We start from the raw sequence: 55,987 nt of genomic DNA, 5'->3' as shown, positions 1-55,987 counted from the left end.
TTCGTTTCCGTTGCGTGCTATTTCCATTTTCGCGCCAAGCGGCTCGAACACGCTGGTCAGTGCGAAGATATTGCGTACGTCGTCTTCTACCAGCAGGATGCGGCGCCCTTCATAAATTCCGTCACGCTGTCGTGCCTGCTGCAACAGCTTTTTGTGGTCTGGCGGAATGGCGGACTCGACCCGGTGCAGGAAGAGACTTACCTCGTCGAGCAGCCTGTCGGGAGACTTTGCGCCCTTGATGATGATTGAGCGCGAATAACGCCGCAACTGCTGCTCTTCATTGCGCGACAATGCGCGGCCCGTATAGATGATGACCGGAGGGAAGGCGTATTTGCCGCCGGACGACATCTGCTCCAGCAGTTCGTAGCCGGTCGCATCCGGAAGATTCAAGTCGAGCACCATGCAGTCGAACGTCTGACCCGAAACGAGCGCCAAGGCTTCCGTGGCAGTGCCGGCGGCGGTGATTTCAATGTCATCGGCCTTGAGCAACAGGCCGATGCTCTCGCGCAGATGGACATCGTCTTCCACCACCAGCACTTTGCTCGCGCGCTTGCGCAGTTTTTCTTCGAGTCGCGCGATCGCCGATAAGATATCGTCCCTCGCTACCGGCTTAAGCGCATAGCCGACCGCACCCATTTCAAGCGCGGTTTGCATATGTTCCTCCACCGACAGCATATGGATGGGAATATGCCGCGTGGCCGGATCGCGCTTGAGTTGATCAAGCACAGTCAGGCCGGACTGATCGGGCAGGCCGACATCAAGCAGGATGCCGCTGGGCTGCAGATGCTGCGCCAGTTCAATCGCTTCCCGGCCGGTCGCGGCAATGGCGCAATCGAATCCGGCTTCACGGACAAGATCCAGCAGGATCCCTGAAAAATGCGAGTCATCCTCGATGGCGAGAATCAGGCGCTCGCGCTTGCGGGCAAAGCGGTCATCGACTCGCGCCACCTGTGCCGGTGCTGATACCGGTGCTGATACCTGTCCTGGCGCTGATGCCGGTGCTGGCATGGATTCCCTAATCGCGTGCCCCGGCGTTGGTGCCGAAGCTCTTCCCGTTGCTGGGGCGGGTGCCGGCGTGACATGCGACGCAGCGGCAAGATCGGACGCGATTTCAAGCGTGAAGCTGCTTCCTTTTCCCTCCGTGCTTTGCACGGTCAGCTGGCCACCGAGCAGATGAGCGAGCTCGCGCGAGATGGACAATCCAAGCCCGGTACCGCCGTACTTGCGGCTGGTGGTGCCATCGGCCTGGCGGAACGCTTCGAAAATGACCTCCTGCTGGTGTGGCGCAATCCCGATCCCGGTATCGCTCACGGTAAAGGCGATACGTCCTGCCGCGCCTCGGCGGATATGCAGAATGACCTCGCCTTTTTCAGTAAACTTGCACGCATTCGAAATCAGGTTATTAAGTACCTGGTGCAGTCGTTGACTGTCGGTCTGGACGATTGCCGGCGCATCGGGCGCCACCTCCACGGCGAAACGCAGGCCCTTGTCGCGCGCAATGACATCGAAAGTCTGATGCACCGTCTTGATGACCGTTTGAATTGCAACCGGCTCGGGAACGATGTCAACGTGACCTGATTCGATCTTCGATAAATCGAGGATATCGTTGATAAGCGCCAGCAATTCATTGTTCGAGGAGTAAACCGTTTGTGCATATCGCACCTGCTCCTCATTCAGATTGCCCGACTTGTTATCCATGAGAATTTTTGACAGGATCAACGAGCTATTCAGCGGGGTGCGTAATTCATGCGACATGTTTGCAAGGAATTCCGACTTATAGGTATTGGCACGGCTTAATTCGTCCGCCGTTTTCTGCACGGCGCCATGCGCGTCGAGCAGATCGCGTTTCTGTGCTTCCAGGCGTTCGGCCTGCTCTTCCAGTTTCGCGTTGGTCTGCTCCAGTTCGGCCTGCTGGTTTTCCAGGCGCGCTTGCGATTCCATCAATGCGCGTCCCTGTTCCTCCAGTTCCTCGTTTGAGACACGCAGCTCTTCCTGCTGTGCCTGCAGCTCTTCGGATTGCCGCTGCGTTTGTTCAAGCAACTTCCGCAGGTTCTCGCGGTACTTGGCGGAGCGGATCGCGCTGCCGATCTTGTCGGCGATCAATTGCATGAGCTCGCGTTCATCTTCCAGCGAGACGTCGCGCAGGAAGCCGAATTCCATCACTCCGGTCACTTCGCCGTTATCGGTAATCGGTGCAATCAGCACGCTGGAAGTCGCGGTACTGCCTAGACTTGATTCGACGCGCAGATAATCCGGCGGCAAGGTTTGAACTACCAATGGCTTGCCGTTCCTGACGACTTCGCCGATCAGGCCTTGGCCCACCGCCCTTTGCGCGCTCTGCTGACCAGCGGCGATTGCATAACCGGCGCTGAACTGAAGGCTGTTGTTTTCAAGACGGTAGAACACGGCAACCTGCGCATTCAGGTAATGCACGAGCGCATGCAGGATCTTTTCCGATATTTCCGGTACTGTCGGTTCGCCGAGGATATTTCTCGCCACCTCGGCTCGACCTCGTTCCAGCCACATGAGGTGGTCGGCCACCAACCGTTCGCCGATCATGCGCCGTGTAAGGTAAGCCACTCCCAGGACCGCAAGAAAGGCAAACGACCGGTTCACGATCGCCACGTGGGACGAAGCACCCGTCGGCGACAACAAGTATCCGACAATCAAAAGCGGCATCAGCAGGGCCGTGATGCTAATAGGCAGGTTGGGATTCTTTTGCCGCAAGCACAGCACGACCGGGATGACGTACAACATCCATTCGGCATAGCCGAGCGGCGTTAAAGCGTCAACGATAAAGACGAATACGCTAATACCAAGCAGCAGGGCCGGCACCATGCGGGTCGATTTGTCCATTCCTATCCTATATTTTTATGCGTACTGCTCACGCGGAAAAACAGTACTTTACAGCAACAATGAGGCTGGCCCTGCAAAACCTGGGCCGAGTTCTCTGCTTTTGATTTTTGTCAGCAACTCCATTGGAACAAGCGCAACCGAGCCGAATTCGACCCGGTCGAATCCCAACGAGGTGATTCGCGTCCGATTGCCTGGCCATGACCCTGAAATAACCCTCTACCGCGCGGCATCTCGCTTGAATTTTGGTCGGGTTTCCTTGGAGAAGAAGAACATGAAATCTCGAGTTTCGAAGGCGTTTGGCATATGTACTCTAGCGGCCATGGTCTCGGCATGCGGCGGCGGCGCCGACATGGACATGGCAGGTTCCGGCACAAAACTCGCGCCGACCGTATGGACATCCGACGGACGCGCCACCAATTCCTGTTCCTATGACCCGCGCTGCTCGAACAATCCGCATGCGCCATTCATTGTACAGAGCGGTACCTATGCTACTGCAGGCTTCCCGGCTGACGGTGCAACGATCTCCGGCATGGTCCGGCTCCAGGTTGCGGGACTGGCACTCGAAAATGTCGAGCTCCTGCCACCCTCCGGTTATGCGCCGCGTTACGGCGTCTTCCAATTATCCAATGACAAGACCCATGCCTGGCTGGACCTCGACACGACCAAGCTTCCGAACGGCCCGATTGCCGTGCGCGCCGCCGCGTTCAACAAGCCGGCAGGCCAGCCTGATGCCGTTGAACTGACCGCGATGACGCCGCGCACCTGGGTCGTCAACAATACCAATCCGCCAGTCCAGGAATTGTCGGTGACGGCAGCCTCGGCCCCGGCGGATGGCGCCGTCCTGGCCGGAACGGTGAGGCTGGAAGTGCGCGGCACAGGCATTGCGAATGCCGAACTACTGCCCGGCATCGGCTATGCGCCGCGTCTTGGCCAGTTTAATGTTTCGGCCGATCGTACTTATGCATGGCTTGATCTTGACACGCGCACCATCCCCGATGGCGTTCGCGATGTGCGGGTGAGTGTCTTCAATGTGACGCAAGGACAGGCCGGCGCACAGGAAACGGTAGCTATTTCCCCGCGGCGCTGGGACTTCCGCAACGGCGTCGGCACGGATTTCCACGGCTCCGTGAGCGTGGCGCCGCCGCACGGCTCGACCCTCTCCGGCATTGTCGTGCTCGAGGTTCGCGGGGCCGGATTGCGCAATATCGAATTGCTGCCGCCAGAGGGCTATGCGCCAGTCCGCGGCACATTCTCGGTTTGGTCCGGGTCCTACACGATCGGCCATTACAACTTCGACACCCGCACCCTGCCGAACGGGCCGATCGATCTGCGGATCAGCGCATTTAACGTCGCGCCGGGCCAGCCCGGGGCACGCGAGAACATTGCCATGCCAACCAGGCAGTGGATTATCAGCAATTGATTGGGAAGTAGTCCTCTCCCGAAAGCCGCCCGCGGGGCGGCTTTTACTTTTAATTAACAGGGAACATGGAAAGATCCTTCATCGCTGGATAGGCGATGAAGGCCGAACAAGGTCGCGAACATATCCGCCGCGACTATTGCGACATTCCCTCGGGATGTGCGGTAACGCGAGGTGCGCTCCCGGTTCGACCCGGGTGGCCTGGGGAGCAAGCCGTCTCTCATTCTTTCGAGAGCCGATCGAAGATATAGCGCGTCATACCCTTGGCAAGTTCCTGCTCGCCAAGGAACACGCGGCACGCGCTCTCCTGCCTGAGCAGCCTTGCTTCCTCGTCGTTGTGGCTGCGAACGATGGTTTCGATCGATGGATTGAGTGCCAGTGCGGTTTCCATCATTGCGCGCACATGGAAGGTATCGGGCGTTGCAATGACCAGCACGCTGGCCCTGGCGATATGGGCCTGGATCAGCACCGCCGGCTCGGCGGCGTTCCCGGCAACGGCGGGAATATCCTGCTGGCGCAGGGATTGCACGATCTCGCGGTTTTCTTCCACCACGACATAGTTGACGTCGCGCGCGGTCAACGCGGCGCCGATGCGTCGCCCTACCCGTCCATATCCGACCAGCACCACCTGCCCGGTCAGCTTTTCCTGCGGCACCGCCATCGGCAGTTCGGCCAGCGGATCGACCCGCCGGTCGAATTTTCTCGCGAGGTCGGAATTCGATCTGAGCCACCGCTGCACCGGCTCGATCGCCTTGAAGGTGAAGGGGTTGAGCGCGATCGACAGAATGGCGCCCGCCAGCACCAGACTTTGCGCTTCCTGCGGCAGCAATTCGAGCGACACGCCGAGGGCGACGAGGATGAAGGAAAACTCGCCGATCTGCGCCAGGCTGGCCGACACCGTCAATGCGGTATTGAGCGGATAGCGCAATGCGAGCACCAGCAGGAAGGCCGCCGCCGACTTCCCTAAGACGATGATCAGCACCACGGCGAGCACCTGCAACGGCTGCTGCACGAGGACCTGCGGATCGAACAGCATGCCTACCGATACGAAGAACAGCACGGAAAAGGCTTCCTGCAGCGGCAGCGATTCCTGGGCGGCGCGGTGGCTCAGCTCCGATTCCCTCAGCACCATGCCGGCGAAAAACGCGCCCAGCGCAAACGACACGCCGAACAGCTTGGCCGATCCATACGCGATGCCGACGGCGGCGGCAATCACGCATAAGGTGAACAGTTCGCGTGAATTGGTGCGCGCCACCTGCCACAGCAGCCAGGGGAAGAGCCTGCGGCCGACCGCAAGCATGAATGCGATGAAGATCGCGACCTGGCCCAGCGTGAACACAAGAGTAGTCCACAGGGATCCTGCTTCCTGCGGCGACTTTCCGCCAAGCCAGCCGGCCAGGGCCGGCAGCAGCACAAGGACCAGCACCATGACGAGATCCTCGACAACGAGCCATCCCACGGCGATGCGTCCGTTGACGGAGTCGAGAATGCCGCGCTCTTCAAGCGCCCGCAGCAGCACGACGGTACTGGCGACCGACAGGCACAAGCCGAAGACCAGTCCCGCACCCATGCTCCAGCCCATGAACATCGCCAGCCCGAGCCCGAGCAGCGTCGCGACGGCGATTTGCAGGACGGCGCCGGGAAGCGCGATCCCTTTCATCTCCATCAGGTCGTCCAGCGAGAAATGCAGGCCGACGCCGAACATCAGCAGCATGACGCCGATTTCGGCGAGCTGGGTGGCGAGGTCGACATCGGCAATGAAGCCGGGCGTATTCGGGCCGATCAGGATGCCGGCGAACAGATATCCGACCAGCGCCGGCAGTTTCAGCTTGGCGGCGATGAAACCGAATACAAGGGCAAGGCCGAGCGCCGCCGCAATAGTGGCAATTAGACTGACGTTATGGTGCATGCAGATGGAATCCTTTTGCTTGGAGCCTTGGAGCCTTGGAGCCTTGGAGCCTTGGAGCTTGGAGCATGGTGAGGCCGGTCAGCGCAGGTCTGACCGGCCATTGGAACACGGCGGTTCGTTGAGCCGCTGCAATGCTTTTCGCGCAGCCTCAGGGAAAGACGAGCACCGGAATCGAGGACTTCTTCAGCACTTCCTGCGTGAGGCTTTCATTGAACATGGTGTCGATGACACCCAGCTTTCCCCGGGTTGCCATGACGATGGCATCGCATTGCAGGCGCTCGGCCGTGGAGAGAATTTCATCGCACGGCACGCGCGAGAGCGACACCACCGCTTCGCAGCGCACGTTGGCGCTTCGCGCCGACGCCAGTGCCCTGCCGACATTCTTCTGAGCAGAACTCAGGTTGCCGGATTCGACTTCGGCGCCGGTACGCACGGCATCCATGTCGGAACCGTTGTATAGCCGAGGTTCGGCAACGGAGAGGAAGACAAGCTTGACGTCGAGTTGCCGAGCCAGATCGACAACGACAGGAAGCGGCTTGTAGGAATGGGTTGAGCCGTCGATAGGCATCAGGATGGATTTGAACATGATCTTGCTCCCGGCAATTGCGCACATCCGTATTCCGGCCTGGTGCAGCCGGCGAGATGCTTATGCGCTGGAATGATGACGCGCCGCGGCGGACACAAGCGCCCATGCCGCGGGAATGGCAGACAATGCGGCGTCAGCCTCTGGGAGGCGGCAGTGCGCGGGGAAGATCGATGGAGGATAGAACAGGAGCAATCGTCGGCGGATTCGATGCATGGTCTCGCGGCTGCTTGGCCGCCGGGTCCAGCGCGACATAGTCCGACATTTCTTCAATGGAGGACGACACTTTCAGATCGTCGAAATCCGCATCCCCGGCAATTGACGGCGCTGCATGCGCAATGTGCTCCATGTGCTCCATGTACGCCATTTCCATCACGCCGGAGCGATCCACGGACATGACAAGCCCGCCGCCGACCGCAACGACCGTGCCCTGCGCGGAAAAAATGAAGAGCAGCAGAATGACAAGGACCTTCTTCATAGAAATGGCGGCGCCGTGCCGTGCATGGAAACTAGAGTTGTTATGACCAGAAACAGGATAGAAATAGGACTATAACAGAGGAGATTTGATTCCTTCGAATCATGGCAGCCATGAAGGCAAACTTGATTTGCACCCAAACCAAAGGCAAAGGCAAAGGCTATGTCATGCATCGAACATATGAACGATTCAATTGCATTTTTATCTATGAAAAGTGACTTATCCGTGTTGCTCACTTGATTGAAAAAAGGAAATTTCATGCAAATGATCGAGGTCGGAAGCGCGGCCAATGGAGAACCGGTCCGCCTCGCCTATCAGGATGCTGGAAGCGGACGTCCGGTGGTTTTAATCCATGGCTGGCCGGCAAGTCACGCCATGTGGCAATACCAGAGCGCGGAACTGCCGAAACACGGCATCCGCGCGATCGCCTACGATCGCCGCGGCTTCGGCCACTCCTCCAAGCCATGGGAAGGCTATGACTACGACACCCTGGCCGACGACCTGAAGGGTGTCCTGGACGGCCTCGATCTGCAGGACGTTACCCTCGTCGGCTTTTCGATGGGCGGCGGCGAGGTGGCGCGCTACATGGCCCGGCATGGCGGCGCCCGCGTGGCGAAAGTGGTGTTCGTGGCCGCGGTCACTCCCTATCTCCTGAAAACCGCGGACAACCCTGAAGGTGTCGACGCCGGCATTTTCCAGCAGATGCTGGAGGGCCTGAACAAGGATTGGCCAGATTTCCTGGCGACATTCGGCAAGCAGTTCTTCAACGTCGGCATGCTGAAACAGCCGGTGTCGCAGGCGACCCTGGACTGGATGCAGCATCTGGCGCTGCAGGCTTCACTGAAAGCCACGCTGGACTGCGTGCATTCCTTTGCTGAAACCGACTTCCGCAACGACCTGTCCGGTTTGGCGGTGCCCGCCCTGATCATCCATGGCGACGCCGACCAGATCGTGCCGATGGAGGCAAGCGCGAATCGCACGGTCGAGCTGCTGCGCTCGGTGCAGTACAAGGTCTATGAAGGCGGTTCGCACGGCCTGTTCTTGACCCACAAGGACGAACTCAACCGGGATCTGGTCCAGTTCGTCACCGCGAAGTGATTCCGGAACCGGCCTGTCCTGGCTAGGCCGGCTGCAAGTGCAAGCCACTTTCCGGCAAACGAAACTGCGCAACCGCTTCGTTGAGCAGGCGCGCCTGCTCTTCGAGCGACTCCGCGGCGGCGGCGGCCTGCTCGACCAGCGCCGCATTCTGCTGCGTTACCGTATCCATCTGCGAAACCGCGATGCTGACCTGGTCGATGCCGCTGCTTTGCTCGACGGAAGCATGGCTGATCTCGCTCATGATGTGTTCGACGCGTCCGACCGCGCCGACGATCTTTTCCATGGTCTTGCCGGCGCGGTCGACCATGGCTGCGCCTTCACCGACCTGACGCGCGGAATTGTCGATCAGCTCCTTGATCTCCTTTGCCGCTGCGGCCGAACGCTGCGCAAGATTGCGCACTTCGCTGGCCACCACCGCGAAGCCGCGTCCCTCCTCGCCGGCGCGCGCCGCTTCCACCGCGGCATTGAGCGCGAGGATATTCGTCTGGAAAGCAATGCCTTCGATCACGCCGATGATGTCGACGATGCGTGCCGACGAGGCGCTGATGCCATCCATCGTCACCACCACGCTATGCACCACCTTGCCGCCTTCTTCGGCAATCTGCAGCGCATCGCCCGACAGGCCGCTGGCCTGTTTTGCATTACCCGCATTGCGCTTGACGGTGTCGGCCAGGTTTTCCATGCTGCTGGCGGTTTCCTGCAGCGAAGCCGCCTGCTCTTCGGTGCGCTGCGACAGGTCGGCATTGCCGGTGGCGATTTCGCGGCTGGCCGTGGCGATGAGCTCGGAGCCGGCACGCAATTTCCCCACCATCGCGCAAAGACCGGACTGCATGCGGACGAGGCCTTCCATCAGGCGGCCAATCTCGTTGCGCCCGCAGGGCTCGATGCGCGCGCTCAGGTCGCCGCCGGCGATACGGTCGAGCTGATCCATCATCTCTCCCAGCGGCTGCACGATGGATTTGCGGATCATCCATGCCACCCAGGCGCCGAGCAGCACGCCGATGACGATGAGCGCGATCGCGGCGCGCACGAACAGCCGGAAGTCCTGCTGCCCCTGTTCATACTCATGCTTGGCGCTGTCAAGCTGCTGCTGCGCCAGTGCCGCGCCGCGCGCATTGAGTTCGCGGTCCAGGGCCGGAAGCACTTCCATCACATTGCGGCTGATGGCGTCGCGGTCGAGCGCCTGCAGCGACTTGATCAGCGGCGCCACGCCATTGTTGAAGAACGACTCGCGCCTGGCGGCGACGTCGGCTGCAATCGCCTGCTCTTTTTCATTGCGCGGCAGCGCTGCATAGGCGTTCCATGCCTGCTGCGACTTTTGCATGAAGGTTTCGGCGCCGGCGATGCGCTTGGCCGCGTCGGGCGACTCCGGCGCAAACGCCGCCTGGTCGAGCAGCACCCGCACCAGCATCTGGTTGGAGCGCGCATCGGCAAGATGAATGCTGGCCGCGAGCTGGTTCTCGTACAGGTGGCGCGTGGCTTCGTTGCTCTTGTACAGGGACGCCAGCGCCGCAGCGCCGGAAACGATCAGCAGCACGCTGTTGAATGCGATCAGCCAGACGAGACGCATTCCGACACTGGTATTACGAAACATGCAAGCTCCTTAAGCAAGGCTCGTGAACGGACAAAACAGAACAGGAAAAACAGCGGGGCGACGCTGCCTGTACATGCCGCCGAGCTTAGCTTACTATACAAATTTTGTATACAATAAGTGGCTGAAGTGGAAACGGGCGTTGCATTGACGCTATTGCTCAGCCTGCCATCGGAAAGGCGGAAATGCCAATGCGTCATCTATTTGCGAACCGGACCCGGTTTCTCGCCTGGCTCGCGGCCTGGCTGCTTTGCACGGCGGCCGGCATCGGTTGGCTCTGCCGGTCGGAATTCGAGGCGCAGCGCCGACTGTTTGAAACCGACAGCCGGATTGCGCACCGGCTGCTGACGCAGCGCACGGTGCAGCACGACACCATTCTCGCCACGCTGGCCGCGGGCGGAACCGATGATGCGGCGTGCGCGCCATCGGCGCGCACGCAGGTGATGCGCATGTATCCGCAGCTCGTCGCCGTGCTGTGCAGCCGCATGGCGTCCGCGTGGGATGACAAGCTGCTTAAAGCGGAAGCAGCGTCGCGCCGCAGCGGGCATGCCGAAGTCGCCGGCCCGGAATTTTCCGGCGGCCGTTACTGGCTGGTGCAGGCCGGGGAGCATGGCAGCTGGGCGCTGCGGATCGACATGCGCCAGATGATTCCTCGCGTCGAATGGCCGGGCGCGCCGCTGCAGGTGCGGCTGCGCCATGCCGGCGATGCCATGCTGCTGCAGCAGGAGCCGGCTCGGGAAGCGGCATGGCGGATGGATTTCAGCAAGCCTCTTTCCTCGGACAGCCAGCCCTTCGAGCTTGTCATCCAGCGCGGCTTTGCATGGTCGGATCTGCCGCTGGCGGCGATGACGCTATGGAGTCTGCTTTCTACGCTAATCGTGGCGGCGGCCTATGCGCTGCGGCGACAATCGGTGGAGCGCCGGCGCGCCGAAAGCCTGCTGCGCCTGCGCCGCGTTGAACGGCTCAACACCCTTGGCGAGCTTTCCGCCGGCGTCGCGCATGAATTGAACCAGCCGCTCACCGCGATACTCGCCAATTGCCAGGCGGCGCGGCGCCTGCTTGAGAAGGAAGCATGCGATGTGCCGGCTGCCGCTGCCGCGCTCGGGCATGCGATTGCACAGGCCAAGCGTGCCAGCGCCGTCATCGGCCGCCTGCGCGGGCTGGTGGAACAGCGGCAGCAGGAACAAGTAGTTCGCCCGGTCGTGCTGGGCGACGCGGTGCGGCGCGCGCTGCACCTGCTGGAGCCGGAGCTGCAGCAGCGGCATACCGCGCCGGTGCAGGTGGAAGAAACGAAGCCGGTGGCGGTGGTGGCCGACCCGGTGGCGCTGGACCAGATCCTGCACAACCTCCTGCTCAATGCACTGCAGGCCATGGAGGGTATGCCGGTGGCATCGCGCCGCCTGCGCATCCATATCGCGGCCGGACCGGATGATGCCTTGCTGCGCATCGCGGACAACGGCCCGGGGATTGCGGCACAGGCGCTGCCGCGGCTGTTCGAGCCTTTTTACACGACTCGGGAAAACGGACTGGGACTGGGGCTGACATTGTGCGAAACCCTCGCTGGCAACATGGGCTGCACCATCAGCGCCGCCAACGGCGCTACATGCGGCGCCGAGTTTTCACTGCGTTTTTCACGAATGGAACAGGAGATGGCGGCATGACTTCCTTACTGCCGGTGATATATCTGGTCGATGACGACGACGCGGTGCGTCAGGGCCTGGCGTTGCTGCTGTCGACCGTCGGCATGCAGGTACAGGCGCATGCAAGCGCCGATGCCTTCCTGCTGCGCTTCGATCCGGAACAGCCGGGCGCCATCCTGCTCGACGTGCGCATGCCCGGGGGCAGCGGCATGAGCCTGCTCGACAGGCTGATGGCGATGAACGTGACGCAGCCGGTGATCATTCTCACTGGCCATGCCACCGTCGACCTGTGCCGCCGCGCATTCAAGTCCGGCGCCACCGAATTCCTGGAGAAGCCGGTGGATGACGAGCTGCTGATCGACACGCTGCAGAAGGCGCTCAAGGCTCATCTGCTGCAGAAGGGCCGCAAGGAAGCCGAACGCGCGGCGCTGGAACGCTATGCCCGCCTGTCGGCGCGCGAGCGCGAGGTACTGGAGCTGCTGGTGGCCGGACTGACAAACCGCGAGATCGGCCGCGCGCTTGATCTTTCGCCGCGCACGGTGGAAGTGCACCGCGCGCACCTGGCGGAAAAGCTGGAAGCCGAAACCCTGGCGCAGCTTGTGCGGCAGTATGCGCCGCTGGTGGAAGGATGACTTGCGTCGCCTCCGGCACCTTGCAGCGACGTCAGCGTCAAGTGACTGGATGTAGGAATGCAATCAGCCGGGCGTGTTGTCCTCGTGTCTTCTGTGTCTTCTGTGTCTTCTGTTTTTCCTTTTCACCGCATACATGTTTTCATCCGCCATGGCGAGCATGGCGTCCAGGCCGGGGAGATTTGCGCCGTCAAAGCTCATGACACCCAGGCTGCAGCCCAGCGCATAGCCGCGTTGCGATTGCAGCGCATGGGCAGCCAGTTCCGCCTCCATCCGGCGGACCGCCGCTTCGACCGTGGCCGGATCGGCGTTGGTTAGCATCACCACGAATTCATCTCCGCCCAGCCTGGCGACAATGTCGGAGCTGCGGAATGTCGAGCGCAGCATGCCTGCGAACACCCTGAGCACATGATCGCCCTCGACATGACCGAAGGTATCGTTGATCTGCTTGAAGCGGTCCAGGTCGCAGTAGAGCATCGCGACCGGGCTCGCGGCCCGCCGGCACAGTTCCAGCGCCTGCCCGGCGGCGGACAGGAAGCCTCGCCTGTTGAGCAGGCCGGTCAGGTCGTCGCTGGTGGCCGCCGCAACCGCCCTCAGTTCCTGCGAGGTCATTTCACCCAGGTCGCGCAGCAACTGCAGATCCTGCTCCGAGAAGCGGCGCGGCACCGTGTCCTTCAGGCACAGCGTGCCGATGTGAATGCCATCGCCCAGGCTCAGCGGATAGCCCGCGTAGAACCGTATGTGCGGCGCGCCGGTGACCAGCGGATTGTCGGCGAAGCGCTGGTCGGCCGTCGTATCCGGAATCAGCAGTACGTCATCGCCGAGAATGGCGTGGCCGCAGAAAGAGATATCGCGCGGCGTCTGCCGCACATCGAGCCCGATGCAGGACTTGAACCACTGGCGGTTGGCATCGACCATGCTTACCAGTGCGATCGGCACGTTGAACAGTCGCTGGGCGATTCTCGTCACGCGGTCGAAGCGTTCCTCGCAATCCGTATCGAGAATGGCAAGGCTGCGCAGCAGGGAAACGCGAACTAGCTCGTTGGAGGGAAAATCGGGCGGAGTCATTTGAGCAACAGGATCGGTGAGCGCCAAGGACGAAAGCTCATTCATGGCTCCGGGCAGCCACTGCATCATGCCAAGAAAGTTTTGGGCATGCAACGTGTTTATGGCTAGCCATAAAGACCGTGGCAAGGCTCGACTGCGCCGCCCTTGGCGCTGCATCAAATGCGCGGCCCGGATCAGCACTATCACTTCCTATACACTTCAACCAGGCTTGCCCCGTCTGATCAAGATTCCATGCATCGCGGCAAGATGCGCGATGTGCTGGTGATGGACAAACGCCGCGTACGCCGTTGTCACCCTTGACACCAGTGGAGACGATATCCGGAGACATTGCCGATGCGAATAGCTCGCTTGCTTGCCGTTCTGATATGGGCGATGGTTTTCTGCACGCAGGCGCAGGCGCAGACCGAAGTCCGCCTCTGGACCTTGCTCGGGGGCGGAGACGGCGCACGCATGCGCAGCTTGATCAGGGAATTCAACGCAAGCCAGCAAGACGTCAGGGTCGTCGAAACGGTTCTCAAATGGGGCGAGCCCTTCTATACCAAGCTGATCACGGCCTCGGTCGTGGGCGCGGGGCCGGATGTGGCCTCCATTCATCTGTCGCGCATCGCGAATCTCGCGGGCGGAGGCGTATTGCGCGCCATCAGCGCGGATGAACTGGCAGAGGCCGGACTTCGGTCCGGCGATTTTTATGCCCGCCAATGGCATGGCGCGCAATACCGGGACCAGACCTATGCGGTGCCGCTCGATCTTCATATGCTGGTGCTGTATTACAACAAGACGCTGGCGCGCCGTGCCGGCCTGCTCGATGCGAACGGCGGCCTCCGGCCGGTGGAAGGCATCGCCGCATTGACGCAGGCCTTCCGCGCGGTGAAGGAGCAGACCGGCGAGCAGGGCATGACCATGGAGAGCGGCCCGAACTCGTTCGCGGTATGGCGCCTATGGCTTTCCATGCTGGCACAGCGCAACACACCGCTGATCGACGGGGCAGGCTTCGCCTACGGCAAGGCCGGGCGCGAGTCGCTGGCAGCGATCAGCGACTGGTATGCCAGCGGCTATGCAAGCAGCGGGCTCGACTATCCCGCATCGACCAGCCAGTTCATGAGCGGCAAGGCCGGGTTCATGATCAATGGCGTGTGGGAAGTGCCGGAAATCGCCGCCGCGCGAAGAAGCGGGACCCTCGGCTTCGAGGTCGGCATCATGCCGTTTCCGCGCATGTACGAAGACCGCAGCGTATGGGGCGACGCACACGGCTTTGCGATACCGGCCAACGGTGACAGCCCTCCGTCCGCCGAGAAAGTGCGGGCGGTAATGCGTTTCATTGCGTACGTCAGCAAGCATTCGATCGCCTGGGCCGAAGGCGGCCATGTGCCCGCCTACCGCCCGGTGGCCGAATCGGCCGCGGCGCGCGCGCTCATGCCGAATGCGCTGTATGCCGGCAGCGTGGAGCATGTGATCGACGAGCCGGCCGCGTGGTACGCGGGCGCGGCCGGCCCCCTGCAGTCGATCGCCTCCAAGTATCTTCCGGCTGCCCTGGCGGGACAACTGACGCCGGCACAGGCGCTGGACATGTTCGAAACCGAAGCGGCACGCCTGCTCAGGAAGCGGGCGCCGCAATACTGAGCCACCGGATGCCGCAACTTTTCCGCATGCAAGCAAGATCCAATCATCCTCCCCGACCTGCCGCCGCCGCGCATGTCCCGGCGTCGCGGCCTGGCATCGCCGGCCTGATGCTGGCGCCGTTTCTCTTCGTGTTCATCCTGTTCTTTCTCGTCCCCGCGCTGCAGACCTTTTACATCAGCCTGACCGAGAGCAGCCTGACGCGCACAAGCGCCTTCATCGGCATGGCAAACTATGCGACTCTCGCGCGCGATCCGGCGTTCCTGGGTTCCCTGCGCCATACGCTTTACTTTGCCGCACTGACCGTCGTGCCGCTGGCCCTGCTAGGCTTGCTGATGGCGCTCCTGGTCGAGCATGCAGGCCGCGCCCGCGGCCTGCTGCAGGCGGCCTTCTTCCTGCCTTACGTGCTGCCGATCTCGGTGATGACACTGATTGCCGGCTGGGTGCTGCATCCGACCTTCGGTCTTCTCAACCGCATCGCCGGGACGGAGCGCGCCTGGCTGGCCGATCTCGACTGGGCCATGCCATCGGTGGCCGTCGCCACGCTGTGGTGGACGGTCGGTTTCAACATGCTGATCTTCCTGGCGGCCCTGCGCAACATTCCGGCGGAACTGTACGAAGCGGCCGCGCTCGACGGCGCCAGCCGCTTCCAGGCGTTTCGCGACATCACCTGGCCGTCACTGCGACCGACCTTCGCGATGGCCATGCTGCTGCAGCTGATCGCATCGTTCAAGATTTTTGGGCAGACGTATATCCTTACGTCCGGCGGACCGTTCAATACCACCCGCGTCACCCTCCACTACATGTACGAGACCGCATTCGTCCAGAGCGATGCGGGCTATGCGGCGGCGATTGCCATCTCATTCGTCGTCATCGTGGCCGCGCTGTCCCTGCTCCAGGCCGGCATTGCCAGGTGGGCCGGGGGAAAGGCATGATGGTGCGCAAGCCTTCGCTGGCCTGGGGCCTGGCCGCAATGGCCGCATCCGCCATCCTCGCGCTGTTGTGGAGCGCGCCGCTGCTGTGGGCGCTCAGCACCGCGCTGCGCCCCGAGCATGAAACGGTAGCGGCAAGCCTGCACTGGCTGCCTCAGACGTGGACAGGCGCCGCTTTTGCCAAGGTGATCTCGAGCGGCAGCCTGCCGCGCTGGCTGTTCAACAGCGCCCTTGTCGCCCTGCTGGCGACCGTGCTCACCATGGCCGTGAGCGTCTGCGCCGCCTATGCCTTTTCGCAGCTGCGGTTTCGCGGCAGGCGCCTGCTGTTCGCGATGGCGATGCTGGCCTTCATGCTGCCGTTCGAGGCGCTGATCGTTCCGCTGTTTCGCATGATGAACCAGCTGCGCCTGGTCGATACCTATGCCGGCATCATCCTTCCGCAGCTGGTGTCGCCGATGGCCATCTATGTCTTCAAGCAGTTCTTCGATGCGGTGCCGCCCGATTTCCGCGATGCCGCCGCAATCGACGGCGCATCTCATTGGCAGGTGCTCAGGCACATCTATCTTCCGGTGAGCGCCAATATCGTCTGGGCCATGTCGATCGTCACATTCATCGGCGCATGGAACAATTTCCTGTGGCCGTTCATCATCATCACTTCGTCCGAGATGATGACCATCCCGCTCGGGCTGACGCAAACGCAGGATGCATTCGGCGTGCGCTATGCGCAGGCGATGGCGGCCGCGCTGCTGGGCGGCATGCCGGTGGCGCTGGCGTACATCGTGTTCCAGCGCCGGGTGAGCGCCGGCATGCTTGCCGCAACCGGGCTCAAGGGATGAAAAAGGGCCAACCGCAAGGTTGGCCCTATCATGGCTGGTCTCTCGCCAAGGCTTGCGGGAAACCAGCGAACCCAGCTTAACGTTTAGAACTCTTCCCACTCTCCGCCGGCATGCACCGCAGGTGCTGCCTGCTTTCGGGGTGCCGGAGCGACCGCACGCCTGCTCTGCGACCGCACCGCAACATGACGAGCCGCCGGTGCGGGTGAAGATGCCGGTGCGATTGCAGGCGCTGCAACACTTGCCGTCCTGCCCGCTCCGGTCTCGACCTTGAATACGCTGACCAGCTGCGCCAGCCGCGCCGCCTGCTCGCGCATCGCATCCGAAGCGGCCGCGGCTTCTTCCACCAATGCCGCATTCTGCTGCGTGACTTCATCCATCTGCGAAACGGCCTGGTTGATCTGCTCGATACCCGCCGTCTGCTCCTGGCTGGCGGCGGTGATTTCACCGATGATGTCATTGACGCGGCGCACGCTGCCGACGATGTCCTGCATGGTGGTGCCCGCTTCACTGACGAGCGAGCTGCCCGCCTCCACCCGCTCCACCGAATTGGCGATCAGCCCCTTGATTTCCTTGGCGGCAGCCGCACTGCGCTGTGCAAGCGTGCGCACTTCGGTTGCAACCACCGCGAAGCCCCGGCCTTGCTCGCCGGCACGGGCAGCTTCGACCGCCGCGTTGAGCGCGAGAATGTTGGTCTGGAATGCGATGCCGTCGATCACGCCGATGATGTCGACGATCTTGCGCGAGGAGTCGGTGATCTCGCCCATCGTTGCGACCACTTGCTCGATGACTTCGCCGCCCTTGACCGCGATGCTGGAGGCGGACTCGGCAAGCGTGTTGGCCTGGCGCGCGTTGTCGGCGTTCTGCTTGACGGTGGAAGTCATTTCTTCCATGGAGGATGCAGTCTCTTCCAGCGTGCTGGCCTGCTGCTCGGTGCGTGACGACAGGTCGTGGCTGCCTGCCGCAACCTGCGAAGAAGCCGTCGCGATGGTTTCCGTGCCGGTGCGCACGTCGCTCACGATCGATGCGAGGCTGTCGCGCATCTGGCGCAAGCCGAACATCATGCTGCTGCGGTCGTCCGGCCGTGTATGGATGGCGACGGTGAGGTCGCCTGCGGCGATGCGGGCGGCCACCTCGGTGGCCTCTTCCGGTTCGCCGCCGAGCTGGCGGGTCAGCTTGCGCGTGATGAGAGCACCCAGAATGATGCCGGCGAGCGCGCTGCAAACGATAAGCATGATCATGAAATTGCGGCTGCTGACATAGACCGAGCCGGCTTCGTCCGCCGCAGCCTTGGCGCGCGCCTCCTTCTGCTCGGCCAGTTCGGTGAGCAGCTTGTCGAGCGCATTGGCATGCTGGCGGGTTTCCGCCAGGGCCGCCGTGAGCTCGGGACTGCGCTGCGCCAGCGCTTCCTGTTGCGCCAGCTTCAGGGAATTGGCGGTGGCCTGCGCATACTGCGCCGACACGCGATCGTACTCGGCAAACATTTCGCGCGCCTTTTCCGTAACGAACAGCGGCCGCGCCTTGTTGATATGTTCGCGCACTTCCTCACTGTACTTGCGAATGTTGTCGATGTTGGCGCGGCGCTCATCATCCGTGGTCGCGAGCAGCACATTGCCGCGAGCCCGCCCGATATAGATGAGATTGATGTTGGCTTCCTTGATATGGGAAAGACCCTGAAGCTCGGTTTCGTACATGTGCTCGGCAAGGGTATTGATGCGGCTCATGTTGAGTATGCCGATGACGGCCACGATCGTGCCCAGCGCGGCGATTGCCAGAAAGCCCGCCTGCAGGCGGGTGCCGAGTCGTAGTTTGTTGAACATATGTTGTTCCTTCGTTTCGTTCAGACCCTCTGGCCGGTTGAGAATGCAGGCATGGCGCGTGCAAAGTCACCGGCCAGGTTTCTGGTCGTTCAGACTCAGTGGATTGATTTGTAGTGCAGTAGCCCAGTTGCTGCCGTTCGCTGCGGGGTTGGGCGAAAGAGTTAGTCGCTGCAAACGGCTTACGCCTATTCTCAGAATTATGTTGCCGCATGTCAACTTATTGGGTGTGCGTTACGGCACCCAAGCCGACGTATATACAACACTTGGTGGCCTGCTTCCATTGTCTTGTTGTCGCTCCGGCATCGGCCGCAGTCCATTCCAAAGGCGGGACTACGTAAAGTTACTTATCGCCGCGCGGAGCTTTGCGGATTTTTCGCGAGCGGCGAATTGCTAATCTGCATGCACGGTCATCGCGACCGACAAGCAACCAACTCAAGGAGCTCAGATGCAATTCGCGCAATTCGCCACCAAGACCCTGTCCGCCACATTGATCGCATTGGCCATGTCGGCCGCGCATGCGCAGGTGCGCACGGAACGCAATATCAGCCTGGAACTGGCGAGCCAGATCGCCGCCGCCGGCGTCGCTGCATGCGCCGAGAAGGGTTATGCGGTGGCGGTCACCGTCGTCGACCGCGCGGGCACGGTGAAGGCGGTCCAGCGGGCCGACGCGGCCGGCCCGCACACGCTGGCATCGAGCCAGCAGAAAGCCTATACCTCCGCTTCGGCGAAGGCATCCACGTTGATGATGATGGAGAACGCGCAGAAGAATGCCGGCGCGGCCAACCTGGTGTATCTGCCGGGCTTCCTGCTGCTCGGCGGCGGCCTGCCGGTCAAGGCGGGCAATGACGTGATCGGCGGCATCGGCATCGGCGGCGCACCGGGCGGCCACCTTGACGATCAGTGCGCGCAGGCGGCGCTGGAGAAGGTCAAGGAACAGCTGAAGTAAATTCCGGATGCCCAACCCGGCCGCGCGTGCTCATCTCCGCGCGGCCGTTTTTCATGCAATCAGAACATCGAAATGTCAGAAGCGGTGGCGCACGCCGATGCCGAAGCTTCCTTCCCTGCTTGCACCGGTGATCCTGTCTGCCATGTAGACCGCGTACACATCGGTGCGCTTCGATAGCAGGTAGTCATATCCAACCGACAAGGTATCGCGCTTGAGATCGGGGCCGACCAGACTGCCTTCCCGCTTGGTCCGCGCATAGCTGGCCAGCACCGAACCCGGGCCGACCGGCGCGCTGATCCCGAGACTGACAGTCTTATCCTTCATGTCGGCGGCACCGGCGGTGTCGTCGTCATTGACCTGATAGGTGGCGAACAGCTTGGCGACATTGAAGTTGTAGCTGCCGCCGAGGAAGTATGCCTTCTGCTTGTCGATGGCGCGGTAATTGACCGGCGCGGCCGTCGCATCAATCAGCGCCGCGCCGCCGTTGGGATTGCTCACCTGCGCATTGTGATAGAACGCCGCCAGTCCGAGCGGTCCCTTCGCATACAGGACATTGACGCCGATATTGTTGGTGTCGCTGCTGCCCGCCGCTTCTCCGAACTGATAATGCACGTTGGCCCGCAAGCCGTTGAAGTCGGGCGTGGAATAAATAATCTGGTTGCTCCAGCCGCTGTCGGCCGCATTCGATGCGATCCAGCTGCGCGCGCCGAAGGCGCCGGAGGGGACATAGGCATGCACCACCAGCGGCGAGAAGGTAAACGAATCGCCGAAGGGATTGAACAGTACAGTCGGCAGGAAGCTGGGCGCAAGTCCACGGCCGAACTGTATCTTGCCGAAGCCCCCGGCGATGCCGACGTTGGCATCGCGCGAAAACAGATTGTCGCCGCCGAAACGGCCCGAGGCGCCGGTGTCGCCCTGGAAGAAGCCGTTGAGCGCGAACTCCGCGTGCAAGCCGCCGCCGAGATCTTCACTGCCTTTGAAGCCGAAATACGACGTGGTCATGCCGCCGCTGTTGACGACCGAACGGCGGCCGGCGTCGCCGCTGTATCTCAGCGAGCCGGCGAACAGGTCGACCGCGCCTTGCACGGTGACGCTGGTTTGGCTGGTTTGCGCATGCGCCGCCGCGGCCTGCAGGCAGGCGGCGGCGACCAGCATGGATATGGTCCTGGTTTTCATGGTGTCTCCTCCAAGGTTTATTGGTGATGTCGTAGCTGCGTCACGATGGCGCGAGCCTTGCCGCTCTCTCCTTCTGGCGGGAGAGAGACCGGATGGCTCGTTCTGGTTGAAGGCGCAATCGTGCAGGCACCCAGGCCTGCACGGCGTTCAGGCCATCAGGCCTGCACGCTGTCGGCAAGCCGGAAGCCGCCGATGCGGATGATCTGCTCGATGCATTCCTTCGCTTCGTCTTCGCGCCGGTTTTCCAGGCGGCGGGCGAAGTTGTCGAGAATGCTGTGGCGGTCGTGGCCCTTGACGGCGATGACGAAGGGAAAACCGAATTTCTCGTTGTAGCGCTGGTTCAGGTCCTGCATGCGAGCGAACTCTTCCGGGCTGCACTGGTCCAGTCCCGCGCCCTTCTGCTCGCGGGTCGATTCCTCGGTGAGTTCGCCGCGCACCGCCGCCTTGCCGGCCAGTTCCGGGTGGGCGCGGATGAGCGCGATGCGCTCCTCTTCGGCGGCGCTGCGCACCGCATCGGCCATCGCATCATGCAATTGCTGCACGCTGGCGAAGGGACGCTTCGCCGCCGCGCGTTCCGCCACCCACGGCGAGTGTTCGAAGATGGCGCCGAGCGTGCTGGTGAAATCTGCCACGCTCATCGCGTTCAGCGTGGCCAGGGAAGTGGTCTTGGTCGTCATTTTGCTTGTTTCGCTTGATAGGGATGAGTGTTGATCCAGTGGTTGGCAATGTCGATGCGGCGGCAGATCCAGACCTTGTCATGCGACTGCACATGGTCGAGGAAGCGCTGCAGCGCGCGGAAGCGGCCCGGCCTGCCCAGCAGCCGGCAATGCATGCCGATCGACAGCATTTTCGGCCGGTCCTGGCCTTGCGGGTCGCCCTCGGCATAGAGCACGTCGAAGCTGTCCTTCAAGTACTGGTAGAACTGCTCGCCGGTGTTGAAGCCCTGCGGCGTGGCGAAGCGCATGTCGTTGCTGTCGAGCGTGTACGGCACCACCAGGTGCGGTTTGACTTGCCCGGCCGAGGTCTGCACTTCGGTCCAGAACGGCAGGTCGTCGCCGTAATAGTCGGAGTCGTAGGCGAAGCCGCCCTGCTCCACCACCAGCCTGCGGGTATTGGGCGAATCGCGGCCGGTGTACCAGCCGAGCGGCGCGCTGCCGGTGAGTTCGCGCTGGATGTCGATGGCGATGCGCATGTGCTCGCGCTCGGCGGCTTCATCCATGTTCTGGTAATGAATCCAGCGCCAGCCGTGGCAGGCGATCTCGTGACCGAGATCGACGAAAGCCTGCGTGACCTCGCGATGGCGCTGCAGCGCCATCGCGACGCCGAACACGGTCAGCGGCAGCCCGCGCTGCTCGAACTCGCGCAGGATGCGCCAGACGCCGGCGCGCGATCCATACTCGTAGATGGACTCCATCGACATGTGCCGCGCCTCGTACGCGGCCGCGCCGACGATCTCCGACAGGAATTGCTCGGAAGCCTTGTCGCCGTGCAGCACGCTGTTTTCGGCCCCCTCTTCGTAATTGAGTACGAATTGCACGGCGATGCGGGCCTGGCCGGGCCAGCGTGCATGAGGCAGTTGCCGGCCGTAGCCGATGAGGTCGCGTGGATAACTGTTTGAGTTCTGCATGGCGATGAGTTGAAGGTGTGTTATTCGCTTCCGTGGGAATTGGCCTTGGCTGCCGCTTCGGCGTCTTCCTGGGATGCGATGCCGTTGAAGAAAATGTTGAGCAGCACCGCGACGATGGCCGCCAGCAGGATACCGCTGTGCAGCAGGGGCGACAGTGCCTTGGGCATATGCTGCGCATAACGCTCGGCCACCAGCGGCAGCATGCCGAAGCCGATCGAGATCGCAACGATGAACAGGTTGTGGCGGTTGGTCTTGTAGTCCACCGACGACAGGATGCGGATGCCGGTCGCGGCCACCATGCCGAACATCACCAGTCCTGCGCCGCCGAGCACGAACTGCGGCACCGCTTCGGCCGCCTGCGCGATCTTGGGGATCACGCCCATGATGATCAGGATCACGCCGGCCGCCACGCACACCCAGCGGCTCTTGACGCCGGTGACGCCGACCAGGCCGACGTTCTGCGAGAACGAGGTGTACGGAAAGGTATTGAAGATTCCGCCGATGATGGTGCCCAGGCCGTCGACGCGCAGGCCGCGGGTGATGTCGCCCTTGCTGATGCGCTTGCCGGTCAGTTCGCCGAGCGCGAGGAACATGCCGGTCGATTCGATCATCACCACCAGCATCACCAGCGTCATGGTCAGGATGGCGATCACGTCGAAGGTCGGCATGCCGAACTGGAAAGGCGTGACGATGGCGAAGGTTTTTGCCTCGGCGACTTTCTCGAAATCGACCTTGCCGAGGAAATAGGACAGCGTGGTACCGGCGACGATGCCGGTGAGCACGGCGATATTCGACAGGAAACCCTTGCCGTACTTGGCGACGAGCAGTATCACCACCAGCACGAACAGCGCGATGCCGAGATTGTCGAGCGCGGCATAGGCCGGATTGGGGATCATGGGCGCCGGGCCGGCCGGCAGCGCGGTGCCGGCTTCCTTGGCGGCGGCGACCATCTGCGCGAAGGCCGGGTCGGGAATGGTGGCCATGTTCGGCGTGCCGCCCATGGCCCAGTTGACGCCGACGCGCATGAGCGAAATGCCGATTACCGCGATGATGGTGCCGGTGACCACCGGCGGGAACAGCGTCAGCACGCGCCCGACGAAAGGCGCGATCAGCAGCGAGATCACGCCCGCGCCGATCACCGCGCCGAAGATGCCGGTAACGCCGAGGCTCGGGTCGGCGCCCATGGCCAGCATCGGGCTGACCGAGGCGAAGGTCACGCCCATCATGACCGGAAGACGGATGCCGAACAGCTTGCCCATGCCGAGCGACTGGATCAGCGTCACCACGCCGCAGCAGAACAGGTCGGCGCTGATCAGCGCCGCGACCTGCTCGGGCGCGAGCTTGAGCGCGCGGCCAATGATCAATGGCACCGCAATCGCGCCCGCGTACATGACCAGCACATGCTGCAGGCCGAGCATGGTGAGCTTGCCGGCCGGCAGGCGCTCGTCGACGGCGTTGGCGGCGGCGATGGCGTTGGCGGCATTGACAGCGTCGGCTTCGGGCGAATGCATGGACTGTGGGGATGCTGGCGCCGCCGGTGCGGCGGCTGTGTGTGTCGTGTTCATGTCGTCTCCAATTCTGGAATGGGGTGTGAGGTAGTTTTTTATTATGGGATGCTGTCTTCGCAGCTATGCCTGCCGTACCTGCGGTGGCCTGTTTCTCTACGCGTCGCCCTTGCCGAGCGCAGCGCGCAGATCGAAGCGCTTCTCCGGACGCTTGAGCATCCGGCATGCGCATTGTTCAAGGTGGTGCGCCATTTCATGCTGGGCGCCTTTTTCATCCTTCTTCTGCAGTGCGTCGACAACCAGCAGGTGTTCGTCGAACGAGCACGGCTGCTGGCCGGTCGTCTCGGCGTTGGATATGAGCAGCGTGGTGCGCGAGACCAACCGGCGCAGCATGTCGACCAGCAGCATGTTGCCGGTGAGCTTGGCCAATTCGATGTGGAAGTCGGCCGACAGCCTGATCCACAGCGGACGGTTGCCCTGCATGTAGGCGTCGCGCTCGCGCTCGATCATTCCGCGCAGCTTGTCGAAATCGGCCGCCGTGGCTTGCCGCGCCACTTTCTGCATCACCATCTGTTCCAGCGTCTGGCGCAGTTCGAACATGTCGTGCGCTTCCTGCTCCGAGGGGCTGGCGATATAGGCGCCGCGGTTGGGCTCCAGGTCTACCAGGCCGTCGGCGGCAAGCTTGCCTAGCACCTTGCGCACATTGTGGCGGGCCAGGTCGTAGATTTCGCCTAGCGTCTGTTCGGTCAGCTTGGTGCCGGCCGGCAGGCGATGCTCCATGATGGCGTCATAGATTTCGATATACATCCGCTCTTCCGGCGGCAGGCGTGCTTCTTGCTGTCGTTCAAACTCCCGCGGCTCTTGCCGTACGGCAGCGGCGGTCACCAGTTTGGGGCGTGCGGCCATGGATATTCTTCCAGTTCAAAAGGCAACATCGACCGGGGCTGCCCCGCTTGTCGGCGGCTTGTCGGACCCGGCCATCTGTCGTCGCGCAATAAATCGTTTCTTCGAATGTTGACGAGGATGCCAACGGCTCATAGAATTGTCAACAATTTGTTAGTCGTTTTGTTCAATCTCTTGAGCAGCTGCAGTCACCCATCGCGGCGGCACCTCATGCTCAGCGCCCCAGCCATTCCGGCTGCCGGCATTGTTTCCCATTTATTTCTGGAGTAATGATGAGTCGTCTGACTACGCACGTCCTGGATACCGCGCATGGAAAGCCAGGGCAAGGAATCGAGGTGGTTCTCTACAAGATTGTCGACAATCAGAGAACACATTTGCTATCCAAGACCACCAACGCCGATGGTCGCTGCGACGGCCCGCTGCTTGAAGGCGATGCTTTCCAGGCCGGCGTCTACGAACTGGATTTCCACATCGGCAACTACTTCACGCGCATGGGCGTGCAGCTGCCCCAACCCGCCTTTCTCGACGTGGTGACCCTGCGTTTCGGCGTGGCCGACGCTTCCCAGCACTATCATGTGCCACTGGTGGCCAGCCCCTGGAGCTATTCGACCTATCGCGGCAGCTGAGCCGCGCTGCAACACGCAAGCATTAAGAAGGAGACATACAAATGGAAGGTTATTTGCTCGACTGGGCCAACCTGTTGCTGCGCTGGCTGCACGTCATCGTCGCGATTGCCTGGATCGGTTCCTCGTTTTATTTCGTCTGGCTCGACAACAGCCTGAAACCGCCGACCGACAAAGCGTTGAAGGACCAGGGCGTGGGCGGCGAACTGTGGGCCGTGCACGGCGGCGGCTTCTACAATCCGCAAAAGTACCTCGGCGCGCCGCGCCACCTGCCGCAAGACCTGCACTGGTTCTACTGGGAGTCGTACAGCACCTGGCTGTCGGGTTTCGGCCTGTTCTCGGTGCTTTACCTGTTCAATCCCAAGGTCTTCCTGATCGACCCCAGCGTCGCCAACCTGACGCCCACCGTCGCGGTGCTGCTGGCCATCGGCTTCCTCGTGGTCGGCTGGCTGTTCTACGACCTCCTGTGCCGCATGTTGCAGAAGAACGAGAAGCTGCTGGCGGTGCTGGTGGTGGCCTTCGTCGTGGTCGCGTCCTATGCCGCCTGCAATCTGTTCTCGGGCCGCGCGGCGTTCCTGATCATCGGCGCGATGATCGCCACCATCATGAGCGCCAACGTGTTCTTCTGGATCATTCCGGGACAGCGCAAGGTGGTCGCGGCAATGAAGGCCGGCCAGCCGGTGGACCCGATCCACGGCCAGCGCGGCAAGCAGCGCAGCGTGCACAACACGTATTTCACGTTACCGGTGCTGTTCACGATGCTGTCGAACCACTACACCATGACCTACAGCCATCCGCACAACTGGCTGGTGCTGGTGATGATGATGGTGGCCGGCGTGCTGATCCGCCAGTTCTTCATCCTGCGCCACAAGGGCGTGGTCAACCCGGTCTATCCGATCGTTGCCGTGGCGATGCTGGCCGGCACCGCGGCCTGGATCGCGCCGAGCAAGCCGGCCGCGGCTCCCGCCACGGCACCGGCCACCGCGCCCGCCGGCAGCACGCCGGGCGCACCGGGTGAAGCCGCCGCCGCGGACATCACCCAGGTGCAGGCGCTGATGCAGAAGCACTGCATCCAGTGCCATGCTGCCGCGCCGACGATGATGCCGAGCGCGGCCAAGGGCCTGATGTTCGATACGCCTGACAAGACCAAGGCGCATGCCCAGGTGATCTATCAGCAGGTCGTGCTGCAAAAGGCCATGCCGCTGGGGAATATCACGAAGATGACCGACGAGGAACGCGCGGTCATCGGCAAGTGGTATGAGGGTGGCGCGAAGTGAGCATTATTGAGCTTGAATCGAACGTGAATCGAACGTGAATCGAACGTGATTCGAGCTTGAATAAAGCAAATCGGACTCATCCGGAATAGCCCCGGACCCGGCCAAAGCCGGGTCCGGGGCTTTTGATTTATTGGCTATTGGTTTATACCAATCCCAAGTCATTCCATGGCATGATCAGGAAGGAACGGCTTCGCCACGATGTTCCCGCAGGAAGCGCACGAAGCGCGACGGCATGTCTTCTTTCAAAGTGCTGGCTCTCCGGACCAGGTAGATGTTTTTCTCCAGCGGCGCAGCGGCAAGCGGAATCGCATGCAACGTGCCGGCCCGCTGTTCTTCCGCAACCGCGGAGGCCATCACGATCGATACTCCCAATCCCGCCCGTACGGCTCGCTTGACGGCCTCGGTGCTACCAAGTTGCATGCCGGCTCGAATATTGTTTGCGTGTTCTCCCAGGCATTGCTTCAGTATCGTTCCCGTTCCGGTTCCTGCTTCGCCGCCGAGCATCGGCTGGCTGGCGAGCATTTCGAGGGGAACCCTCTCAAGTCTTGACCATGGATGGCCCGGTGGCACGATCGCGACCAGCTTTTCCTGTTTCCAGCTTTGCGCGAGAAACCCGGGGCGATTGTCCCACCACTCCATCACCGCCACGTCTATCGCGAAGTTCTCGAGCTTGCTTGCGATCGCCAGGTTGTCGCTGACGACGAGATCGACCTCGAAGCCGAGATGCTCACGGCCCGCCTTCAGGAAGGAAGGCAAGAGATATACGCCAATGTTGGAGCTGGCCCCGACGACAATGCCCCTGCGCTTGAACAGCGCGAGTGCGCGCTCGGAAGTGCGCAGCAAGCTTTCCGCATAGGGCAGGAAGGCGCGTCCCTCCGGCGTCAGGATACTGCCGGTGCCGCCGCGTTCGATCAGGGTGGCGCCCAGGGTTTTCTCGAGTTTTTTCACCTGCTGCGTCACGGCGGGCTGCGACAGGCCGACCCGCAGGGCGGCGGCGCGAAAACTGCCCGATGACGCGACGGCGAGATAGCTCGCCACGCAACCGAGATCGATCATGCGACGACTGCGGCCGGATCGTTGATCGCACCGGATGGTCGTTGTCCGCCGAGTGCCTGCAGGATATTGCGTGCGGCTTCGCGCTCGATCTCGATCCGCACTTCCTTCACCGCCGATCCGAGATGCGGTGTAAACAGCGTCTGCCCGGTATTGTCGAGCAGGGCCTGCGGGATACCGGCGGGCCGATCGCTGCGCTGCCACTCCTCCATCTCGAACACGTCGGCTGCATAACCGCCGAGATGCCCGCTTGCCAGCGCGTCCGCGACCGCCTGTTCGTCGACCACCGAGCCGCGGCAGGCATTGATCAGGTAGCTGCCGCGCTTCATCTGTGCCAGCGTGCCGGCATGAATCAGATGCTGCGTTTCCTGCGTCATCGGCAGCATCGGCACGACGAAGTCGCTGGACGCCAGCAACTCTTCCAGCGTTGCACGGCGCGCACCCCACGCGCGTTCCAGGTCCGCGTCCAGCGGCCTCCTGTCGCAATAGACGAGCTGCATGTCGAACCCGGCCAGGCGCTTCACGATCGCACGGCCGACAGCGCCCATGCCGATGATGCCCAGCGTGCGTCCCGTCAGCCCGCAGCCGTAGAGTTCCGGCCGCCAGCCCTGGAAGCTGCCGGAGCGGATGCGGCGATCGCCCTGCAGCACGTGGCGCGTCAGTCCAAGCAGCAGGCCGATGGTCAGTTCGGCGGTAGGAATGGTCAGCAGGTCGGGAACGATGCTGAACCAGATGCCGCGCCGCGTGCAGCCATCGACATCGAAGTTGTCGTAGCCCTTGAGCGCAGCGCCGATGATGCGCAGCTTCGGGCAGGCATCGAGGAATGCGGCATCGATGCTGTCCGGCATGAAGGCCATCAGCGCGTCGGCGTCCTGCGCGCGGCGCAGCACCTCGGCACGCGGCAGCGTGTCGCGCGTCGTATTCGGGATGACCTGGGCAACGGTTTGCAGCAGGTCAATGATCTCGGGATGGACCCAATGGGTGATGACGACTTTCGGTTTCATATGCTGTGCTGTTTATTTGAATGAGCGGCGCAGATGGGCGCTGAAGGCATCGACCAGCGTCACCATCGCAAGGATGACGATCAGGATGGCCGACACGTCGGTGTATTGCATGATGCGCAGTGAACCCATCAGCTCGAAGCCGATGCCGCCGGCGCCGACCATGCCCATGACCGTGGACGCGCGGAAGTTGTATTCCCAGCGGTAGACGGCGGTATCGGCCATCTGCGGCATCACCTGCGGCAGGATGCCGTGGAAGATCACCTGCAGCGGGCTACAGCCGGCGGCGCGGGCGGCTTCCACCGGCGCGGGATCGGCATGCTCGATCGCTTCGGCGAAGAACTTGGCGATCATGCCCACCGAATGCAGTCCAAGCGCCAGCACACCGGGCAGCGCGCCGAAACCGACGGCGGCCACGAAGACGATGCCCATGATCAGCTCGGGGATCGAACGCAGTCCGTTCAGTATGCCGCGCGTGACGTGATACACCATCGCATTGGGGCTGGTGTTGCGCGCCGCCAGCACCGACAGCGGCAGCGACAGCAGTACCGCGACCGCGGTGCCGGCAATGCTCATGGCGAGCGTGTCGAGCAAGGGCTTGACCCAGTTTTCCGCCTGGCTGAAGTTGGGGGGGAACATCTCGCCGACCAGGCTGAACAGGCTGGGCACGCCTTCGCCGAGCCGCTCGGTATCGAACAGACCGACGTAGTACCAGCACACCAGCACGACGGCGAGCGCCAGCGCGAGGTTGCGCACTGTGCGATTCCATGCCTGCCGCTGCTGCGACAGGATGAGCTTGAATTCCGCTTGCATGGTTGCCTCCGCCCTAGAACCTGGACAGGTCCAGCTTCAACAGCGTGCCGAGGTCGCGCACCACGTCATAGTCCTTGTCGGCGATGGGGCCGAAGCCGTCGGCCTTGAAGGGCTTGAGCACCGCCGGATCGCTGATGCCGGTGAATACGGCGCGAATCTTTTCCTTCAGTTCCGGCTTCAGGTTGGAACGCATGGTCCACGGATACTGCGGGAAGGGTTTGGACTCGGCCAGCACCTTGACCTTGTTGCCGTCGATGATGCCGCGCTGGACCAGCGATTCGAAGATCGGCTTGCTCAGGCCGCCGGCCTGCGCATGGCCGTTCTGTACTGCGATGGCTACCGCGTCGTGTGCGCCGACGAAGTGCTCGCGGTAATTCTCGCCGGCCTTCAGCCCGCCTTGTGCGAGGATCGATTTCGGGATCAGGTGACTGGAGGTGGATGCCTTGTCGCCGTAGGCGACGTTCTTGTTCGCGATGTCGGCTATGTTGCCAATGCCGGCGCCGGTGTTAACCACCAGCACGGACTGGTAGGTGGTATCACCCTTCTGCTTGATGGCGGCGAACGCTTCAATATCGCTCTTCTGCTTCGCCAGCACGTAGGACAGCGGACCGAAATAAGCGAGATCAAGACGGCCATGACGCATGGCTTCGATCATCGACGAGTAATCGGTGGTGACGATCAGTTCGATCTTCTTGCCCAATTCCTTTTCGAGATGGATTTCCAGCGGACGGTTGTTCTTGATGACCGTCGATGCGTTTTCATCCGGCAGCAGCGCGACCTTGAGCGTGTCCGGATCAGGATTGGGAGCGGCGTGGCCAAGCAGGGCAACGGCGGCAAGCGCGAGGGCGGCGAACACTTTTTTCATGATCAGTCCTTGGCAATGGCGAGGTTTAACGGAAAGGAATGCGGGGCGTGCGTTTCAGGTGCGGCTTGATGTGGCCGGTTTTCATACAGGGCGGAGGTCCGTTCCGCCGTCAGCGCGTCCGGCGCCACGTCAAATACGACGCGGCCATGCGCCAGTCCGATGACGCGGTCGGCGTAACGCTTGGCAAGCTCAACCTGGTGCAGGCTGACGACGGCTGAAATGCCGTCTTCCTTGCACACGCGCTGCAGCAAGGCGAGCACCTTGTCGGCGGTGGCTGGATCCAGGCTGGCGACCGGTTCGTCGGCGAGCATCAGGCGCGGCTGCTGCGCCAGCGCGCGGGCGATGCCGACGCGCTGCTGCTGTCCACCGGAAAGCTGGTCGATACGCGCCAGCGCCTTGTGCAGCAGGCCGACGCGTTCAAGGCAGTGCAGTGCGATTTCCTGGTCGCGATGCGGGAGGGGAAACAGGCTGCGCAGGCTGGTGTAGTGGCCCACGCGTCCGGTGATCACGTTCTGCAGCGCGGTTCGGCGCGCGATCAGCTGATGCTGCTGGAACACCATACCGGTGTTGCGCCGATGCGCCCGGAGTGCCGCGCCGCTCCGGAGCGGTCCCAGGCCTTCGACCTCGATGCTGCCGGCGCCGGGCATTTGCATCAGGTTCAGGCAACGCAACAGGGTCGATTTTCCCGCGCCCGAGGCACCGAGCAGGACGGTGAACTGGCCTCGGTGGAAGGCCAGCGAAGTGGGTTGCAGGGCGATCGTGTCGCCGAACCTGACGGTTACGTCATTTAGTTTGATCATGGCATCTCCGGTTATTCGATTTCGTAATCGGGCAAGGCCTTCGATTACGAACCTGAATCACCGCGCCATGGTAGTTACTGCATGTGACGCGCCCGTGACAGTTCCGTTTGATTTTCGTGACATCGCTGCAAGGCGGTTTTGAATAAAGCGCCGAGGGCTGAAACACTGCGCTGGCTGATCGCACATTGCCAGGGTCTTGATATCTGGCGACGTCGGACTCGTTTGGATTGTTTGGTCAGCGCAATCGTTGTTGTAGGGTTTCTTCGTTTTATCCCGACACGGCCGAGGGCTATGGTGCTTGCATTACTCAATGCAGGAAGCACTCGTCATGAGTGCATGCGGCGATGACTCGCTCGTGTCGGTGAGAGGATTGATGGTGAGTCACGGCGCTTGCATGCAGACGCCGGCTGCTACTTCAAGGTCCGACACGCCTAACGGCCAGGCCATGTGGAAAGCGCTTGTTCAGCCACCGCCTCCAGCATAGCGCGGCTGAAGCCGGCTTTGGCCTGCACGGCCATGCCGTGGGTAACCGCCATCACAAATGCCGCAAGCGCCTCAGGCTTTGCCGTCTCCGGCAAGTCGCCTTCGGCCTTTGCCCGTTCGAAGCGTTCGCGAAGCAGTGCCTCGCCTGCCGCGCGAAAGTCGATCAAGGCTTGCCGCACCGGCTCGGCTTCATCCGATCCTGCCAAGGCCCCATTGATCCCGAGGCATCCTGAATGGGCGGGAAAACGCGTATTGAGTTCAATTGAGCCATGCAGGAAGTGTGCAGCAACCTCACGTGCCGTTGGCAACTGAAGTGCTTTCGGAATGAAGTCCGAGTACCGCTCATGGTAGCGCTTCAAGGCTTGTTTGAAGAGCGCTTCCTTGTTGCCGAATGCCGCATAGAGCGCAGGTCGCTCCACGCCCGCAGCCTGGGTAAGGTCGACATAGGAAGTCCCCTCGTAACCCTTGCGCCAAAAGACGCATAGCACCGCGTCCAGCGCTTTTTCGACATCAAATTCGCGGTGGCGTCCCATCAGCCCAACCTTTCCATAATGGATGTTACGAAAACTGTTGACAACTCGTTCCGGAATTATATACTGCTCGTTATCGTAACGTATGTTACGAAAAGCGCCGCTGTTTGCGTGTGGCGCCTATTGCCTTTTAATAAAACATAGGACGGATTTCATGTCGAACTTATCACTGAAGGGGAAGGTTGCCCTTGTTACCGGCGGTTCGCGGGGCCTTGGTGCTGCGACGGCCGAAGCGCTTGCCGACCAGGGAGCGGATGTTGCAATCAGCTACGTCGCATCGGCCGAGAAGGCTGAGGCCGTGGTAGCGAAGCTGAAGGCGAAAGGCGTCCGCGCTCTGGCGATCCAGAGCGATCAGGCCGACATGACCGCCGCCAAATCGCTGGTCGACAAGGTGGTGGCGCACTTTGGCAAGCTCGACATTCTTGTCAACAACGCGGCGATCGCCGTGCAAGGGAAGGCGGTCGACGACCCTGAGCTTGACACTGTCAATCTCGATCGCCAGTGGCAGATCAACGTCATGGGCACGGTGGCGACCACGCGGGCTGCGGCGCCGGTGCTGTCCGACGGCGGCCGGATCATCTTCATAGGCTCCCTTCTCGGCAACCGGGTTCCGTTCGCCGGCGCTGCCGACTATGCGGGCAGCAAGGCCGCTCTCATCGGATATGCGAAGGGCGTGGCACGCGACCTCGGCGGACGAAATATTACCGCCAACGTCGTTCAGCCCGGCGTCATGCCGACCGACATGTCGGCATCCGTGCTGGGCGATGACGTTCCTGAACCACTGCTGGACCTGCATCCCATCCGCCGGATCGCGACGCTCGCGGAGGTGTCGGCCACGGTCTGTTTTTTGGCGGGGCCAAATGGCGGCTATATGACCGGCGGCGTAGTCGACGTGGCTGGCGGCCTGGGAATCTGAGATCCGGAACCGGTAGCAAACGGTATCCGCCCTTACGCTCACAATTAAAGAAAGGAAAAAAATGGCCAGGAAATTTAGTGCAAAGTCGACCGCCGATCAGGTGCTGAACGGCGTTGATCTCAAGGGAAAGCGATTTCTCATCACTGGCGCATCGTCCGGCATCGGGCTCGAAGCCGCCCGTTCGCTGGTTTCTCACGGCGCTAGTGTGGTTGGTGCGGTCAGAGACCGCGGAAAAGCAGAGTTAGCCACGGCATCAGTGCGCAATGCCGCTTTGCAGGGAGGCGGCGCCTTCAAATTGATCGAGCTTGATCTGGCCTCGCTGAAAAGCGTTCGCGACTGCGCGGATCAATTGGTGGCCGACGGTGAACTGTTCGATTCCATCATTGCCAACGCCGGCGTTATGGCAACCCCGTTCGGGCGGACGGTCGACGGGTTTGAAGTCCAGTTCCAGACCAACTATCTTGGTCATTTTGCTTTGCTTAACCGGATCGAGCCACTGCTGGCCGATGAAGGTCGCCTGATAGTGCTGTCGTCCCAGGCGCATCGCGTCGCCGATGTTGATCTGGACGATCCGAATTTCGAACATCAAGCATACGACCCGTTTATTGCATATGGCCGATCGAAGACAGCCTGTTCTCTTTTCGCAGCGGAATTCGACCGTCGGCATCGTGATCGCGGAGTCCGTGCCGCTTCAGTAATGCCGGGGAATAGCTTAACGGATCTGCCCCGCCATTTTTCGAAGGACGACTTGCAGGGCCTCCTGGACACGGTCGGCAAAGCCCGCGCAGAAGCAGGTCTTCCGCCAGCGGAGTTGAAAGAAATCCCTCAGGCCGCAGCCACGTCGGTTTGGGCTGCCGTCGTGGCTGACAAGGACGAAATCGGCGGCCGCTATCTGGAAGATTGCGCGGTCGCCCCCATCAATGACGCGCCCAATCCTTTCGCCGATGGCGTGAGGTCATACGCGCTCAATGCCGACACCGCCAGGCAGCTCTGGATTAGAAGCGAGAGATTGATAGGCGCGGCATAAGCTTGGAAGGGGGGACGGAAACATCGTGCCTTGTCCTGTACGGTCAACCCATTCCCCCACTCACCATCAAGACATAAATGCAGCCAGCCGAAATGCGTCTCTTCGCGCTCCTTGAGGTCGGTCGGCCCCAACACCAGGCTTGTTGATGATGCTTTGAAGCCGCGGGCGGCACGCGATATCTTTCCGGACACCCACCACCGCTCCGCCTGTTGCTTAGGGACCGGGTTGAAGAAAATATTATCAGGTTGACTTAGCCTCCCGCTTAACCACCTGGTTACCGTGCGGTCAGAGTCGCTATCGAGCCCTTCGCTCGAAAAATTTTTCCCGTTCGATGTCGATTTTCCAAAGCCTTATTCGTCGTTCCAATGCAAGGCCGGCGAAGCCCTTGGCTACGCTGGCATTTTTTGTATTTTTCAACTCATGGATGCCAACTTGGCACCTGCTCAGTTCGCCGCCATGAGTTAGCCACCATTAAAAGGAGCAAGAAGTTATGCAGATTACCGTCGAGACAACTGTTCACGCGCCCATCGAAAGAGTGTGGCAGGCTTACACCACGCCAGACGACATAGTGCAGTGGAATGCGGCTTCCGATGACTGGCACACGACTTCGGCGACTGTTGATCTTCGAACGGGCGGTGCTTTTTCGTCGCGAATGGAGGCGAAGGACGGCAGTTTCGGATTTGACTTCGCCGGCACCTATACCAACGTCATCCCGAATCGATTGATCGAGTATTCGTTCGGAGAGCGGGAGGCGAGGGTTGAATTCAATGAAAGGCCTGAAGGCGTCAACGTAAGGGTTGCATTCGATGCCGAATCAACTCATTCCGTCGAGCAGCAGCAGGCCGGGTGGCAGGCCATTCTCAATAACTTCGCGCGCCATGTTGAAGGTCGAAAGTAATGCCCTGACAAGTCGCCGGCAATGGTATTTTCCCCATGCTATAGTCTGCGCTGGCCATCAGGCCAACACGTTCTCAGGGCGGGGTGAAAGTCCCCACCGGCGGTAATGGCGCACTGCGCCTAGCCCGCGAGCGCCTGCATCATAGGCCGAGTCATCGGCCGGCAATGCAGGGTCAGCAGACCCGGTGCGATTCCGGGGCCGACGGTCATAGTCCGGATGAAAGAGGACGGGATCCTTGTCCGTTTCGAAACGGCATGGGGAGCATTGCGCTCGCCGGAAGGCACTTCGCCGCTGTTGCGCGCCTGTGCCTGCCAGCGCGTGCCATGTCTTCGCTGCCCTATCCGCCGGCATTTGCCATCCCGTGCGCCCTATTTATTTTTTCTCGTAAATAGGAGCTTAAGAATGTCCACATCCACATCATCATCGGCAGGCCGCATTGCCTTCATCCAGGCTTGCTGGCACCGCGACATCGTCGACCGCTGCCGCGACTCCTTCACCGCCGAAATCCAGAAGCTCGGGTTCCCGGGCGATGCCATCGACTTCTTCGAAGTGCCCGGTGCCTATGAAATTCCGCTGCACGCGAAAATCCTCGCGCAAAGCGGCAACTACGAAGGCATCGTGGCCGCAGGCCTGGTGGTCGACGGCGGCATCTACCGTCATGAATTCGTCGCCCAGGCCGTCATTTCCGGCCTGATGCAGGTGCAGCTGGAAACCCAGGTACCGGTATTTTCCGCCGTGCTTACGCCGCATCATTTCCATGCCGGCGAGGAACACCACCAGTTCTTTAGCAATCACTTCGTGGTGAAAGGCGCGGAAGCGGCGCATGCCTGCGCCGCGACAGTGGGCAAGCTGCGCGCGTTGCGCGGCGAGCCGACTGCATTGGCCGCTGCGGCCTGAGTACAACCGTACACCGAGCGCTAATCCCGCCCGGTGTACGCTTGCTTGAAGCACGCGTACAAAGTTATAAAACTTTGCCGCCAGTCGTCACGCTACGATGATTGCCGTACGGCACGAGGGCGCGCATCCGGAGGCGCACCCGTATCGCACTTCCTGCAATCCAGCGTACGTCCCAGTGCCTGTTTCCTCCCATTGTCGGTTACCACCCATGGCCGGTTGAACCAGGGCGGATCATGACGCACATGCTGATTGTGCCCACATTCGAGCTGGGCTACCCAATGCTGTTCATGGTCCTGATGAAAGCCGGTGATGCGGCGCCGGGTCATGCCTCTTCTCCTTTCATTTCTTCCCATGCTGCCGTGCTTCGCAAATATTGCAGCGGCGTTGTTGCATTTTTTTCCATGGCTGCCGGTTGAAGCTCGTCAGGCGCAGCATGATTTTGAACTGCGTTTCGAAAATAGCATGTGGAAGGCGAGATTGGGGCACTGGGGCCGACGGCAATGCCAGTGTCCGGAGCCGAACCATGGCTAAATGCTGCCGATAGGCAGAGTGCATGATTCCTGCTTAAACGATGCATGGTGTCGATTTTGCCCTGCTTATAACGATAGGAAAGAGTGGAGAAGAAGTTTTGCCCTATTCGTTTAACATGGCATAACTTGCATTTCATTCTTACAATAATTTCCGGGATAACAATGAACAACCCACAACTACAGCAGAAAACCTTTTACATCCTGCTGGTTGCCGTTTCCATTGCATTCGTGTGGATCTTGCTTCCGTTTTACGGAGCGGTGTTCTGGGCGGCCGTGCTGTCCATTCTGTTCGCGCCGTTCTACCGTCGACTGCTCTCCGCGATGAAGCACCGCCGGAACATGGCAGCCTTGGCCACGCTCGCGCTTACCCTGGTGATTGTGTTCCTGCCCCTGACGCTGATCACGGGATCGCTGGTGCGGGAAGGCAGCGCCATCTATGAGCGCATACGTTCCGGCCAGCTGGACTTCGGCGCCTACTTCCAGCAGGCGATCAATGCGATGCCGTCATGGATGGTCGGCTGGCTCGACCGCTTCGGCCTGGGCGACATCGGCTCCCTGTTCGATCGCCTGTCCACCGCGGTCGCGCAGGGCAGCCAGGTGATCGCCACCCAGGCGCTGAGCATCGGCCAGAACACCTTCGACTTCCTGGTGAGCTTCAGCATCATGCTTTACCTGCTGTTCTTCCTGCTGCGCGACGGCGCGCTGCTGTCGGCGCGCATCAAGCAGGCCATTCCGCTGAGCGCGGAACACAAGCGCAGCCTGCTCGGCAAGTTCACGACCGTGATCCGCGCCACCGTCAAGGGCAACATCGCCGTCGCGGCGACCCAGGGCGCGCTCGGGGGCCTCATGTTCTGGTTCCTCGGCATCCAGGGGCCGATCCTGTGGGGCACGCTGATGGCCTTTCTGTCGCTGCTGCCCGCGGTGGGCGCGGCCTTGATCTGGGCGCCGGTAGCCATATTCTTCCTGCTGACCGGCGCCATCTGGCAAGGCGTGACACTGATCGTATTCGGGGTGGTGGTGATCGGACTGGTCGACAACATCCTGCGCCCCCTGCTGGTCGGCAAGGACACACAGATGCCCGACTACGTGGTGCTCGTATCCACGCTCGGCGGCATGGGGCTGTTCGGCCTCAACGGCTTCGTGATCGGGCCGGTGATCGCGGCGATGTTCATCGCGGTCTGGGATCTGTTCTCCTCGGCCAAGGAAGAGCACGTCAACTGAAAACCGGGGGGTGAAAAAATCCTGAAAAAAATCTCTTGAAACGCATTTGGGCGATCCCTATATCGGAACCAGCGGATGCTCAACGGAGGTCCGCCAACCCTATATCGCTTACTTATGAGGATATTGAAAATGCGTACATACGATTTCACCCCCCTTTATCGCTCGGCCATCGGCTTCGACCGTCTCGCACACCTGTTTGACGAGGCAGCGCGCGCAGATGCGCAGCCGAGCTATCCGCCGTACAACATCGAACTCGTCGGCGAAGACAAATACCGCATCACCATGGCTGTCGCCGGCTTCGATCGCTCCGAACTGGAGATCGAAACCGAGCGCGATCAGCTGAAGATCGTCGGTCGCAAGCAGAAGGACGAGACCAAGCGCACCTTCCTGCACCGCGGCATCGCATCGCGCGATTTCGAGCACCGCTTCCAGCTGGCCGACCATGTGAAGGTCGTCGGCGCCAAGCTCGACAACGGCTTGCTCAACATCGAACTGGTGCGCGTGATTCCCGAATCGCTCAAGCCGCGCAAGATCGAAATCGGTGGCGACAACGTACAGCTGCTGCAGACAGAAGCAGCCTGATGAGACGATCGCATAGCGCGTAGCGCGTCGATCGCACACAAATGAAAACGCCGGAAGCCGCATGGCTTCCGGCGTTTTTTCATGTCGCCGTCTTTAAGTCCGGTCTTCGCTGGCGCCGCATCCGCAGGCAGCGGATTGCGAGTCAAGACTCCAGCTTGGCATTCATCGTGATGGTCGCATTCAGCACCTTCGATACCGGGCAGCCTGCCTTGGCCTTGTTGGCGGCCTCATCGAAAGCCTTCTGGTCGGCGCCCGGAATCTTCGCCACCAGGTCGAGATGAATGGCGGTGATGGCGAAGCCGCCCTCCACCTTGTCGAGGGTCACGGCGGCGGTGGTCGCGAGGTTCTCTGCGGTCATTCCGGCTTCGCCGAGCTGTGCCGACAGCGCCATCGTGAAGCAGCCGGCATGCGCCGCCGCGATCAATTCTTCGGGGTTGGTGCCGGGACCGTTCTCGAAGCGCGTGTTGAAGCCGTATTGGGTATCCGACAAGATGCCGCTCTGGGTCGAGATGCTGCCCTTGCCGTCTTTCAGGCCTCCGGTCCATTGGGCCGATGCGGTACGTTTCATTGATTGTTCTCCTTTGGATGAATGGACGCGGCGCGGCGCGCCGGCCCTGCTTTGAAATATGTAAAGCTTGTGAAGACTTCAGCAGGCGCGGCTTGCCGCCGCATCAGGCACGCTTCCTTTTTTTCCGCTTGGGTGCGGACGGTGGCGTCATCGAGGCGAGCCACAGCTCGCCCATCTGCTTCGACGCTTTCGTGATCGCCGTCGACGCCTGCCGCTTCGCCTGCGCCGAAGCCCTGCCTCGTGCCGAACCAAGCACCGCGTTGGCGCCGCTCAGCCACATGCTGAGAAAGGGGTTTTTGCTGGTCCAGGGATTTTTCATTGCCTTGCCTTCCCACAACGCGTGCCGATGCACAAAGCATTTTGGACTACCGCAGCGCACAAGGGTGCCTGCCCTTCGATGAAAAGGGCGGCGGCTTGCGGAACATCAAATTCCTGGAATATCAGCCCGGTGTTGGCGGCGCCTCGGGCAGGGTGCCGGCAGGCATTGTCGTGGTCTGGCCTGCTTGTTCGCCGCCGCGCTCGCCCAGCACCATTTCCGTCATCCAGCTCACCAGCAATGCCGTGTAGGCACGCTGTGAGCTCTGCTCCGACAAGCCATGGTCGGCACCCTTGATCACGCGGTAAGTCATGGAGCGCGGTTCGGCGCAGGCTTCCAGGTAACTCGAAATGACGGCATGCGGAATGATGTTGTCGCGCTCGGATTCGACGATCAGCACGTCGCCGCGGAACTCGGCGCAGGCGCGCAAGGCCCGGTTCTCTTCCGCCGACACCAGCGTCTGGCGGTAGGCGCCGAGATCCTGGCCCTTGTGCAGGTCGAGCTTCGGCATTTCCCAGTTGCTGTCCCGGTACAGCGCCGGCACGCGCAGCGCCAGCCATTTCACTGGCCGCAGGGAGGTCAGGATGGCGGCCAAGTAGCCGCCGTAGCTGCTGCCTACCACGGCGATGGCATCCGGATCGACATCGCGCTGGCCGGCCAGCATGTCATAGGCGGCCAGCACGTCGTTCAGGCTGTTTTCGCGCGACACCGTGCCCTGCTGCGGCCGGGTGCCGGCATGGCCGCGCAGGTCGAAGGTCAGGCAGATGCAGCCGAGCGCCGCGATTTCCCGCGCGCGCGCCAGGTACTGTTCCTGGCTTCCTCCCCAGCCATGGACGAACAGCACGCCGGGAATCTTGGTGCTCGGCGCCACGATGGTGCCGTCGATGCTTTCATCGCCGACGGGAATGCGTATCGTATGGTCATGAATGGTCATAGGCTTTCGATATTGCGTATTTCGTGATCCTGCCGACGCGCTCGTCATCGCCCTGGAAATACAGGACGGCGCCGGCGGGGACTTGCGCCTCGTGTCCGTAGAACTCGAAGGTCGAGGCCTTCACTGCCTGCAGCGAAGGATCGGCATCGAATGCTTCCAGCGCCGCCACCTCCGCCCCGCTGGCGCCGCCGACCCGCCAGGACTGCTCGAGGACGCCGGAACGCCACTTTCCTCCATCATCGACGCCCTGGGCGATGTCATAGTTGCTGCGGGATGCAAACAATTTCGGAAAGCAGCTCATGGCCGCGGCATGATAGGTGCATGCCTGCGATATGGCGGTGCGCACGTCGGGCTCCAGCGTCAATGCCAGCAGCTCCTCGAAGCCGCCGCGCACCACCGTCAGGTCGGAGCCGCCGTAGACTTCCTCGCCGCGATGGTTGCGCGTCAGCCGCTGTTCCCCGTGGTACGTCGCCAGATGGCGGCCTATATTGACCTGCCCGACGCTCAAGGTCACGACCTTGGAAAGATTGCACTCCAGAACCACGCCGTCGCGCTCGAATTCCTCTGGCTGGATGGAATGCAGCAGGTCGTCGAGTTCGTGCACGGTGCGCACCACCCATTGCCCCAAGCCGCCCACGCCGCTGGGCTTCTTGAGCCGCACCGCGCCGCGCGCCAGCAGGCGCGATCCGGCGTCGCGCGCATCATGCAGGTTGAAGGCGGAATAGCCGGGCAGCACCACTTCCTGCACCTTGCTGCCGAATCCCGGCGACCAGCCTTCCGGCGCCGGCGAGAGCGGACCGGGCAGCATGTGGGTGATGGTCTTGGTGGCGACGAAGGCGTGGGGCACGACGCCGCCGAACAGGTCATGCTCGCAGCGGATGCCGGCATCCTGTATCCGCTCGCAATCGATCAGCGTGTCGCTGGGCAAAAAATACACGGGGGCGCCATAATTGCGGCCGCTTTCGAATTCTCCGGCAAAGTCGCATCCTTTCAGCACGGCAATGCGCCGCGCAACTTCCGCATGGGTGGCGATTTCATGCCCGGCTGCCATGCCGTCGGCCTTTTCCGGCATCGTGGCCACCACCTTGTGCATCGCTTCTGGAAGAGCCTGGCCGGACCTTCCTGTATCCCTCTCCGGGTGCAATCTGTTCATGTCTTGCCCTTGCTTGCCGGCGAACCGCATGGCGGCCGCGCGGCGGGTTTGAAAGTTGGCGTGCAAGCGGCGCAATGCCGACTCGCCGGCACCATCAAGCAAGAAGTTTGCCGCAGGCGGGGTACTGTGTTCGGCTCACGACAATAGTACAATGTGCCTTCGTTGGCGGATGATTCAATCCGGCAAGAAAGACGCCGCATTGCGTCATCCACAACCTTGAATTGCATGATTAATAAGCTGATTGCCATTGAAGCATTGCGCGCCGCAACCCGGGATGCGCATGAGCGTCTGGAACACGACCTGCAGGTCGCCCGTCCGGATGCAAGCCGTGACGATTACCTGCATTACCTGCAGGATCTGCGCGGTTGGATGCTGCCCTTCGATGCCGCCTTGTGGAGCGCTGCATGGCCGGCGGCGATGGAAGCCCAGGCCCGCGCCGGCAAGCTCGACTGGATCGACTGCGACCTGCGGGCGGCAGGCATGTCGCAGGATGCAATTCATGCTCTGCCGGAGGCAGGATTTACACCGGACCTGGCCACGCTGCCTGCCAGGTTCGGTATCGCGTACGTGATCGAGGGTGCACAGCTGGGCACCAAGGTGCTGGCGAAAGCGCTTGCGCCCAAGCTTGCGCCATGGTCGCCGCGCTGGCTGGCCGGCTATGGCGAGAGCAACGCGAAAAAGTGGCGAACCTTTGTCGAATGCCTGGAAAGCAGCCTCGCATCGATGGAAGCGCAACGGGTCGCGGCCATGGCAGCAGCGGATGCCTTCGCATCGCTGGCGGACTGGTTCGCTCAGCGCCGGCAAGCGCGCCTTGAAGGCGTGCCGGGGGCAGCCGTCGCAGTTCAATCCCAAGCTATGGCATGACAGGTGACACCGATGGATTCATTCAAACGGCAGCGAGCAGGCTCAACAACTGGAACGACGGGAATCGATGGCACGGCTACCGACCCGTTGAAGGCAGGTGCGGCCCGGCCATTCGCAACACGACGAGGCGTCACCGCATGCAACGGACTGGGACAGGGATTGGTCTCATGCCTGACTACCGTTCGAATCACTGTTTGACCGCGAAAGCAAATGGATACAGCAAACACCGATCTGCCCCAGGTTGACCTGTCGATATGCGACCGGGAAGCGATCCGCATTCCAGGGAGCATACAGCCGCACGGCTTTCTGATCGCAATGGATGGCATCGACGGCCGGATCGTGCAGGTCAGCGACAACATTTCGGAACTGACAGGCAAAAATCCCGCCGACGTGGTCGGCCTTGCGCTCGCCGATGCGCTGGGAGCGGAATGCGAGATGCAGGTCCGCACGGGACTTCAGGAGCAGGTGCTGTCGGCGCAGCCGGCCTATCTCGGCACGCTCGAACCCATGGACGGGCTGTATGTCGATGTGCTCGCCCATGCGCACGACGGGCTGATCATCCTCGAACTGGAAAAAGTGGGCCGCAGGGCGCAGGCCGACTTCCGCCTGCTGTATCCGTTGATCAGCAACTTCCTGACGAAACTGGGCGACACCGCCACGGTATCGGCGATGAGCGTGCTGGCGGCCAATGAAATCAAGCGCGTGACCGGTTTCGGACGGGTGCTGGTCTACCGTTTCGATGAAGACGGACACGGCCATGTGCTGGCCGAAGCGCTAGACCCCGGCTATCACTCCTACATGAACCAGCGCTTCCCGGCATCCGACGTGCCGCGCCAGGCGCGGGATCTGTACCTGGCCAATCGCATCCGCCTGATCGTCGATGCCGATTACCTGCCTTCTCGGCTGTATCCGGAATCCAATCCGCGTTCCGGCCAGCCTACCGACCTCAGCTTCGCCTCGCTGCGCAGCGTCTCGCCGGTGCACCTGCAATACATGCGCAACATGGGTACGCTGGCATCGATGTCGATTTCCATCGTGGTCAAGGGCCGCCTGTGGGGACTGATTTCCTGCCATAACGCCGATCCCTGCTTCGTGCCCTTCGAAGTCCGCGCGGCTTGCGAGCAGCTGACCCAGATCCTGGCGCTGCGCGTCGAGTCGCGCGAAGACGGAGACGAATACAATGCGCGGCTGGACCTGCGCCATCTGGTCGTGTCCATGCTTGCCGGCCTGACGCAGGGACCTGACCTGGTCGACAACATGAAGAGCATTGCGCCGCAGCTGCTGCGCTTCGCCAGCGCGTCCGGCGCGGCGCTGTCCTTCGAAAGCCGGCTGGTCTGCATGGGCGATACGCCGCCGGAAGCCAAGGTGCGCGAGCTCATTGAATGGCTGAGCGCGAATGCACACGACGACCTGTATCACACCAACGCACTGAGCACCGTCTTTCCCGGCGGCGCCGACATCAAGCGCAATGCCAGCGGCATCCTGGCGCTGCCGATTTCGCGCATCCACAACCATTACCTGATCTGGTTCCGGCCGGAAGTCATCCAGACCGTCGACTGGGCCGGCAATCCGCATCTCAAGCATGACAGCGGCGCGCCGGCGCGGCAGCTGACGCCGCGCATGAGCTTCGACATCTGGCGCGAGACCGTGCACGGCACCAGCATCGCCTGGCGTTCCAGCGAAATCGAGATCGCGATGGAATTCCGCACCGCGCTGCTCGGCATCGTCCTGGAACGCGCTGAGCAGATGGCCGAGCTGGCCGAAGAGCTGGGCAGGGCCAACAAGGAACTCGAAGCCTTCTCCTATTCGGTGTCGCATGACCTGCGCGCGCCGTTGCGGCACATCGTGGGCTTCAGCGACCTGCTGCTCGAGTTCGAGGGCGCCGACGCTCCCGAGCGCCGCATCCGATTCCTGAAGAACATCAAGGATTCGGCGCGCTTTGCCGGCAAGCTGGTCGACGACCTGCTCAGCTTCTCGCAGATGGGCAGGGCCTCGCTGCGCCCCTGTGAAATCAACATGAACGACATGTTCAATGCAGCCCGCGAAAAACTGCAGCTGGAGACCGGCGCGCGGCAGATCGAATGGCGCATCGATGCGCTTCCGGTGGTGGAAGCCGATCCCAATTTCCTGCAGCTCGCCGTGTACAACCTTTTGTCCAATGCGGTAAAGTACACACGGTTGCGGGAGAAAGCGACGATCCATGTCAGCGGCGAGAGCAACGAGGCCGAACATGTATTTCATGTGCAGGACAACGGCGTGGGCTTCAACATGGAATACGTGCACAAGCTGTTCGGCGTATTCCAGCGCCTGCACCGGATGGAGGATTTCCAGGGTACCGGCATCGGCCTCGCCAATGTGCGCCGCATCGTGGAGCGCCATGGCGGCCGCGTCTGGGCAGAAAGCGTCGTGGATCAGGGTGCGAGATTCTCCTTTGCCCTTCCAAGAAGAATTGTGCTTGAGTAGAAAGTAGAAAGCATCGAAAGCAAAAGTGCCGGCGTCCACCGGCTCATTGATTGACGAAACGAGTATTGCCCATGTTAAAGCCGATTCTTCTAGTGGAAGACAACCCGAACGACCTGGAGCTGACGCTGATCGCGCTCGAGAAGAGCCAGCTGGCCAATGAAGTCATCGTCGTGCGGGATGGCGCCGAAGCTCTGGATTATCTGAACTGCGAAGGCAGCTTCCGCAACCGCCCGGCCGGCAATCCCGCGGTCATCCTGCTCGACCTGAAACTGCCGAAGGTGGACGGGCTGGAAGTCCTGCGGCATATCCGGGGAACGCCCAGCCTCAAGAGCGCGCCGGTGGTGATGCTGACCTCTTCGCGGGAAGAACAGGATCTGCTGCGCAGCTATGAACTGGGTGTCAATGCCTACGTCGTCAAGCCGGTGGATTTCCAGGAATTCGTGCGCGCGATCTCCGACCTGGGGGTTTTCTGGGCGGTGCTCAATGAACCGCCGCCGGGCTCGGCGCGCTATGTGCGGCGCAAATAATATCGATCCCGCGTATCATCGCACCCGCTCTTTCGACGTGAAACAGGCGCGAATCGACTTCGCGCCTTGATCAGGATTCAAGCGTATTCAAACTTCGGACATCCGTTTTCGGAAGTCCATTCATCAGGCCGCAGACCTCGTCGATTCCGCTTCCGTCGACCTTGTCTTCTTCCTGCTTTACTCGCCCTGCCGAAGCCTTTGCCACGGGAAGACTCATGTCTCCCGGTTCGCACGGGCCAAGACGTGCCGCACGGATCATGACCGCAATGCCGATTGGGCCTGCCGCTGCGCAGCTTCGCCGTTGAAATCACGGAAGGCATACTGCTCAATGCGATTAGCAATGTTGTGGAGGTGCTGGACCATTATCGCGATGGCGGCATCCAGGTGGCACTGGATGACTTCGGCACCGGTTATTCTTCGCTCGCCTATCTCAAGCGCTTCCATATCGACTACCTTAAGATCGACCAGAGCTTCGTAAGGGACATCGACGTAAACGAAGGAAGCCGGGCCATCGCGGAGTCGATGATTGTGATGGCTCACAGACTTGGGTTGAAGGTCATTGCCGAAGGCGTGGAAAACGCCGAACAGGAAGCCGTACTGCGGACGGCCGGATGTGACTTCGCGCAGGGCTTTTTATTTTCCAAAGCCTTGCCACCGGCTGATTTTACAAGCTTGCTCCGACGCGGATTTCCACCTGCCCGCTGCTGACCCAAGCCGGAAATGCTTGATGACGTCCAGACAGGCCCGTTGCCGGGAACAACCTCCGCAGCCCGTCGGGCTTCCGGGCCGGATCGGCAGGCGGGGTCGGGCGATCATTCTATTGCACCGCAGTAGGCTTCGGCTCTTCCCGCCCGCGCAGCAGCGTCCGGATTTTCTGCGCCAGCGCCTCCGCCGTATAGGGCTTGCGCAGCAGGCTGACGCTGGGGTCGACCCGGCCTCCATGCGCCAGTATGCCTTCCGAGTATCCCGAGGTGAACAATACCTGAAGGTGCGGCAGCAGCTGGCGCGCCTTCTGTGCAAAATCGGCGCTGCGCAGCCGGCCCGGCATTACCACGTCGGTGAAGACGAGATCCACATGCGTGCCGCGCTCCAGGATGCGCAATGCCGCGTCCGCATTTTCCGCCTGCAGTGCGAGGTAACCGAGATTGGTCAGCAGCTGGGCGGTGGTTTCCCTGACGTCGGGTTCATCGTCGACCACGAGAATGCTTTCGATACCGCCGAACACCGGACCGGCAGCCGGCTTTTCCTCGGTTACCGCGGAATCGTCGGTGCACGGCAGGAAGACCTTGACGGTGGTGCCCTGGCCGACTTCGCTCTGCAGCCGGATATGACCGCCGCTCTGCTTGACGAATCCATACGCCATGCTCAGGCCGAGGCCGGTGCCCTGCCCCGCCGGCTTGGTGGTGTAGAAAGGCTCGAATACGCGCTCCAGCACTTCGGGCGGCATCCCGGTTCCGGTATCGGTCACTTCGATCAGCACATAGCGGCCGCCGGCATCGTGCTCCGGACATTCGCGGGTATGGCCGCCGGGTCCGGCGTTGCGCGCGGAGAGGGTCACGGTGCCGGAACCTGCCATGGCATCGCGGGCATTGATCGCGAGATTGAGTATGACGTTTTCCAGCTGCCCCGGATCGGCGGTGGTGTTCCAGAGGCTGTCGGCAACCACGGTTTGCACGGAGGTAAGGTCGCCCAGCGAATGCCGCAGCAATTCATCCATGCCCTGCAGCAGTTCGCCGGCATTGAGGACCACTGCCTGCAGCGGTTGGCGCCGCGCGAAAGCGAGCAGATGGGAAGCCAGCTTGGCGCCGCGGTCGACACCAGCGGCGGCGGCAGCGATGCGATTCTGCGCGGGCTGGTTGCCGGCGGTCAGCAGCTTGAGCAATTCGAGGTTGCCATTGATGACTTGCAGCACATTGTTGAAATCGTGGGCCACGCCTCCGGTAAGCTGTCCGACGGCTTCCATCTTCTGCGCCTGGTGAAGCGCCGCCTGGCTTTGCGCCAGTTCCTGCGTACGCAGCAGCAGTTCTTCCTTGCTCTGGCGCAGGGACTCAAAAGCCTCGTCGAGCTGCTTGTGGGCGAGATAGGCGCTGGAGTGGTAACAGATCCGGGCCACCAGTTCCCGCTTGTCGGGCCACTTGACCAGGTAGTCGTTGGCGCCGTCGGCGAAGGCCTGGGCCTTGATCTCGGCATCATCCTCGGAGGAAAGCAGTACGATGGGAATGCGCCGTGTCTCCGCATGGCCGCGCAAGCTGCGGGTGACGGCCAGGCCGTCGACCGTGGGCATGCGAAGATCGACCAGGACGACGGTCGGACGCACGGCAAGTGCCAGGTTGACTGCGTTATCGGCTTGCGGCGAGTAATTCAGGCTGATGTCAGGCCGGTCGCTCAGCATGTGCCGGATCATGTCTTCGGCCATGCTCTGATCGTCGATCATCAGCACACGGGGTGCAGTGGTGTCTGCTTTCATCATGAAACGATTTCCGGTGTTCCACTGGCCGCTCGCAGCCGCATTGCCGGCGTCTGCTGGGCCAGCATGGCCCCTGCCTAGCTGGCGGGCTTGGTGTCCGCGGCATCGGACGCGCCGACACGGCCCTGCAGGCGCACATCATCGAGCACCGCCTGGATCTGGGCAAATTTCACCGGTTTCGGAAAGATGCGGTCAAAGCCTGCTTCCTTGGCGCGAGCATGGGTTTCCGGCGTGTCGTAACCGGTGACGGCAATCAACCAGGTATCCTTGAGTCGTGGATTGGCACGGATCTCCCGGGCGACATCGAAGCCATTCTTTTCACCGGGCATGGTGAGATCGCAGAACACCAGGTCGGGCAACCGTTCGAAAGCAACCTTCAGGCCGGCATTCGCATTCCACTCGATGTTGACCGTGCAGCCAAGCACTTCGAGCAGATCGCCGAAAAGTCGTGCCAGATCGGAATTGTCTTCGACAATCAATGCGTGGAGCGGGGGACGAGTATCTTGTGCCATAAGTAGCAGCTGACCGGACCGATCCGACACAGCCGTCGCAAAAGTTTCAAAACGGTGGTGAAACTGGTAAAGGCGTCGCATTCGGCGGCTTTACACAATTGATCTATATTAAACCTTTTTTTGCCGCCGATCTTTGCTGTAAATTAAGTTCGGCTTTGGTTACACCCTATTGCCGTAGCTTCATCCCTCGAAACGATAGCCTATGCCATAGATCGAATGGATCAGCTCGCGTTCCGGAGATGCCTGATCGAGCTTGCGGCGCAGGTTCTTGACGTGGGTGTCGACGGTACGGTCTGTCACGACGCGGTAATCGGAATAGACATGATTCATCAGCTGGTCGCGGGAAAAAATGCGGCCGGGATGTGAATACAGTGCATTGAGCAGGCGAAACTCGACCGGGGTCAGATCCAGCCGCTTCCCGTCCAGCATCGCTTCATGACGTTCCATGTCGATCACCAGGCCCGCCCTGGCGGCGGCGTCGCCGTTTTTCTCCTTCCATTTTCCCGCCCGGCGCAGAATCGCCTGCACCCGCGCGACTACTTCACGCGGGCTGTACGGCTTGCAGATGTAGTCGTCGGCGCCGACCTGCAATCCTAGCAGCCGGTCGATTTCTTCCACGCGCGCGGTAACCATCATCACCGGCACGTCGCTGAAACCGCGCAGTTCCCGGCAGATCTCGATGCCGTCGCGCCCCGGCAGCATCAGGTCGAGCAGCACCAGGTCCGGGTTCCAGCCCTTGATGGCATCGATCGCCTGGCCGCCGTCGGCGATATGCTCGGTGGCGAACCCGGCATTGCGCAGGTAATCGGCCAGGATCGCGGCCAGCGTCGGCTCGTCCTCGACAATCAGTATCCTGGCAGGAGCGGCGTCGTTCATCATTTGATGCCCTCGGTGCGCGGCAGGATGACTTCGATGCGCAAGCCGCCCTGCGGCGACGCGGCGGCATGGATTTGCCCCTGGTGGGCATGAACGATATTGCGGCTGATCGCCAGGCCGAGGCCGGCGCCGCCGGTGGCCCGGCTGCGCGACTGCTCGGCGCGGAAGAATCGATCGAACAGCTGCGGCAGCATGGCGTCCGGCACGCCGGGCGCGCTATCCTCGAACACCAGCCCGACCGAGTTCGCCTCGGCCGCAAGACGGATGTCGAGCGTGCCCGGCGCATCGGTGTAGCGCAGCGAATTCTCCAGCAGGTTATAGAGCAGCTGGCGCATGCGGTCCGGATCGACATCGCATGGCGCCCGTCCGCCGGCGGGCAGTTGCAACTGCATGCGGATTCCTTTCTCGGCAAAGCGGTCGCCGAAGGCGTCGACCGCAAGCCCCAGTATTTCAACCATGTCGGCGCGCACCTTGCGATAGCTCAGCGCCCCGAGATCCGACAGCGACAATTCATACAGGTCGTTGACCAGCTTGCCGAGCGTGGAGACTTGCGCCTGCAGCGAGGCCACGGTCGACAGGGCGAGCGGCCGTATGCCGTCCTCCACCGCTTCCAGCTCCGCCTTGAGCGCGGCCAGCGGCGTGCGCAGTTCATGCGACACGTCGGCCATGAAGGCGCGGCGCAGCTGTTCGTTGCGCTGCAGGGTGTTTGCCAGGCGGTTGAAATCCTCGGCCAGGCGGCCGAGCTCGTCGCCGGAATGCACATTGACGCGGCTGTCGTAATCGCCACCGGCCAGCCGGTGCGTCGACGCGGCGATACGCTTGACCGGCGCCAGAAACATCTGCGCCAGCAGGTAGGCGACCAGCGCCGCCAGCAGCACGGCCAGGCCGGCGATGATCCAGCTGGTCTTGCGCTGCTGCTCCTGGAATTGCATCGCGGCGCCGGTGGTAACTTCCTGGAACGGCACCATCGCGATCCATCCCACCGCGGCGCCGTCCACCTCGATCGGCTTGAGCTGCGCCGCCTGCGACAGGCGAGGATTGCCGATCACATGCCGTTTCTGCGCATCGAGCAGGGCCAGCCGGAGGTTGAGGCCGGTCAGCTCCGATTCCGGCAGGTTGCCTCCCCGGGAGGAAGGCGGCGCGCCGCCGCCCGCGTCCGGCGGTGGCGGCAGGCCCGGCGGGCGGATCAGCCCGAACCAGGCGCGCGGCCGTTCGCGCAGGAAGTCCCAGCCGCCATGCTCCTGGTAAGCCCTGGCCAGCACCGGGCGCAGCGATTCCACGCGCTGCGACTCCTGCTCGTTCAGATAGCCGAGGAAGCCCTGGCTGAAACTGTAGCGGCCGGCAGCCGACACCGCGACCGCCACCACGATGCAGGTGAGCAGGATGGCCAGGAACAGCTTGGAAGTGATGCCGATGTTGAGTCGGAAGGGGCGCATGGACGATGGTCCGAGTGGCAATGTCGATGCGGCCATTATAGGTTCGACCTTTCATCCAGAAACGCGGTCTCCGCAATCTTCAAATTTTCTCCTTATTTGCGGCGCATGATTTCACCATCGCAAGAGAAACTCTGGGGAACAACGATGTGGAAACCATGGAAATCAGGACTCGCGGCCGCAGGCCGCCATCGCCGCAAGGTGCTTGCCGGCGCAACGCTGGCCGGCCTGCTGGCCGTGGGCAGCGTGGTGGCCGACAACTTCCTCGACCGGAAGGATGCCGCGCCGGTGAGCACCGTGGCCGTGGTGCAGGGCAGTGTTGAAAAAACCGTCACTTCGCTCGGCAAGCTCAAGCCCAAGGATTATGTGGACGTCGGCACCCAGGTATCGGGCCAGTTGAAGAAAGTGCATGTGAAGATAGGCGACCGCGTCAGCAAGGGCGACCTGATCGCCGAGATCGATCCCACCGTCTATGAAACGCGGGTGCGCACCGACCGCGCCAATCTTGAAAACCTGCGCGCGCAGCTGGTGCAGCAGCAGGCCGAACTGACGCTGGCGCGGCAGCAGGCCAACCGCAGCCAGGAACTGCTGCAGCAAAACGCGGCCAGCCGCGAAAGCGTGGAACAGGCGCAGTCGGCGCTGAAGGTGGCGGCCGCCAGGGTCGATGCCACCCAGGCGCAGATCAAGGCGCTGCAGGCCACGCTCGACGGCGACATCGCCAATCTCGGCTATACCAAGATCCATGCGCCGATGTCGGGCACGGTGGTGTCCCAGACTTCGCTGCAGGGCCAGACCGTCAATGCCAACCAGGCGGCGCCGGTGATCGTGCGCGTCGCCGACCTCGAAACCATGACGGTGTGGGCGCAGGTGGCCGAAGCCGACGTGGTCAAGGTCAAGGCCGGCGCGCCCGCCTACTTCGCCACCCTGGGCGACCCCGAGCACCGCTGGCGAGGTACCGTGCGGCAGGTGATGCCGACGCCGGAAACCATCAACGACGTAGTGCTCTACAACGTGCTGGTCGACGTCGACAACGGCGAGCAGGCGCTGATGACCGACATGACGGTACAAATTTTCTTCGTGCTGGCCGAGGCGCGCGACGTGCCGGTGGTGCCGCTGACGGCGCTGCAGCCGTCCGGCGGACGCGACGCGAATACCTACCGCGCCCGCGTGCTGACACCGGAAGGCGTGATGCCGCGCGAGGTGAAGGTCGGCGTGGCCAGCCGCACCACCGCCGCCATCGTTTCCGGCCTGGCGGTCGGCGACAAGGTCGTGGTTCCGACGCCGGCGCCGGACAAGTCCGCCGCTGCGCCGGCTGGCGGGCGCGGCGCAAGGATGGGGGGACCACGTCTGTGAACATAAAGCATCCGCACGCTCAAAACACCCCGGCGATGAGCGAACCGCTGCTCGACATCAGCCATGTATCGAAGAGCTACGTCAGCGGCGACAGCACCGTGCACGCACTCGACGACGTCAGCCTGCAAGTGTTTCCCGGCGAGTTCGTTGCCATCATGGGCCAGTCCGGCTCCGGCAAGTCGACGCTGATGAACATCATTGGCTGTCTCGACCGCCCGAGCGCAGGCAGCTACCGCATCGGCGGCCAGGATGTCACCTCGCTGGCCAAGGATGAGCTGGCCTCGCTGCGGCGCGACACCTTCGGCTTCGTGTTCCAGCGCTACAACCTGCTGACCACGGTGACCGCAGCCGAGAACGTCGAGCTGCCGGCCATCTATGCCGGCACATCGAAGCGCGAACGCAGCGAGCGGGCGCAGGCCCTGCTTGAGCGCCTCGGACTCGGCGAGCGCGGCGGCCACCGGCCCAACCAGTTGTCGGGCGGCCAGCAGCAGCGGGTATCGATCGCGCGCGCGCTGATGAACGGCGCCGAGATCATCCTGGCCGATGAGCCGACCGGCGCGCTCGACAGCAAGAGCGGCGAGGAGGTGCTGCAGCTGCTCAAGCAGCTGCATGCCGAGGGCCATACCATCGTGCTGATCACCCATGACCGCAGCGTCGCCGAACATGCGCAGCGCGTGATCCGCATCGCCGACGGCCGCATCGTCGACGACAGCCGCATCCGGGAGTCTGCCGGCGCAAGGCAGCGCCTGCCGGCCCCGGCGCACGGCGGCGCGCGCTGGCTGCCCGACCTGGCGGAGGCGGTGAAGATGGCATTGCGCTCGCTGCGCAACAACATCTTCCGCAGCGCGCTGACCCTGCTCGGCGTAATCATCGGCGTGGCCGCGGTGGTAGCCATGCTCGCCATCGGCAACGGCAGCAAGCAGCAGGTCCTGCAGCGCATCGAATCGATGGGCAGCAACCTGCTGCTGGTGTTCCCCGGCGCGCCGGGCACCCGTCCCAGCGGCGATATTGCCACGCTGGTGCCGGCCGATGCGCAGGCAATCAGGGAACTGCCGAACATCACGGTGGTGTCGCCGGAGCGCAGCACGCGCGCGACGGTGCGCCACGGCAGCCTCGATTACCAGACCAACATCACCGGCATCTGGCCCGGCTACGCGGGAACGCAAGACTGGAAGATGGCGCGCGGCAGCTTCATCACCGAGGCCGACGTGCAAGGCTATGCGCCGGTGATCGTGCTCGGGCAGACGGTGGCGAAGAACCTGTTCCCCAATGGCGAAGACCCGATCGGCCGCTACCTGCTGGTCAAGAGCGTGCCCTTCGAGATCGTCGGGGTGCTGGCCGGCAAGGGCGCCAACGCCTTCGGCTCCGACATGGACAACATCGCGCTGGTGCCGCTGTCGACCGGCTACATGCGGCTGTTCGGCAAGCAGTACCTGAACACCATCAACGTAAAGGTCGGCGACGCACAGCAGATTGCATCGACGCAGGCGGCGATCGAAAGCCTGCTCAGGCAGCGCCACGGCAAGGAGGATTTCCAGATCCGCAGCACCTCGTCGCTGCTGGAAACCGCGACGGAAACACAGAACACGCTGACAGTCCTGCTCGGTTCGGTGGCGGCGATTTCGCTGCTGGTGGGGGGCATCGGCGTGATGAACATCATGCTGGTCACCGTGACCGAGCGTACCCGCGAAATCGGCGTGCGCATGGCGACCGGCGCGCGCACCGCCAACATCCTGCTGCAGTTCAACACCGAAGCGCTGGTGGTGTGCGGCATCGGCGGCCTGCTCGGCGTGGCGGTCGGCATCGGCGCCGGCCTGGCGGCGCGGGCCTTCGGCATGAATGTGGCATTCACGGCGGCGCCGGCGCTGCTGGCATTTTTTTCGGCCTTCGCCACCGGCCTGCTGTTCGGCTACCTGCCGGCGCGCAAGGCGGCGCACCTGGACCCGGTCGTGGCCCTGTCATCGGAATAAAGGAATTGCAATGACACCCCTGTTGAAAACCGCGGCCGCTGTCGCCGCCAGCGTCTTTCTCCTAGGCGCCTGCGCCACCGGCACGCCCTACCAGCGTCCCGATGCTGCCATGCCAGGGCAATGGAGTACGGCTGGCAGCAATGATGCCTCGCTGCGCACTGCCGCCGCCAAGTCCGACGTCAGCACGGACTGGTGGAAGCAGTTCGGCAGCGCCGAGCTCGACCGCCTGATGGTGCAGGCGGTGGCCGCCAATCATGATCTCGCGGCGGCGATCAGCCGCATTGCGCAGGCGCGCGCCGCTGCGGGCATTGTCGACGCCAATCGTTCCCCATCCATCGATGTTGCCGGCAGCGCCGCCAGGACGCGCTCGAACCAGTCTCCCATCGGAAGCACGTCGGCCGGCACGCAATCGAGCCAGCTCTCGGCCACCGTCGCCTATGAACTCGACCTGTGGGGCGGACGGGCGGCTGCGTCGGACGCGGCGCGCGCCCGCGTCGATTACAGCGTTTATGATCGCGACGCAGTCGTGCTGCTGACACAGGCGGAAGTCGCATCGAATTATTTCCGGGCGCTGGCGGCGAAGGACCGGCTGGCCATCGCGGGCCAGAATCTGGAAGCGGCGCGCAGTGTGCTGTCGCTGGTGGAACTGCGTTACGGCAAGGGTGCCGACAGCGGATTGGAACTCTCGCAGCAGCGCACATCGGTTCTCAATATTGAGGCTCAGATTCCTCAGCTGGAACAGGAACTTCGCGCAGCGCAGACCGCGCTAGCTGTATTGCTCGGCCAGGCGCCGCAAGGGTTCGCGATTGAAGGCGAGTCGCTGGCATCGCTGCGGCTGCCGGCGCTGGCGGCTTACCAGCCGGCGGCGCTGCTGGAGCGCCGGCCCGACATCCGCAGGGCGGAAGCCTCGCTGCAAGCCGCCCATGCGGATATCGGCGCGGCGCGGGCCGCGCTGTATCCGAACCTTCGGCTGTCCGCCACGGCGGTCGCCGGCGGCGTGCTGACATCCGGCTCCAGCCTGGCAAGCTCGCTGGCGGCATCGTTTGCCCAGACCCTGTTCGATGGCGGCAGGCTGCGCGGTCAGGTGCTGCAATCGGAAGCGCGCAGGGCGGAACTGATCGAACAATATCTGCAAAGCGTGCTGACCGGCTTGAAGGAAGTGCAGGACAGCCTGGATGCGGCCGCCTTCGGCGAAACTCGCCGCAGCCTGCTTGCGCGCGCGGCATCCGAATCCCAGGAGGCTTACCGAATTGCAAATGTACGGTACAAGTCCGGATCGCAGGATTTGCTCACCCTCCTCGATAGCCAGCGCACTCGGCTGCAAGCCGAAGACAGCCGGGTACAGGCCGACCTGGCCCGCTTTTCCGCGGCGGTGAATGTCTACAAGGCGCTCGGCGGCGGCTGGGTCGGCAATGGCGAAGGATAAATGTTCCGGCGCGTGGGCTGGGACCGGACTCCGCTTTATCGACCGCGGTATAGACCGCACTAGCGGTCGGCGAGGCGTTCGACGGCGGAAAGGACGGCGCCCAGCGTCAGCGGCTTCGCCAGATGCAGCTGAAAACCCGATTCAAGGGCACGGCGCACATCCTCGGGCCGGGCGAATGCGGTCAGCGCCGCCGCCGGCAACCGCGGCAAGCCCTGCTCCAGCTCCAGCGCCCGCAGTCGCGTGATGAATGCATAGCCATCCTCTCCGGGCATGCCGATATCGCTGAGCACCACGTGCGGCCGTTCGGCTGCGATCTGCTCGAGCGCCATGGCAACCGAGGATGCGATCCGAACCGAGGCGCCGGCATCGCCAAGCACGCTGCTCAGCAAGTCACGCGTGTCGGCTTCATCATCGACGACCAGCACCTTGATACCCTCGAGGGACATCAGCATCTCCGCTGCCGGTTTCCGGACCGCGGCGGCGCCGAGGGCGGCTTCGGTATCCGGCGCCGCCACGGGCACTGCCGGCAATTCGATCGTGAAGCAGGCGCCGCGATCGGGTCCTTCGCTTGCGGCCGTCACTGTGCCGCCGTGCAGTTCGACGAGGCTCTTGACTATCGCAAGCCCGAGTCCCAATCCGCCGAACTGGCGCGAGATCGAACCGTCGGCCTGGCGGAAACGCTCGAACACGTACGGTAGAAAGTCCGGATCGATGCCTCTGCCATGATCGGTCACCACAATCCGGACATGCGCCGTGGCGCGCTCCAGTGCAATGCGTACGACACCGCCATTGAGCGAGAACTTGATGGCATTCGTCAGCAGGTTGGACAACGCCTGCTGCAAGCGGGCCGCGTCCCCATGCACGACCGCACCGCCGTCATTGACGATGTCGATGCGTATCTGCTTTGCGTCGGCTTCGACTCGCAGGCTTTCCACCGTTTCGGCCAGAAGCGGGGCGATTTCGATCTGCTGCATGTCCAGCAGC

The 55,987-nt window shown here is 62.3% G+C and carries 52 protein-coding genes and 1 riboswitch (2 of these 53 only partly in view); of the genes, 23 read left to right on the top strand and 29 right to left on the bottom strand.

Going from position 1 to position 55,987, the window contains the following annotated elements; genetic code table 11:
• Nucleotides 1-2,856, bottom strand: the 5' portion of a protein-coding gene (locus RY831_RS02375; RefSeq protein WP_326504727.1) for a response regulator. 261 nt of this gene lie to the left of the window's left edge; the window shows 2,856 of its 3,117 coding nt (coding positions 1-2,856); its start codon is at nt 2,854-2,856; its stop codon lies off the left edge, out of view.
• A 271-nt stretch (nt 2,857-3,127) separates the two neighbouring features.
• Here RY831_RS02375 and RY831_RS02370 point away from each other — a divergent pair, with 271 nt between their 5' ends.
• Nucleotides 3,128-4,276, top strand: coding sequence for a hypothetical protein (locus RY831_RS02370; RefSeq protein ID WP_326504726.1), 1,149 nt, complete (start codon nt 3,128-3,130; stop codon nt 4,274-4,276).
• Between the two features lie 217 nt (nt 4,277-4,493).
• On the opposite strand, the gene RY831_RS02365 is transcribed toward RY831_RS02370, so the two are convergent.
• The 3 genes from RY831_RS02365 to RY831_RS02355 form a co-directional block, all read right to left on the bottom strand.
• Complete coding sequence (locus RY831_RS02365; protein WP_326504725.1) at nt 4,494-6,182, bottom strand: cation:proton antiporter domain-containing protein; 1,689 nt, start codon at nt 6,180-6,182, stop codon at nt 4,494-4,496.
• A 148-nt stretch (nt 6,183-6,330) separates the two neighbouring features.
• Nucleotides 6,331-6,768 carry a universal stress protein gene (locus RY831_RS02360; RefSeq protein ID WP_326504724.1) on the bottom strand — a complete coding sequence of 146 codons (438 nt, stop codon included), beginning with the start codon at nt 6,766-6,768 and terminating at the stop codon, nt 6,331-6,333.
• 133 nt (nt 6,769-6,901) lie between these two features.
• Nucleotides 6,902-7,243, bottom strand: a complete 342-nt coding sequence (locus RY831_RS02355; RefSeq protein ID WP_326504723.1) for a hypothetical protein — start codon at nt 7,241-7,243, stop codon at nt 6,902-6,904.
• A gap of 255 nt (nt 7,244-7,498) precedes the next feature.
• Between RY831_RS02355 and RY831_RS02350 the strand changes: the two genes are divergently transcribed.
• Nucleotides 7,499-8,338, top strand: coding sequence for an alpha/beta fold hydrolase (locus tag RY831_RS02350; RefSeq protein ID WP_326504722.1), 840 nt, complete (start codon nt 7,499-7,501; stop codon nt 8,336-8,338).
• Between the two features lie 22 nt (nt 8,339-8,360).
• Here the strand turns inward: RY831_RS02350 and RY831_RS02345 are convergent, their stop codons facing one another.
• Nucleotides 8,361-9,932: a methyl-accepting chemotaxis protein gene (locus RY831_RS02345; protein WP_326504721.1), complete on the bottom strand. Its 1,572-nt coding sequence runs from the start codon at nt 9,930-9,932 to the stop codon at nt 8,361-8,363.
• A gap of 188 nt (nt 9,933-10,120) precedes the next feature.
• Between RY831_RS02345 and RY831_RS02340 the strand changes: the two genes are divergently transcribed.
• Together RY831_RS02340 and RY831_RS02335 are read left to right on the top strand one after the other, a co-directional pair.
• Complete coding sequence (locus tag RY831_RS02340; RefSeq protein WP_326504720.1) at nt 10,121-11,590, top strand: sensor histidine kinase; 1,470 nt, start codon at nt 10,121-10,123, stop codon at nt 11,588-11,590.
• Nucleotides 11,587-12,201 (top strand): response regulator transcription factor, encoded by a 615-nt coding sequence (locus RY831_RS02335; RefSeq protein WP_326504719.1) that lies wholly within the window; start codon nt 11,587-11,589, stop codon nt 12,199-12,201. The genes RY831_RS02340 and RY831_RS02335 overlap by 4 nt, the downstream gene beginning before the upstream one ends.
• Before the next feature lie 63 nt (nt 12,202-12,264).
• Here the strand turns inward: RY831_RS02335 and RY831_RS02330 are convergent, their stop codons facing one another.
• Nucleotides 12,265-13,311, bottom strand: a complete 1,047-nt coding sequence (locus RY831_RS02330; RefSeq protein ID WP_326504718.1) for a GGDEF domain-containing protein — start codon at nt 13,309-13,311, stop codon at nt 12,265-12,267.
• Between the two features lie 288 nt (nt 13,312-13,599).
• Between RY831_RS02330 and RY831_RS02325 the strand changes: the two genes are divergently transcribed.
• The 3 genes from RY831_RS02325 to RY831_RS02315 are packed head-to-tail and all read left to right on the top strand — an operon-like array spanning nt 13,600 to nt 16,651.
• Nucleotides 13,600-14,886 carry an extracellular solute-binding protein gene (locus tag RY831_RS02325; RefSeq protein WP_326504717.1) on the top strand — a complete coding sequence of 429 codons (1,287 nt, stop codon included), beginning with the start codon at nt 13,600-13,602 and terminating at the stop codon, nt 14,884-14,886.
• A gap of 26 nt (nt 14,887-14,912) precedes the next feature.
• Nucleotides 14,913-15,818: a carbohydrate ABC transporter permease gene (locus RY831_RS02320; RefSeq protein ID WP_326504716.1), complete on the top strand. Its 906-nt coding sequence runs from the start codon at nt 14,913-14,915 to the stop codon at nt 15,816-15,818.
• Nucleotides 15,815-16,651, top strand: a complete 837-nt coding sequence (locus RY831_RS02315) for a carbohydrate ABC transporter permease (protein WP_326504715.1) — start codon at nt 15,815-15,817, stop codon at nt 16,649-16,651. The genes RY831_RS02320 and RY831_RS02315 overlap by 4 nt, the downstream gene beginning before the upstream one ends.
• 83 nt (nt 16,652-16,734) lie before the next feature.
• Here the strand turns inward: RY831_RS02315 and RY831_RS02310 are convergent, their stop codons facing one another.
• Nucleotides 16,735-18,468, bottom strand: coding sequence for a methyl-accepting chemotaxis protein (locus tag RY831_RS02310; RefSeq protein WP_326504714.1), 1,734 nt, complete (start codon nt 18,466-18,468; stop codon nt 16,735-16,737).
• Nucleotides 18,469-18,913: 445 nt separating this feature from the next.
• On the opposite strand from RY831_RS02310, the gene RY831_RS02305 reads away from it, so the two are divergent.
• Nucleotides 18,914-19,414 (top strand): GlcG/HbpS family heme-binding protein, encoded by a 501-nt coding sequence (locus RY831_RS02305; RefSeq protein WP_326504713.1) that lies wholly within the window; start codon nt 18,914-18,916, stop codon nt 19,412-19,414.
• A gap of 75 nt (nt 19,415-19,489) precedes the next feature.
• Here RY831_RS02305 and RY831_RS02300 read toward each other — a convergent pair whose 3' ends face one another.
• The 5 genes from RY831_RS02300 to RY831_RS02280 form a co-directional block, all read right to left on the bottom strand.
• Nucleotides 19,490-20,590 (bottom strand): porin, encoded by a 1,101-nt coding sequence (locus tag RY831_RS02300; RefSeq protein WP_326504712.1) that lies wholly within the window; start codon nt 20,588-20,590, stop codon nt 19,490-19,492.
• Nucleotides 20,591-20,745: 155 nt separating this feature from the next.
• Entirely contained in the window at nt 20,746-21,267 is a 522-nt protein-coding gene (gene uraD / locus RY831_RS02295; protein WP_326504711.1) for a 2-oxo-4-hydroxy-4-carboxy-5-ureidoimidazoline decarboxylase, read from the bottom strand.
• Nucleotides 21,264-22,217 (bottom strand): allantoinase PuuE, encoded by a 954-nt coding sequence (gene puuE, locus RY831_RS02290; RefSeq protein ID WP_326504710.1) that lies wholly within the window; start codon nt 22,215-22,217, stop codon nt 21,264-21,266. The genes uraD and puuE overlap by 4 nt, the downstream gene beginning before the upstream one ends.
• Nucleotides 22,218-22,237: 20 nt before the next feature.
• On the bottom strand, nt 22,238-23,728 hold the full coding sequence (locus RY831_RS02285; protein ID WP_326504815.1) for a nucleobase:cation symporter-2 family protein: 1,491 nt from the start codon (nt 23,726-23,728) through the stop codon (nt 22,238-22,240).
• A 150-nt stretch (nt 23,729-23,878) separates the two neighbouring features.
• A complete protein-coding gene (locus RY831_RS02280) occupies nt 23,879-24,628 on the bottom strand; it encodes a GntR family transcriptional regulator (protein ID WP_326504709.1) in 750 nt (249 codons plus the stop codon).
• 269 nt (nt 24,629-24,897) lie between these two features.
• Here RY831_RS02280 and uraH point away from each other — a divergent pair, with 269 nt between their 5' ends.
• Nucleotides 24,898-25,251 carry a hydroxyisourate hydrolase gene (gene uraH / locus RY831_RS02275; RefSeq protein ID WP_326504814.1) on the top strand — a complete coding sequence of 118 codons (354 nt, stop codon included), beginning with the start codon at nt 24,898-24,900 and terminating at the stop codon, nt 25,249-25,251.
• 41 nt (nt 25,252-25,292) lie between these two features.
• The gene (locus tag RY831_RS02270; RefSeq protein ID WP_326504708.1) at nt 25,293-26,525 is read left to right on the top strand and encodes a urate hydroxylase PuuD; all 1,233 of its coding nucleotides are present in this window, start codon (nt 25,293-25,295) and stop codon (nt 26,523-26,525) included.
• A 174-nt stretch (nt 26,526-26,699) separates the two neighbouring features.
• On the opposite strand, the gene RY831_RS02265 is transcribed toward RY831_RS02270, so the two are convergent.
• The 6 genes from RY831_RS02265 to RY831_RS02240 form a co-directional block, all read right to left on the bottom strand.
• Entirely contained in the window at nt 26,700-27,581 is an 882-nt protein-coding gene (locus RY831_RS02265; protein WP_326504707.1) for a LysR family transcriptional regulator, read from the bottom strand.
• Nucleotides 27,578-28,582: a phosphonate dehydrogenase gene (locus tag RY831_RS02260; protein ID WP_326504706.1), complete on the bottom strand. Its 1,005-nt coding sequence runs from the start codon at nt 28,580-28,582 to the stop codon at nt 27,578-27,580. The genes RY831_RS02265 and RY831_RS02260 overlap by 4 nt, the downstream gene beginning before the upstream one ends.
• A gap of 12 nt (nt 28,583-28,594) precedes the next feature.
• The gene (phnE, locus tag RY831_RS02255) at nt 28,595-29,392 is read right to left on the bottom strand and encodes a phosphonate ABC transporter, permease protein PhnE (protein WP_326504705.1); all 798 of its coding nucleotides are present in this window, start codon (nt 29,390-29,392) and stop codon (nt 28,595-28,597) included.
• 13 nt (nt 29,393-29,405) lie between these two features.
• Nucleotides 29,406-30,257, bottom strand: coding sequence for a phosphate/phosphite/phosphonate ABC transporter substrate-binding protein (gene phnD, locus RY831_RS02250; protein WP_326504704.1), 852 nt, complete (start codon nt 30,255-30,257; stop codon nt 29,406-29,408).
• A gap of 2 nt (nt 30,258-30,259) precedes the next feature.
• Entirely contained in the window at nt 30,260-31,057 is a 798-nt protein-coding gene (phnC, locus tag RY831_RS02245) for a phosphonate ABC transporter ATP-binding protein (protein WP_326504703.1), read from the bottom strand.
• A gap of 431 nt (nt 31,058-31,488) precedes the next feature.
• Nucleotides 31,489-32,073 carry a TetR/AcrR family transcriptional regulator gene (locus RY831_RS02240; protein ID WP_326504702.1) on the bottom strand — a complete coding sequence of 195 codons (585 nt, stop codon included), beginning with the start codon at nt 32,071-32,073 and terminating at the stop codon, nt 31,489-31,491.
• 151 nt (nt 32,074-32,224) lie between these two features.
• Here RY831_RS02240 and RY831_RS02235 point away from each other — a divergent pair, with 151 nt between their 5' ends.
• The 4 genes from RY831_RS02235 (at nt 32,225) to RY831_RS02220 (ending at nt 35,808) form a co-directional block, all read left to right on the top strand.
• A complete protein-coding gene (locus RY831_RS02235; RefSeq protein ID WP_326504701.1) occupies nt 32,225-32,986 on the top strand; it encodes an SDR family NAD(P)-dependent oxidoreductase in 762 nt (253 codons plus the stop codon).
• Nucleotides 32,987-33,047: 61 nt separating this feature from the next.
• On the top strand, nt 33,048-34,013 hold the full coding sequence (locus RY831_RS02230; RefSeq protein ID WP_326504700.1) for an SDR family NAD(P)-dependent oxidoreductase: 966 nt from the start codon (nt 33,048-33,050) through the stop codon (nt 34,011-34,013).
• A 490-nt stretch (nt 34,014-34,503) separates the two neighbouring features.
• The gene (locus tag RY831_RS02225; RefSeq protein WP_326504699.1) at nt 34,504-34,911 is read left to right on the top strand and encodes an SRPBCC family protein; all 408 of its coding nucleotides are present in this window, start codon (nt 34,504-34,506) and stop codon (nt 34,909-34,911) included.
• Between the two features lie 65 nt (nt 34,912-34,976).
• Nucleotides 34,977-35,143, top strand: a riboswitch (FMN riboswitch).
• Nucleotides 35,144-35,313: 170 nt separating this feature from the next.
• Nucleotides 35,314-35,808, top strand: a complete 495-nt coding sequence (locus RY831_RS02220) for a 6,7-dimethyl-8-ribityllumazine synthase (protein WP_326504698.1) — start codon at nt 35,314-35,316, stop codon at nt 35,806-35,808.
• Between the two features lie 92 nt (nt 35,809-35,900).
• On the opposite strand, the gene RY831_RS02215 is transcribed toward RY831_RS02220, so the two are convergent.
• Both RY831_RS02215 and RY831_RS02210 read right to left on the bottom strand, forming a co-directional pair.
• Nucleotides 35,901-36,134: a DUF3565 domain-containing protein gene (locus RY831_RS02215; protein ID WP_326504697.1), complete on the bottom strand. Its 234-nt coding sequence runs from the start codon at nt 36,132-36,134 to the stop codon at nt 35,901-35,903.
• Complete coding sequence (locus RY831_RS02210) at nt 36,131-36,508, bottom strand: hypothetical protein (RefSeq protein ID WP_326504696.1); 378 nt, start codon at nt 36,506-36,508, stop codon at nt 36,131-36,133. The genes RY831_RS02215 and RY831_RS02210 overlap by 4 nt, the downstream gene beginning before the upstream one ends.
• Between RY831_RS02210 and RY831_RS02205 the strand changes: the two genes are divergently transcribed.
• A complete protein-coding gene (locus tag RY831_RS02205; protein WP_326504695.1) occupies nt 36,501-37,559 on the top strand; it encodes an AI-2E family transporter in 1,059 nt (352 codons plus the stop codon). The two genes, RY831_RS02210 and RY831_RS02205, sit on opposite strands and share 8 nt — an antisense overlap.
• 129 nt (nt 37,560-37,688) lie before the next feature.
• Nucleotides 37,689-38,141 (top strand): Hsp20 family protein, encoded by a 453-nt coding sequence (locus tag RY831_RS02200; RefSeq protein ID WP_326504694.1) that lies wholly within the window; start codon nt 37,689-37,691, stop codon nt 38,139-38,141.
• 142 nt (nt 38,142-38,283) lie between these two features.
• On the opposite strand, the gene RY831_RS02195 is transcribed toward RY831_RS02200, so the two are convergent.
• The 4 genes from RY831_RS02195 to RY831_RS02180 all read right to left on the bottom strand — a co-directional run bounded on the left by RY831_RS02195 (nt 38,284) and on the right by RY831_RS02180 (nt 41,112).
• Nucleotides 38,284-38,709 (bottom strand): OsmC family protein, encoded by a 426-nt coding sequence (locus RY831_RS02195; RefSeq protein WP_326504693.1) that lies wholly within the window; start codon nt 38,707-38,709, stop codon nt 38,284-38,286.
• Between the two features lie 103 nt (nt 38,710-38,812).
• Entirely contained in the window at nt 38,813-39,028 is a 216-nt protein-coding gene (locus tag RY831_RS02190; protein WP_326504692.1) for a hypothetical protein, read from the bottom strand.
• A 121-nt stretch (nt 39,029-39,149) separates the two neighbouring features.
• Nucleotides 39,150-39,959, bottom strand: a complete 810-nt coding sequence (locus tag RY831_RS02185; protein WP_326504691.1) for an alpha/beta hydrolase family protein — start codon at nt 39,957-39,959, stop codon at nt 39,150-39,152.
• Entirely contained in the window at nt 39,946-41,112 is a 1,167-nt protein-coding gene (locus tag RY831_RS02180) for a DUF3182 family protein (protein WP_326504690.1), read from the bottom strand. The genes RY831_RS02185 and RY831_RS02180 overlap by 14 nt, the downstream gene beginning before the upstream one ends.
• A 225-nt stretch (nt 41,113-41,337) precedes the next feature.
• On the opposite strand from RY831_RS02180, the gene RY831_RS02175 reads away from it, so the two are divergent.
• The 4 genes from RY831_RS02175 to RY831_RS02160 all read left to right on the top strand — a co-directional run bounded on the left by RY831_RS02175 (nt 41,338) and on the right by RY831_RS02160 (nt 45,674).
• Nucleotides 41,338-41,976 (top strand): biliverdin-producing heme oxygenase, encoded by a 639-nt coding sequence (locus tag RY831_RS02175; RefSeq protein ID WP_326504689.1) that lies wholly within the window; start codon nt 41,338-41,340, stop codon nt 41,974-41,976.
• 210 nt (nt 41,977-42,186) lie between these two features.
• Nucleotides 42,187-44,439 (top strand): ATP-binding protein, encoded by a 2,253-nt coding sequence (locus RY831_RS02170; RefSeq protein ID WP_326504688.1) that lies wholly within the window; start codon nt 42,187-42,189, stop codon nt 44,437-44,439.
• Nucleotides 44,440-44,510: 71 nt separating this feature from the next.
• A complete protein-coding gene (locus RY831_RS02165; RefSeq protein WP_326504687.1) occupies nt 44,511-44,966 on the top strand; it encodes a response regulator in 456 nt (151 codons plus the stop codon).
• A gap of 273 nt (nt 44,967-45,239) precedes the next feature.
• The gene (locus tag RY831_RS02160; protein ID WP_326504686.1) at nt 45,240-45,674 is read left to right on the top strand and encodes an EAL domain-containing protein; all 435 of its coding nucleotides are present in this window, start codon (nt 45,240-45,242) and stop codon (nt 45,672-45,674) included.
• A 109-nt stretch (nt 45,675-45,783) separates the two neighbouring features.
• On the opposite strand, the gene RY831_RS02155 is transcribed toward RY831_RS02160, so the two are convergent.
• The 4 genes from RY831_RS02155 to baeS all read right to left on the bottom strand — a co-directional run bounded on the left by RY831_RS02155 (nt 45,784) and on the right by baeS (nt 50,257).
• A complete protein-coding gene (locus RY831_RS02155; RefSeq protein ID WP_326504685.1) occupies nt 45,784-47,436 on the bottom strand; it encodes a response regulator in 1,653 nt (550 codons plus the stop codon).
• A 74-nt stretch (nt 47,437-47,510) separates the two neighbouring features.
• Entirely contained in the window at nt 47,511-47,945 is a 435-nt protein-coding gene (locus RY831_RS02150; RefSeq protein WP_326504684.1) for a response regulator, read from the bottom strand.
• Between the two features lie 180 nt (nt 47,946-48,125).
• Nucleotides 48,126-48,821, bottom strand: a complete 696-nt coding sequence (locus RY831_RS02145) for a response regulator (RefSeq protein ID WP_326504813.1) — start codon at nt 48,819-48,821, stop codon at nt 48,126-48,128.
• Nucleotides 48,821-50,257 (bottom strand): sensor histidine kinase efflux regulator BaeS, encoded by a 1,437-nt coding sequence (gene baeS / locus RY831_RS02140; protein WP_326504683.1) that lies wholly within the window; start codon nt 50,255-50,257, stop codon nt 48,821-48,823. Before baeS ends, RY831_RS02145 begins: the two co-directional genes overlap by 1 nt.
• 144 nt (nt 50,258-50,401) lie before the next feature.
• On the opposite strand from baeS, the gene RY831_RS02135 reads away from it, so the two are divergent.
• The 3 genes from RY831_RS02135 to RY831_RS02125 are packed head-to-tail and all read left to right on the top strand — an operon-like array spanning nt 50,402 to nt 55,003.
• A complete protein-coding gene (locus tag RY831_RS02135; RefSeq protein WP_326504682.1) occupies nt 50,402-51,607 on the top strand; it encodes an efflux RND transporter periplasmic adaptor subunit in 1,206 nt (401 codons plus the stop codon).
• A gap of 35 nt (nt 51,608-51,642) precedes the next feature.
• Complete coding sequence (locus RY831_RS02130; protein ID WP_326504681.1) at nt 51,643-53,577, top strand: MacB family efflux pump subunit; 1,935 nt, start codon at nt 51,643-51,645, stop codon at nt 53,575-53,577.
• A gap of 10 nt (nt 53,578-53,587) precedes the next feature.
• Entirely contained in the window at nt 53,588-55,003 is a 1,416-nt protein-coding gene (locus tag RY831_RS02125) for an efflux transporter outer membrane subunit (protein ID WP_326504680.1), read from the top strand.
• Between the two features lie 59 nt (nt 55,004-55,062).
• Here RY831_RS02125 and RY831_RS02120 read toward each other — a convergent pair whose 3' ends face one another.
• Nucleotides 55,063-55,987, bottom strand: partial view of a hybrid sensor histidine kinase/response regulator gene (locus RY831_RS02120; RefSeq protein WP_326504679.1) — the end only. The gene runs 1,811 nt beyond the window's last position; only the last 925 of its 2,736 coding nucleotides appear in the window; its start codon lies off the right edge, out of view — the gene reads right to left on this strand; its stop codon occupies nt 55,063-55,065.

The sequence above is a fragment of the Noviherbaspirillum album genome, from assembly GCF_035916955.1.
Classification (GTDB): domain Bacteria; phylum Pseudomonadota; class Gammaproteobacteria; order Burkholderiales; family Burkholderiaceae_D; genus Noviherbaspirillum; species Noviherbaspirillum album.
Note: the sequence above shows the minus strand (reverse complement) of the source record. Positions and strands in the feature narration are given on the sequence as shown.

Bases quoted from the DNA above. Each gene is read 5' to 3' on its own strand.
- RY831_RS02130 (WP_326504681.1), top strand. From the start codon at position 51,643: ATGAGCGAACCGCTGCTCGACATCAGCCATGTATCGAAGAGCTACGTC.
- RY831_RS02310 (WP_326504714.1), bottom strand. From the start codon at position 18,468: ATGTTCAACAAACTACGACTCGGCACCCGCCTGCAGGCGGGCTTTCTG.
- RY831_RS02320 (WP_326504716.1), top strand. From the start codon at position 14,913: ATGCAAGCAAGATCCAATCATCCTCCCCGACCTGCCGCCGCCGCGCAT.
- RY831_RS02285 (WP_326504815.1), bottom strand. From the start codon at position 23,728: ATGCATTCGCCCGAAGCCGACGCTGTCAATGCCGCCAACGCCATCGCC.
- uraD (WP_326504711.1), bottom strand. From the start codon at position 21,267: ATGACGACCAAGACCACTTCCCTGGCCACGCTGAACGCGATGAGCGTG.
- RY831_RS02230 (WP_326504700.1), top strand. From the start codon at position 33,048: ATGGCCAGGAAATTTAGTGCAAAGTCGACCGCCGATCAGGTGCTGAAC.
- RY831_RS02280 (WP_326504709.1), bottom strand. From the start codon at position 24,628: ATGGCCGCACGCCCCAAACTGGTGACCGCCGCTGCCGTACGGCAAGAG.
- RY831_RS02135 (WP_326504682.1), top strand. From the start codon at position 50,402: ATGTGGAAACCATGGAAATCAGGACTCGCGGCCGCAGGCCGCCATCGC.
- RY831_RS02165 (WP_326504687.1), top strand. From the start codon at position 44,511: ATGTTAAAGCCGATTCTTCTAGTGGAAGACAACCCGAACGACCTGGAG.
- RY831_RS02340 (WP_326504720.1), top strand. From the start codon at position 10,121: ATGCGTCATCTATTTGCGAACCGGACCCGGTTTCTCGCCTGGCTCGCG.
- RY831_RS02180 (WP_326504690.1), bottom strand. From the start codon at position 41,112: ATGAACAGATTGCACCCGGAGAGGGATACAGGAAGGTCCGGCCAGGCT.
- RY831_RS02325 (WP_326504717.1), top strand. From the start codon at position 13,600: ATGCGAATAGCTCGCTTGCTTGCCGTTCTGATATGGGCGATGGTTTTC.
- phnE (WP_326504705.1), bottom strand. From the start codon at position 29,392: ATGCAAGCGGAATTCAAGCTCATCCTGTCGCAGCAGCGGCAGGCATGG.
- RY831_RS02220 (WP_326504698.1), top strand. From the start codon at position 35,314: ATGTCCACATCCACATCATCATCGGCAGGCCGCATTGCCTTCATCCAG.
- RY831_RS02300 (WP_326504712.1), bottom strand. From the start codon at position 20,590: ATGAAAACCAGGACCATATCCATGCTGGTCGCCGCCGCCTGCCTGCAG.
- RY831_RS02365 (WP_326504725.1), bottom strand. From the start codon at position 6,182: ATGCACCATAACGTCAGTCTAATTGCCACTATTGCGGCGGCGCTCGGC.
- phnC (WP_326504703.1), bottom strand. From the start codon at position 31,057: ATGATCAAACTAAATGACGTAACCGTCAGGTTCGGCGACACGATCGCC.
- RY831_RS02190 (WP_326504692.1), bottom strand. From the start codon at position 39,028: ATGAAAAATCCCTGGACCAGCAAAAACCCCTTTCTCAGCATGTGGCTG.
- uraH (WP_326504814.1), top strand. From the start codon at position 24,898: ATGAGTCGTCTGACTACGCACGTCCTGGATACCGCGCATGGAAAGCCA.
- RY831_RS02145 (WP_326504813.1), bottom strand. From the start codon at position 48,821: ATGAACGACGCCGCTCCTGCCAGGATACTGATTGTCGAGGACGAGCCG.
- RY831_RS02305 (WP_326504713.1), top strand. From the start codon at position 18,914: ATGCAATTCGCGCAATTCGCCACCAAGACCCTGTCCGCCACATTGATC.
- RY831_RS02265 (WP_326504707.1), bottom strand. From the start codon at position 27,581: ATGATCGATCTCGGTTGCGTGGCGAGCTATCTCGCCGTCGCGTCATCG.
- baeS (WP_326504683.1), bottom strand. From the start codon at position 50,257: ATGCGCCCCTTCCGACTCAACATCGGCATCACTTCCAAGCTGTTCCTG.
- RY831_RS02360 (WP_326504724.1), bottom strand. From the start codon at position 6,768: ATGTTCAAATCCATCCTGATGCCTATCGACGGCTCAACCCATTCCTAC.
- RY831_RS02215 (WP_326504697.1), bottom strand. From the start codon at position 36,134: ATGACCCGGCGCCGCATCACCGGCTTTCATCAGGACCATGAACAGCAT.
- RY831_RS02170 (WP_326504688.1), top strand. From the start codon at position 42,187: ATGGATACAGCAAACACCGATCTGCCCCAGGTTGACCTGTCGATATGC.
- RY831_RS02200 (WP_326504694.1), top strand. From the start codon at position 37,689: ATGCGTACATACGATTTCACCCCCCTTTATCGCTCGGCCATCGGCTTC.
- RY831_RS02195 (WP_326504693.1), bottom strand. From the start codon at position 38,709: ATGAAACGTACCGCATCGGCCCAATGGACCGGAGGCCTGAAAGACGGC.
- RY831_RS02225 (WP_326504699.1), top strand. From the start codon at position 34,504: ATGCAGATTACCGTCGAGACAACTGTTCACGCGCCCATCGAAAGAGTG.
- RY831_RS02270 (WP_326504708.1), top strand. From the start codon at position 25,293: ATGGAAGGTTATTTGCTCGACTGGGCCAACCTGTTGCTGCGCTGGCTG.
- RY831_RS02260 (WP_326504706.1), bottom strand. From the start codon at position 28,582: ATGAAACCGAAAGTCGTCATCACCCATTGGGTCCATCCCGAGATCATT.
- RY831_RS02185 (WP_326504691.1), bottom strand. From the start codon at position 39,959: ATGACCATTCATGACCATACGATACGCATTCCCGTCGGCGATGAAAGC.
- RY831_RS02350 (WP_326504722.1), top strand. From the start codon at position 7,499: ATGCAAATGATCGAGGTCGGAAGCGCGGCCAATGGAGAACCGGTCCGC.
- RY831_RS02150 (WP_326504684.1), bottom strand. From the start codon at position 47,945: ATGGCACAAGATACTCGTCCCCCGCTCCACGCATTGATTGTCGAAGAC.
- RY831_RS02240 (WP_326504702.1), bottom strand. From the start codon at position 32,073: ATGGGACGCCACCGCGAATTTGATGTCGAAAAAGCGCTGGACGCGGTG.
- RY831_RS02335 (WP_326504719.1), top strand. From the start codon at position 11,587: ATGACTTCCTTACTGCCGGTGATATATCTGGTCGATGACGACGACGCG.
- RY831_RS02345 (WP_326504721.1), bottom strand. From the start codon at position 9,932: ATGTTTCGTAATACCAGTGTCGGAATGCGTCTCGTCTGGCTGATCGCA.
- phnD (WP_326504704.1), bottom strand. From the start codon at position 30,257: ATGAAAAAAGTGTTCGCCGCCCTCGCGCTTGCCGCCGTTGCCCTGCTT.
- RY831_RS02330 (WP_326504718.1), bottom strand. From the start codon at position 13,311: ATGAATGAGCTTTCGTCCTTGGCGCTCACCGATCCTGTTGCTCAAATG.
- RY831_RS02175 (WP_326504689.1), top strand. From the start codon at position 41,338: ATGATTAATAAGCTGATTGCCATTGAAGCATTGCGCGCCGCAACCCGG.
- RY831_RS02235 (WP_326504701.1), top strand. From the start codon at position 32,225: ATGTCGAACTTATCACTGAAGGGGAAGGTTGCCCTTGTTACCGGCGGT.
- RY831_RS02315 (WP_326504715.1), top strand. From the start codon at position 15,815: ATGATGGTGCGCAAGCCTTCGCTGGCCTGGGGCCTGGCCGCAATGGCC.
- puuE (WP_326504710.1), bottom strand. From the start codon at position 22,217: ATGCAGAACTCAAACAGTTATCCACGCGACCTCATCGGCTACGGCCGG.
- RY831_RS02370 (WP_326504726.1), top strand. From the start codon at position 3,128: ATGAAATCTCGAGTTTCGAAGGCGTTTGGCATATGTACTCTAGCGGCC.
- RY831_RS02125 (WP_326504680.1), top strand. From the start codon at position 53,588: ATGACACCCCTGTTGAAAACCGCGGCCGCTGTCGCCGCCAGCGTCTTT.
- RY831_RS02155 (WP_326504685.1), bottom strand. From the start codon at position 47,436: ATGATGAAAGCAGACACCACTGCACCCCGTGTGCTGATGATCGACGAT.
- RY831_RS02355 (WP_326504723.1), bottom strand. From the start codon at position 7,243: ATGAAGAAGGTCCTTGTCATTCTGCTGCTCTTCATTTTTTCCGCGCAG.
- RY831_RS02205 (WP_326504695.1), top strand. From the start codon at position 36,501: ATGAACAACCCACAACTACAGCAGAAAACCTTTTACATCCTGCTGGTT.